At 70.6% G+C, this 53,959-nt stretch carries 55 protein-coding genes and 2 tRNA genes (2 of these 57 cut by a window edge); 25 read left to right on the top strand and 32 right to left on the bottom strand.

Annotated features, from left to right (window positions below):
* The 3 genes from EJV46_RS06640 to EJV46_RS06630 all read right to left on the bottom strand — a co-directional run.
* Positions 1-532 carry the 5' portion of an ABC transporter substrate-binding protein gene (locus tag EJV46_RS06640; RefSeq protein ID WP_206020723.1) on the bottom strand. It extends 509 nt beyond the left edge of the window, so 532 of the gene's 1,041 nt are visible here — the first part of the coding sequence; its start codon is at positions 530-532; the stop codon falls past the left edge of the window.
* A gap of 144 nt (positions 533-676) precedes the next feature.
* Entirely contained in the window at positions 677-1,096 is a 420-nt protein-coding gene (locus EJV46_RS06635; protein WP_131547761.1) for a RidA family protein, read from the bottom strand.
* A complete protein-coding gene (locus EJV46_RS06630) occupies positions 1,096-2,556 on the bottom strand; it encodes a 4-hydroxyphenylacetate 3-hydroxylase family protein (RefSeq protein WP_131547760.1) in 1,461 nt (486 codons plus the stop codon). Before EJV46_RS06630 ends, EJV46_RS06635 begins: the two co-directional genes overlap by 1 nt.
* Before the next feature lie 83 nt (positions 2,557-2,639).
* Here EJV46_RS06630 and EJV46_RS06625 point away from each other — a divergent pair, with 83 nt between their 5' ends.
* Positions 2,640-3,569 (top strand): LysR substrate-binding domain-containing protein, encoded by a 930-nt coding sequence (locus EJV46_RS06625; RefSeq protein ID WP_370323071.1) that lies wholly within the window; start codon positions 2,640-2,642, stop codon positions 3,567-3,569.
* A gap of 4 nt (positions 3,570-3,573) precedes the next feature.
* Here the strand turns inward: EJV46_RS06625 and EJV46_RS06620 are convergent, their stop codons facing one another.
* Genes EJV46_RS06620 through EJV46_RS06610 form a run of 3 tightly spaced genes read right to left on the bottom strand, consistent with a single transcriptional unit; the run spans position 3,574 to position 6,157 of the window.
* Positions 3,574-4,494: a glyoxylate/hydroxypyruvate reductase A gene (locus EJV46_RS06620; protein ID WP_131547759.1), complete on the bottom strand. Its 921-nt coding sequence runs from the start codon at positions 4,492-4,494 to the stop codon at positions 3,574-3,576.
* Positions 4,491-4,937 carry a type II 3-dehydroquinate dehydratase gene (locus EJV46_RS06615; protein WP_131547758.1) on the bottom strand — a complete coding sequence of 149 codons (447 nt, stop codon included), beginning with the start codon at positions 4,935-4,937 and terminating at the stop codon, positions 4,491-4,493. Before EJV46_RS06615 ends, EJV46_RS06620 begins: the two co-directional genes overlap by 4 nt.
* Positions 4,934-6,157 carry an amidohydrolase family protein gene (locus EJV46_RS06610; RefSeq protein ID WP_131547757.1) on the bottom strand — a complete coding sequence of 408 codons (1,224 nt, stop codon included), beginning with the start codon at positions 6,155-6,157 and terminating at the stop codon, positions 4,934-4,936. Before EJV46_RS06610 ends, EJV46_RS06615 begins: the two co-directional genes overlap by 4 nt.
* 118 nt (positions 6,158-6,275) lie before the next feature.
* Here EJV46_RS06610 and EJV46_RS06605 point away from each other — a divergent pair, with 118 nt between their 5' ends.
* Positions 6,276-7,853 (top strand): ABC transporter substrate-binding protein, encoded by a 1,578-nt coding sequence (locus EJV46_RS06605; RefSeq protein WP_165585374.1) that lies wholly within the window; start codon positions 6,276-6,278, stop codon positions 7,851-7,853.
* A 76-nt stretch (positions 7,854-7,929) separates the two neighbouring features.
* Here the strand turns inward: EJV46_RS06605 and EJV46_RS06600 are convergent, their stop codons facing one another.
* The 3 genes from EJV46_RS06600 to EJV46_RS06590 all read right to left on the bottom strand — a co-directional run bounded on the left by EJV46_RS06600 (position 7,930) and on the right by EJV46_RS06590 (position 11,949).
* Complete coding sequence (locus tag EJV46_RS06600; RefSeq protein ID WP_165585373.1) at positions 7,930-8,781, bottom strand: phytanoyl-CoA dioxygenase family protein; 852 nt, start codon at positions 8,779-8,781, stop codon at positions 7,930-7,932.
* 76 nt (positions 8,782-8,857) lie between these two features.
* Positions 8,858-10,627: an ABC transporter transmembrane domain-containing protein gene (locus EJV46_RS06595; protein ID WP_131547754.1), complete on the bottom strand. Its 1,770-nt coding sequence runs from the start codon at positions 10,625-10,627 to the stop codon at positions 8,858-8,860.
* Between the two features lie 65 nt (positions 10,628-10,692).
* On the bottom strand, positions 10,693-11,949 hold the full coding sequence (locus EJV46_RS06590) for a D-amino acid dehydrogenase (protein WP_131547753.1): 1,257 nt from the start codon (positions 11,947-11,949) through the stop codon (positions 10,693-10,695).
* 130 nt (positions 11,950-12,079) lie between these two features.
* Here EJV46_RS06590 and EJV46_RS06585 point away from each other — a divergent pair, with 130 nt between their 5' ends.
* The 3 genes from EJV46_RS06585 to EJV46_RS06575 all read left to right on the top strand — a co-directional run bounded on the left by EJV46_RS06585 (position 12,080) and on the right by EJV46_RS06575 (position 16,273).
* Entirely contained in the window at positions 12,080-12,526 is a 447-nt protein-coding gene (locus tag EJV46_RS06585; protein WP_131548063.1) for an Lrp/AsnC family transcriptional regulator, read from the top strand.
* Between the two features lie 71 nt (positions 12,527-12,597).
* Complete coding sequence (locus EJV46_RS06580; protein ID WP_131547752.1) at positions 12,598-15,390, top strand: phosphoenolpyruvate carboxylase; 2,793 nt, start codon at positions 12,598-12,600, stop codon at positions 15,388-15,390.
* Positions 15,391-15,409: 19 nt separating this feature from the next.
* The gene (locus EJV46_RS06575; RefSeq protein ID WP_131547751.1) at positions 15,410-16,273 is read left to right on the top strand and encodes an SMP-30/gluconolactonase/LRE family protein; all 864 of its coding nucleotides are present in this window, start codon (positions 15,410-15,412) and stop codon (positions 16,271-16,273) included.
* Between the two features lie 21 nt (positions 16,274-16,294).
* On the opposite strand, the gene EJV46_RS06570 is transcribed toward EJV46_RS06575, so the two are convergent.
* From EJV46_RS06570 to EJV46_RS06560, 3 genes are all read right to left on the bottom strand, one after another.
* A complete protein-coding gene (locus EJV46_RS06570) occupies positions 16,295-16,768 on the bottom strand; it encodes a VOC family protein (RefSeq protein ID WP_131547750.1) in 474 nt (157 codons plus the stop codon).
* 34 nt (positions 16,769-16,802) lie between these two features.
* Entirely contained in the window at positions 16,803-17,585 is a 783-nt protein-coding gene (locus EJV46_RS06565; RefSeq protein ID WP_206020721.1) for a substrate-binding domain-containing protein, read from the bottom strand.
* Positions 17,586-17,673: 88 nt separating this feature from the next.
* Positions 17,674-18,648 carry a tripartite tricarboxylate transporter substrate binding protein gene (locus EJV46_RS06560; protein WP_131547748.1) on the bottom strand — a complete coding sequence of 325 codons (975 nt, stop codon included), beginning with the start codon at positions 18,646-18,648 and terminating at the stop codon, positions 17,674-17,676.
* Positions 18,649-18,761: 113 nt separating this feature from the next.
* Between EJV46_RS06560 and EJV46_RS06555 the strand changes: the two genes are divergently transcribed.
* On the top strand, positions 18,762-19,556 hold the full coding sequence (locus tag EJV46_RS06555; protein ID WP_131547747.1) for an enoyl-CoA hydratase-related protein: 795 nt from the start codon (positions 18,762-18,764) through the stop codon (positions 19,554-19,556).
* Between the two features lie 43 nt (positions 19,557-19,599).
* Here the strand turns inward: EJV46_RS06555 and rfaD are convergent, their stop codons facing one another.
* A complete protein-coding gene (gene rfaD, locus EJV46_RS06550) occupies positions 19,600-20,562 on the bottom strand; it encodes an ADP-glyceromanno-heptose 6-epimerase (RefSeq protein ID WP_131547746.1) in 963 nt (320 codons plus the stop codon).
* 45 nt (positions 20,563-20,607) lie between these two features.
* Between rfaD and EJV46_RS06545 the strand changes: the two genes are divergently transcribed.
* A complete protein-coding gene (locus EJV46_RS06545; RefSeq protein ID WP_131547745.1) occupies positions 20,608-20,901 on the top strand; it encodes an accessory factor UbiK family protein in 294 nt (97 codons plus the stop codon).
* A 27-nt stretch (positions 20,902-20,928) separates the two neighbouring features.
* Here EJV46_RS06545 and EJV46_RS06540 read toward each other — a convergent pair whose 3' ends face one another.
* The gene (locus tag EJV46_RS06540) at positions 20,929-21,567 is read right to left on the bottom strand and encodes a hypothetical protein (RefSeq protein ID WP_131547744.1); all 639 of its coding nucleotides are present in this window, start codon (positions 21,565-21,567) and stop codon (positions 20,929-20,931) included.
* Between the two features lie 160 nt (positions 21,568-21,727).
* On the opposite strand from EJV46_RS06540, the gene EJV46_RS06535 reads away from it, so the two are divergent.
* A complete protein-coding gene (locus tag EJV46_RS06535) occupies positions 21,728-22,714 on the top strand; it encodes a tripartite tricarboxylate transporter substrate binding protein (RefSeq protein WP_165585372.1) in 987 nt (328 codons plus the stop codon).
* An 80-nt stretch (positions 22,715-22,794) separates the two neighbouring features.
* Here EJV46_RS06535 and EJV46_RS06530 read toward each other — a convergent pair whose 3' ends face one another.
* The gene (locus EJV46_RS06530; RefSeq protein WP_131547742.1) at positions 22,795-23,772 is read right to left on the bottom strand and encodes a D-glycerate dehydrogenase; all 978 of its coding nucleotides are present in this window, start codon (positions 23,770-23,772) and stop codon (positions 22,795-22,797) included.
* 115 nt (positions 23,773-23,887) lie between these two features.
* Between EJV46_RS06530 and EJV46_RS06525 the strand changes: the two genes are divergently transcribed.
* From EJV46_RS06525 to EJV46_RS06515, 3 genes are read left to right on the top strand one after another with little or no spacing between them, the layout of a single operon-like run.
* Entirely contained in the window at positions 23,888-24,676 is a 789-nt protein-coding gene (locus tag EJV46_RS06525) for an SDR family oxidoreductase (protein ID WP_131547741.1), read from the top strand.
* Positions 24,673-26,763 (top strand): hydantoinase/oxoprolinase family protein, encoded by a 2,091-nt coding sequence (locus tag EJV46_RS06520; RefSeq protein ID WP_131547740.1) that lies wholly within the window; start codon positions 24,673-24,675, stop codon positions 26,761-26,763. The genes EJV46_RS06525 and EJV46_RS06520 overlap by 4 nt, the downstream gene beginning before the upstream one ends.
* On the top strand, positions 26,763-28,421 hold the full coding sequence (locus EJV46_RS06515; protein WP_131547739.1) for a hydantoinase B/oxoprolinase family protein: 1,659 nt from the start codon (positions 26,763-26,765) through the stop codon (positions 28,419-28,421). Before EJV46_RS06520 ends, EJV46_RS06515 begins: the two co-directional genes overlap by 1 nt.
* Here EJV46_RS06515 and EJV46_RS06510 read toward each other — a convergent pair.
* The 5 genes from EJV46_RS06510 to rlmB form a co-directional block, all read right to left on the bottom strand.
* The gene (locus EJV46_RS06510) at positions 28,409-29,023 is read right to left on the bottom strand and encodes an HAD-IA family hydrolase (protein WP_240782454.1); all 615 of its coding nucleotides are present in this window, start codon (positions 29,021-29,023) and stop codon (positions 28,409-28,411) included. The two genes, EJV46_RS06515 and EJV46_RS06510, sit on opposite strands and share 13 nt — an antisense overlap.
* A 17-nt stretch (positions 29,024-29,040) precedes the next feature.
* The gene (gene glpD, locus EJV46_RS06505; protein WP_131547737.1) at positions 29,041-30,498 is read right to left on the bottom strand and encodes a glycerol-3-phosphate dehydrogenase; all 1,458 of its coding nucleotides are present in this window, start codon (positions 30,496-30,498) and stop codon (positions 29,041-29,043) included.
* A gap of 149 nt (positions 30,499-30,647) precedes the next feature.
* Positions 30,648-30,872: a hypothetical protein gene (locus EJV46_RS06500; protein ID WP_131547736.1), complete on the bottom strand. Its 225-nt coding sequence runs from the start codon at positions 30,870-30,872 to the stop codon at positions 30,648-30,650.
* A 100-nt stretch (positions 30,873-30,972) separates the two neighbouring features.
* A complete protein-coding gene (locus EJV46_RS06495; protein ID WP_131547735.1) occupies positions 30,973-31,737 on the bottom strand; it encodes a 2-keto-4-pentenoate hydratase in 765 nt (254 codons plus the stop codon).
* A 5-nt stretch (positions 31,738-31,742) separates the two neighbouring features.
* A complete protein-coding gene (gene rlmB / locus EJV46_RS06490) occupies positions 31,743-32,510 on the bottom strand; it encodes a 23S rRNA (guanosine(2251)-2'-O)-methyltransferase RlmB (RefSeq protein ID WP_131547734.1) in 768 nt (255 codons plus the stop codon).
* 69 nt (positions 32,511-32,579) lie between these two features.
* On the opposite strand from rlmB, the gene EJV46_RS06485 reads away from it, so the two are divergent.
* The 3 genes from EJV46_RS06485 (at position 32,580) to EJV46_RS06475 (ending at position 34,584) form a co-directional block, all read left to right on the top strand.
* A tRNA-Thr gene (locus EJV46_RS06485) sits at positions 32,580-32,651 on the top strand.
* Between the two features lie 355 nt (positions 32,652-33,006).
* Positions 33,007-33,651 carry a hypothetical protein gene (locus tag EJV46_RS06480; protein WP_131547733.1) on the top strand — a complete coding sequence of 215 codons (645 nt, stop codon included), beginning with the start codon at positions 33,007-33,009 and terminating at the stop codon, positions 33,649-33,651.
* 396 nt (positions 33,652-34,047) lie between these two features.
* A complete protein-coding gene (locus tag EJV46_RS06475; protein ID WP_131547732.1) occupies positions 34,048-34,584 on the top strand; it encodes an EF-hand domain-containing protein in 537 nt (178 codons plus the stop codon).
* On the opposite strand, the gene EJV46_RS06470 is transcribed toward EJV46_RS06475, so the two are convergent.
* Genes EJV46_RS06470 through phnG form a run of 8 tightly spaced genes read right to left on the bottom strand, consistent with a single transcriptional unit; the run spans position 34,585 to position 40,823 of the window.
* A complete protein-coding gene (locus tag EJV46_RS06470; RefSeq protein ID WP_131547731.1) occupies positions 34,585-35,256 on the bottom strand; it encodes a DUF1045 domain-containing protein in 672 nt (223 codons plus the stop codon).
* 2 nt (positions 35,257-35,258) lie between these two features.
* Positions 35,259-36,392: an alpha-D-ribose 1-methylphosphonate 5-triphosphate diphosphatase gene (locus EJV46_RS06465; RefSeq protein WP_131547730.1), complete on the bottom strand. Its 1,134-nt coding sequence runs from the start codon at positions 36,390-36,392 to the stop codon at positions 35,259-35,261.
* Positions 36,389-37,087, bottom strand: a complete 699-nt coding sequence (phnL, locus tag EJV46_RS06460; RefSeq protein ID WP_131547729.1) for a phosphonate C-P lyase system protein PhnL — start codon at positions 37,085-37,087, stop codon at positions 36,389-36,391. The genes EJV46_RS06465 and phnL overlap by 4 nt, the downstream gene beginning before the upstream one ends.
* Positions 37,084-37,857: a phosphonate C-P lyase system protein PhnK gene (gene phnK, locus EJV46_RS06455; RefSeq protein ID WP_131547728.1), complete on the bottom strand. Its 774-nt coding sequence runs from the start codon at positions 37,855-37,857 to the stop codon at positions 37,084-37,086. Before phnK ends, phnL begins: the two co-directional genes overlap by 4 nt.
* On the bottom strand, positions 37,854-38,723 hold the full coding sequence (locus EJV46_RS06450; RefSeq protein WP_131547727.1) for an alpha-D-ribose 1-methylphosphonate 5-phosphate C-P-lyase PhnJ: 870 nt from the start codon (positions 38,721-38,723) through the stop codon (positions 37,854-37,856). The genes phnK and EJV46_RS06450 overlap by 4 nt, the downstream gene beginning before the upstream one ends.
* Positions 38,720-39,823, bottom strand: coding sequence for a carbon-phosphorus lyase complex subunit PhnI (locus tag EJV46_RS06445; protein ID WP_131547726.1), 1,104 nt, complete (start codon positions 39,821-39,823; stop codon positions 38,720-38,722). The genes EJV46_RS06450 and EJV46_RS06445 overlap by 4 nt, the downstream gene beginning before the upstream one ends.
* Positions 39,823-40,392, bottom strand: coding sequence for a phosphonate C-P lyase system protein PhnH (phnH, locus tag EJV46_RS06440; RefSeq protein WP_131547725.1), 570 nt, complete (start codon positions 40,390-40,392; stop codon positions 39,823-39,825). Before phnH ends, EJV46_RS06445 begins: the two co-directional genes overlap by 1 nt.
* A complete protein-coding gene (gene phnG, locus EJV46_RS06435) occupies positions 40,389-40,823 on the bottom strand; it encodes a phosphonate C-P lyase system protein PhnG (protein ID WP_255465978.1) in 435 nt (144 codons plus the stop codon). The genes phnH and phnG overlap by 4 nt, the downstream gene beginning before the upstream one ends.
* A gap of 81 nt (positions 40,824-40,904) precedes the next feature.
* On the opposite strand from phnG, the gene phnF reads away from it, so the two are divergent.
* Genes phnF through EJV46_RS06420 form a run of 3 tightly spaced genes read left to right on the top strand, consistent with a single transcriptional unit; the run spans position 40,905 to position 43,733 of the window.
* Positions 40,905-41,642: a phosphonate metabolism transcriptional regulator PhnF gene (gene phnF / locus EJV46_RS06430; RefSeq protein WP_240782424.1), complete on the top strand. Its 738-nt coding sequence runs from the start codon at positions 40,905-40,907 to the stop codon at positions 41,640-41,642.
* A 2-nt stretch (positions 41,643-41,644) separates the two neighbouring features.
* On the top strand, positions 41,645-42,784 hold the full coding sequence (locus EJV46_RS06425; RefSeq protein ID WP_131547723.1) for an alpha-D-ribose 1-methylphosphonate 5-triphosphate diphosphatase: 1,140 nt from the start codon (positions 41,645-41,647) through the stop codon (positions 42,782-42,784).
* Between the two features lie 10 nt (positions 42,785-42,794).
* Positions 42,795-43,733: a glycosyltransferase family 2 protein gene (locus EJV46_RS06420; protein ID WP_131547722.1), complete on the top strand. Its 939-nt coding sequence runs from the start codon at positions 42,795-42,797 to the stop codon at positions 43,731-43,733.
* A 13-nt stretch (positions 43,734-43,746) separates the two neighbouring features.
* On the opposite strand, the gene EJV46_RS06415 is transcribed toward EJV46_RS06420, so the two are convergent.
* Positions 43,747-44,163, bottom strand: coding sequence for a VOC family protein (locus EJV46_RS06415; protein WP_206020719.1), 417 nt, complete (start codon positions 44,161-44,163; stop codon positions 43,747-43,749).
* A gap of 144 nt (positions 44,164-44,307) precedes the next feature.
* Between EJV46_RS06415 and EJV46_RS06410 the strand changes: the two genes are divergently transcribed.
* Entirely contained in the window at positions 44,308-44,721 is a 414-nt protein-coding gene (locus EJV46_RS06410; RefSeq protein WP_131547721.1) for a hypothetical protein, read from the top strand.
* A 69-nt stretch (positions 44,722-44,790) separates the two neighbouring features.
* Here the strand turns inward: EJV46_RS06410 and EJV46_RS06405 are convergent, their stop codons facing one another.
* Entirely contained in the window at positions 44,791-45,363 is a 573-nt protein-coding gene (locus tag EJV46_RS06405; RefSeq protein ID WP_131547720.1) for a hypothetical protein, read from the bottom strand.
* Positions 45,364-45,545: 182 nt separating this feature from the next.
* Here EJV46_RS06405 and EJV46_RS06400 point away from each other — a divergent pair, with 182 nt between their 5' ends.
* The 3 genes from EJV46_RS06400 to EJV46_RS06390 all read left to right on the top strand — a co-directional run bounded on the left by EJV46_RS06400 (position 45,546) and on the right by EJV46_RS06390 (position 48,924).
* Complete coding sequence (locus EJV46_RS06400) at positions 45,546-46,517, top strand: tripartite tricarboxylate transporter substrate binding protein (RefSeq protein ID WP_240782423.1); 972 nt, start codon at positions 45,546-45,548, stop codon at positions 46,515-46,517.
* Between the two features lie 83 nt (positions 46,518-46,600).
* Entirely contained in the window at positions 46,601-47,803 is a 1,203-nt protein-coding gene (locus tag EJV46_RS06395; RefSeq protein WP_165585371.1) for an MFS transporter, read from the top strand.
* 98 nt (positions 47,804-47,901) lie between these two features.
* The gene (locus EJV46_RS06390; protein ID WP_131547718.1) at positions 47,902-48,924 is read left to right on the top strand and encodes an aldo/keto reductase; all 1,023 of its coding nucleotides are present in this window, start codon (positions 47,902-47,904) and stop codon (positions 48,922-48,924) included.
* A gap of 93 nt (positions 48,925-49,017) precedes the next feature.
* On the opposite strand, the gene EJV46_RS06385 is transcribed toward EJV46_RS06390, so the two are convergent.
* Positions 49,018-49,092 (bottom strand) — tRNA-Asn (locus tag EJV46_RS06385).
* 347 nt (positions 49,093-49,439) lie between these two features.
* Between EJV46_RS06385 and EJV46_RS06380 the strand changes: the two genes are divergently transcribed.
* Positions 49,440-50,411: a tripartite tricarboxylate transporter substrate binding protein gene (locus EJV46_RS06380; protein WP_131547717.1), complete on the top strand. Its 972-nt coding sequence runs from the start codon at positions 49,440-49,442 to the stop codon at positions 50,409-50,411.
* 59 nt (positions 50,412-50,470) lie between these two features.
* Positions 50,471-51,229, top strand: a complete 759-nt coding sequence (locus EJV46_RS06375; protein WP_131547716.1) for a 2-keto-4-pentenoate hydratase — start codon at positions 50,471-50,473, stop codon at positions 51,227-51,229.
* On the opposite strand, the gene EJV46_RS06370 is transcribed toward EJV46_RS06375, so the two are convergent.
* Entirely contained in the window at positions 51,219-52,616 is a 1,398-nt protein-coding gene (locus EJV46_RS06370; RefSeq protein ID WP_131547715.1) for a protein adenylyltransferase SelO family protein, read from the bottom strand. The two genes, EJV46_RS06375 and EJV46_RS06370, sit on opposite strands and share 11 nt — an antisense overlap.
* 95 nt (positions 52,617-52,711) lie before the next feature.
* On the opposite strand from EJV46_RS06370, the gene EJV46_RS06365 reads away from it, so the two are divergent.
* Both EJV46_RS06365 and EJV46_RS06360 read left to right on the top strand, forming a co-directional pair.
* Complete coding sequence (locus EJV46_RS06365) at positions 52,712-53,566, top strand: VOC family protein (protein ID WP_131547714.1); 855 nt, start codon at positions 52,712-52,714, stop codon at positions 53,564-53,566.
* Positions 53,567-53,621: 55 nt separating this feature from the next.
* A protein-coding gene (locus EJV46_RS06360; RefSeq protein ID WP_131547713.1) for an ABC transporter substrate-binding protein crosses the window boundary here: on the top strand, positions 53,622-53,959 show its 5' portion. 1,267 nt of this gene lie beyond the right edge of the window; the window shows 338 of its 1,605 coding nt (coding positions 1-338); it begins with the start codon at positions 53,622-53,624; its stop codon lies off the right edge, out of view.

Genomic DNA, 53,959 nt, shown 5'->3' with positions numbered 1-53,959 from the left:
TCGCGGAGGCCACGATGATGTGGCTCGGGTCGAAATCGGGCGCGGCGAGCTTGCCGGCCATCCACGGCTCCCAGAGATCGGCCCAGGAGGTGAAGCTCCGGCCCGGCATCAGGTCCGGCCGGTAGCCGATCGTGTAGACATAGGCCCAGCTGCCGATGTGGAAGGGGCTGATCTTCGCCTGCTCCACGAGGTTCGCGGCATTGGGCACCTTCGAGAGGTCCAGCGTCTCGTAGAGGTTGTCGTTGGCGTAGAGCCAGCCGAAATGCGAGGTGGTGAAGGTCAGGTCCGCCTCGGGCTGCGCGCGGGAGAGGCGGGCGCGGTTGAGGCGATCGACCGTGCCGCCGGTCTGGAATTCGACGGTCGCGCCGGTCTCGCGGGTGAACTTCTCCGCCACCTGCTTCTGCACCATGTCGCGCCAGGAACCGCCCCAGATCGACACGGCGAGGCGGTTGGCCTGGGCGTTGGCGATATGCGGGGCGGCCAGCAGCCCCGCGCCCAGAAGCGCCGAGTGGCGCCGCGTCATCCGAACCATGGTCAGCCTCCTTGTTGTCTTTTTTGTGAAGCAAACGCCGTGCCGGTCTTGCGGGGGCTTCGCCCCCTCGAACTTCCCGGCAAGAACCTCAGGTTCCGGCATCTCCGTCAAGCAAAAGAGTCCCGCGCAGGAAGCCCTCCCGCCTCAGGCGCGGTCGGCGGGAATCTCCGCGATGATGTCGATCTCCATCATGTATTCCGGCTTCGCGAGGCCGTTGACGATGATCCCCGTGCTCACCGGGAAGACGCCCTTGAGCCATTGGCCGACGACACGATAGACCGGCTCGCGATAGGCACGGTCGGTGATGTAGATCACGATCTTGCAGACATCGGCGAGCTCGGCGCCCGCTTCCTTCAGCAGGATCTCGGCGCATTTCATGGCGTTCTCGGTCTGGGCGGCGGCATCGCCGATGCCGACGATCTTGCCGTCCAGGTCCATCGCCGTCTGGCCGCGCAGATAGACGGTGTTGCCGGCGCGCACGGCCATGCAGACGTCGTTGTCGAGGCTCTGCTCGGGATAGGCATCCTTCGTGTTGAAGGGCCGGATGCGGGTGTGCGTGGGCATCAGTGGGTGCTTTCCGTCTTGCCGAGGATACGATCCGAAAGGCCGGCGCTGTTGCGCACGAAGTCGAGCGGCCCCTCGAAGTCGAAGGATTTGTACACGGCGGCCAGGTGGTTGAAATGCGGAGCCTGCGCGAATTGCACGAAGGCGAGGCGATGGCCTGCGTAATCGCTGTTCAGCAGGTCGCGGGCGAAGGCAAGCAGCTTGCGCCGGTCCTCGGCGTCCCATTCCTTGTTCAGCGTGTAGAACTTCTCGAGCCAGGAGCCCGCGCCGCCCTGGAACTGCGCGACGTCCGGCGTCACGCAGATCTGGCCGCCGATCAGCTCGCGCGCGGCGTGCATCATCACGGGCAGCTGGCTGCAGGCGAGCACGCGGCCGGCATAGAGGATGGACTGGTTCGGCATGAGCAGGCCGGCGGGAGACTTCTCCGCCAGCGCGATGGAGGCGACCAAGTGGGCGCGGATGCCCTCGCGGTAGCAGACCAGCTCGGCCAGCTTCTCCTGCACGGCCTGGAGCTTTTCGAGGCCCGTCTGCCGCGCGTTCCACATCGCCGCGCCGATCATCATGTCGGCGGTGAAGAGCACCCGCAGCACATAGGGGAAGGCGCTGTAGCGGTGCAGCGTGGCGCGCACCTGCTGGGCCGCGACGGTGTGGCGATAGAAGAACACGTCCTCCCAGGGGATGAGCACGTCGTCCAGCACCATCAGCGCCTCGACCTCGTCGAAGCGGGAGGCCAGCGGGCTGTCCTCCGGACGGCCGCGCGTGGCGAAGGGCATGCGGCAGATGTGCTTCACGCCCGGCGTGCCCATCTTCACGATGCAGCCGACAGCGTGGATGCTCTCCTTCTCATTCGTCCAGGCGCCGACGGTGGGCTTGAGATAGGCCTGGTCGGCATAGGCCGAGGCCGTCTCGAACTTGGCGCCCCGGACGACGATGCCGGCATCCGTCTCCTTCACGACGCGGATCATCATATCCGGGTCGCGCTCCTCCACCGGCCGCGAGCGGTCGCCCTTGGGGTCGGTGTTGGCGGAGACGTGGAACAGGTCGAGGTCCTTCACGCGCCGGATGTGGTTGTCGATATTGGCGGCGAAGCGGGGGTCGATCTGCGCCAGCAAGTCGCGCCCGTCCTGCAGCGACCACATCTCGCCGACCGTCTCGTCGCCGAGGCGGGTGGCGACGCCGCCGATGTCCTTCATCAGCAGGTCGATGCTGGCCCATTTGCGGTGCCAGTGCTCCTGCGTCGTCGGCGGCTGCTGGAAGACGGAGTTGCGCTCGCCGCCCTCCTCGTAGGTGAGCGCCTCCTGATGGGCGGGCTCGTGGGCGAGGTCGTACATGCGGGCCTTCACGTCCACGATGGGCTTGAAGGCGGGGTGGGAGGCGACGTCCTTGACGCGCTCCCCGTCGATCCAGACCTCGCGGCCGTCTTGAATGCCCTCGCGGTACTGGTTGCCGGTACGAATCATGCAGAACTCCTTTGGCACGATCTTGCGCAAGGAGCCTCCATCGGAGAAATACGGATTTCCGGGCTTTTGCATAGGACGATCCGATCCAGCTCGCCAATCTCTCGCTGCGCTCGCTGCGCTACCTCGTGGCGGTGGCCGATGCCTCCTCCGTGACCGGGGCGGCCCGGCGGATGCATGTGTCGCAACCCTCGGTCTCCGAGGCCGTGGCGGCGCTGGAGGCCGAGCTCGGCCTGGCCCTGCTCCTCCGCCACCATGCGCGCGGCGTGACCCTGACGCCGGCCGGCGCCCGCGTCGTGGCCGAGGCGCGACTGCTGCTACGCCATGCGGAGGACTTTCTGCACGCCTCGGTCTCGCTGGGGCAGGAGGCGGCCGGCGAGGTGGCCATGGGCTGCTTCCTCACCCTGGCGCCGCGCTACCTGCCGGCCCTGCTGGCCGGGCTGGGCCGCGACGCGCCGGGGCTTTCGGTGCGGGTGGAGGAGGGCGACCATGACGAGATGCTGGCCGGGCTGACCGCCGGCCGCACCGAGGTCGCCCTGACCTATGATTTCGGCATGTTCGAGGGGCAGGAGGTCACGCGCGTGGCGGAGCTCGCCCCGGTGGCCGTGCTGCCGGCGAAGCACCGGCTAGCCCGGGCGGCGCGCGTGACGCTGTCGCAGCTGGCAGCCGAGCCCTTCCTCCTCCTCGACCTGCCCCATTCGCGCGACTATTTCCTCGGCATGTTCCGGGCCCAGGGGCTGACGCCGGAGATCGCCTTCCGCTCCCGCAACCAGGAATTGCTGCGGGGCCTCGTCGGCAACGGCCTCGGCTGGACTATCCAGAACGTCCAGCCGGAAAGCCCCTATGCCATCGACGGCAGTCGCATCACGTCCTTGCCGCTGGAGACCGGCCTGCCGCCGGTGCGGGTCGTGCTGGCGGCGCTGCCCGGGCCCGCGAGCCGTCCCGCTGTGCGGGCGGTGGCGCGATACATCCGCGAGGCGTTTCAGCGCGGCGGCATGTTCGATCCGCGGCGGTAGCGGCTCAGTACCCCCGCGCCGGATCCACCTGATGCAGCGGCGCCTCGCCGCGCAGCACGCGCCGGATGCTCTCCGCCACATCCGGCGCCGCCCCTTCCGGCACGGTGATGCTGGCGATATGCGGCGTGATGCGGACGTTCTCCATGCCCCAGAAAGGGTGGGACGCGGGCAGGGGCTCCTCGTCGAAGACGTCGAGCGTGGCCTCGGCGATCCGGCCATCGCGGAGTGCGGCGATCAGCGCCTCCGCCACCACCAGACCGCTCCGGCCGACATTGATGAGGTTCGCGCCGGGCTTCATGGAGGAGAGTGCCGCCGCATCGATCACGCCCGTCGTGTCCGGCGTCAGAGGCAGCATCAGCACCATCGTGTCGGCATCGCGCAGCGCCTGGGCGAAACCATCGGCGCCCCAGAGGCAGCGCACGCCGGGGATGTTCTTCGCGCTGCGCGCCCAGCCCGTCACGTCATAGCCCATGCCGGCAAGTGCAGCCGCGGCGGCGCCGCCCAGCTCGCCCAGCCCCATCACGGAGACGCGGTGCGAGGAGAGCGCGCGCGGGTGGATGTATTCCCACCCGCGCTTGAGCCGATTGCGCTCCATCAGGTGGAAGTCGCGCGCGTAATGCGTCACCGCATGCGTCACGTAGGACGCCATGAGCTGTACCATGCCCGTATCGTTCAGCCGGCTGAGGGGCAGGGCCGGGAGGTCCTCGCGCCGCACGAGGCTGTCCACGCCGGCGCCGAGGTTGATCACCAGCTTCAGGTCGCGATAGGGCGCGAAGAAGCCCGCCGGCGGCTTCCAGACCAGCGCGGCCACCACGCCGGTGGGGTCGCCGCCGCGCCGGAAGTCGAGCTCGGGGAGCTGGGCCTTCAGCGCGGCCTCCCAGGCATCGGCATCGTCGAAGTCGCTATGGAAGACGAGGGCCGTCATCGGCGGGTTCTTTCCATGATCTGGCCCTGCATGGCCTCGATCGCGATCTCGTAGCCCAGCGCCCCGAGCCCGCAGATGGAGCCGGTCGCGGCCTTGGAGGTGTAGGTCTTGTTCCGGAAGGGCTCGCGGCGGTGGATGTTGGACATATGCACCTCGATGACGGGCCCGTCGAAGGTCAGGAGCGCGTCCATGATAGCGATCGAGGTGTAGGAGAGGCCGGCCGCGTTGATGATGAGGCCGTCCGCCTGGCCGCGCGCCTGCTGGATCCAGGTGATGATCTCGCCCTCGTCCTGGCTCTGGCGGAAGTCGAGCTCGACGCCGAGGGAGCCGGCCTTGGCGTGGCAGCGCGCCGCGATGTCCGGGAAGGTCTCGCGCCCATAGGTGCCCGACGGCTCGAGCCCGTAGAGATTGGCGTTCGGCCCGTTGATGAAGAGGAACTTCACAGCGCGTCCTTCATGAAGCGGCCGCCCTGCATGATGGCCGCGAGATGCTCGCCTTGCCCGGTCAGCAGCGCGAGGTCGTCGAGCGGATCGCCGTCCACCACCAGCAGGTCGGCGAAGGCGCCGGGAGCGACGCAGCCGATGCGCCCCTCCTGCCGCAGCAGCATGGCGGCATGGCTGGTCGCGCTGCGCAGGATCTCGGCCGCTGGCAGGACCTCGCGGCGGATCACGAACTCCTCCGACTGCCGGCGGTGCATTGGCCCGAGCAGGTCGGTCCCGAAGGCCATGCGCAGCCCGGCCCGGCGCATGCGGTCCAACGATTCCAGCCCGGCCAGCCGCACGTCGTCGATCTTGGCGACCGATTCAGGCCCGAGGCCCAGCGAGGCGCCCTCCTCCTTCAGCGCCTGATAGGTGACGAGGGTGGGGCAGGCGATGCAGCCGGCCGCCGCGGCCTCGCGCGCCGTGGCCTCGGTTATGAGGTTGCAATGCTCCAGGCTGCGGATGCCCGCACGCACGGCACGGCCGATCGCCTCGTCCGTGTAGAGATGCGCAGCGACATAGGTCTGCGCCATCGCGGCCTCCTCGACCGCCGCGCGCAGCTCGGCATCGGAATAGCCGAGGAAGGCGATGGGGTCCGAGGGCGAGGCCACGCCGCCATTCGCCATCAGCTTGATGTAGTCGGCGCCGCCCTTGATCTCCTCGCGGCAGGCGCGGCGCACGGCGTCCACGCCATCGGCCACGCGGCCCATCGAGCCGAGGCGCGTCTCGAAGAAGGCGAAGTCGCGCATGTCGGCGCGGGCGCGGAAATCCGCATGGCCGCCCGTCTGCGAGAGCGCCTTGCCGCAGAGCCAGACGCGCGGCCCCTCGATCAGCCCCTCCTCCCAGGCCAGCCGCAGCCCGAGCGTGGCGCCGCCGAGGTCGCGCACGGTGGTGAAGCCGCGCATCAGCATCTCGCGCATGAGCTTGCCGGCGCGGAAGGCGACGACCGCATCGGGCAGCAGCGCATTGGCCTGGAGGTTCACCGTCGAGGCGATAAGATGGACGTGGCAGTCCACCAGCCCCGGCATCAGCACCCGCCCGCCGAGGTCGATGCGCCGTGCCGAGGAACTCGTGATGGACGGGCCGACCTCGCGGATCGTCTCGCCCTCGACGAGGACGGACATGCCGGGCGCTGCCGCATCGGCGAAACCGTCCCAGAGCCGGGCGTTCTCGAAGAGAATCATGACGGTGCTCCCATTCGCCGCCCACTCAAGACGTTCCGGAATCCCTTGTGAAGACCGAACTGGACATCGGGCCCTGCGCTTCGCCATCCTGCTGCCAATTCATGCAGGGAGAAAAATCATGTGGTTCCCCCAAGCCCGGCGCGCCTCGCGCGCGGGGCTGATCGCGATCGCACTGGCCTCCGCCGCCATGCCGGTGAAGGCCACGACCTTCACCTGGGCCACGGCCAACGACATCCTCGGTCTCGACCCGCACGCGAACAATCACGGCGTCACCAACGCCATGAAGAGCAACATCTACGAGCCGCTGGTGCGCCGGGAGCCCGACGGCTCGCTGGCGCCCGCGCTGGCGGAGCGCTGGGAGATGCCGAGCCCGACCGTCTGGCGCTTTCACCTCCGGCGCAACGTCCGCTTCCATGGCGGCGAGCCCTTCACCGCGGCGGACGTGGTCCACAGCCTCGAGCGCGTGCGGCAGAACGACATGGCCTATACGGTGCAGTCGGTGACCGGCGCGCGGGTGATCGACGACCACACCGTCGAGATCGAGACGCGCGGCCCGAACCCCATCCTGCTGCAGGACCTCACGCTCTTCTTCATCATGAGCAAGAGCTGGGTCGAGGCCAACAACGCCTTCGCCGTGGCCCGCGCCGGCCAGCCGGGCGCCACCAGCACCTTCGTGCAGCTCAACACGAACGGCACCGGCCCCTTCCGGATGGTGGAGCGCCTGGCGGACGAGCGCACGGTCCTCGTGCCCAACCCCGCCTATCGCCAGGACTACAACACCGGCATCACCCGCGCCGTCTTCCGTCCCGTCTCCAGCGCGCCGACGCGCGTGGCGGCGCTGCTCTCGCGCGAGCTGGACCTGATGTACCACGTGCCGCTGCAGGACATCCCGCGCGTGCAGAATGCGCCCGGCATCCGGCTCATGCAGGGCCCGACGGCGCGGACCATCTACCTCGCCATGGACGTGACCCGGCCCGAGCTCATCGACCAGCCCGGCACGCCCAATCCGATGCGCGACGTGCGCGTGCGCCGGGCAATGTACCAGGCGATCGACATGGAGACGATCCGCCGCGTCGTGCTGCGCAACTCCACCACCGCCTCGGGCCTGCCGATCGCGCCGGCCGTCTCGGGCTTCGACGCCGCCTCCAACGAGCGGCTGCCCTTCGACCCCGACGCCGCGCGCCGCCTGCTGGCCGAGGCGGGGGCGACCAACTTCCGCATCGCGCTCGGCTGCTCCAACAACCGCTACGTGAATGACGAGGCGATCTGCCAGTCCATCGTCGCCATGCTCCAGCGCGTGGGCATCCAGGCGAGGCTCGACGCCGTGCCCTTCGGCCGATTCCTGCAGCGCGGGGCCAACAAGGAGTACCAGTTCTGGATGCTGGGCTGGACGCCAGGCAATTTCGACATCACCAACCCCGGCCGCGAGCTGCTGGGCGAGGGCTCGTTCAACTGGGGCAATTTCTCCGACCCGCAGATGGCGCAGCTCCTCGAGCAGATCGGCGTGGAGACGGACCAGGCCAAGCGCCAAGAGCTGGCCCGCGCCTACTGGACCCGCTTCCGCCAGTTGCTGCCCATGATCCCGCTTCACCAGGAGCCGCAGATGTTCGGCGTGCGCGACACCGTCGCGGACTTCCAGATGCGGGTGAACGAGGATCTAGAGCTGCGCGGCGTGCGGATGCGGGCGGCGCGATAGGGCCGTTCAATCGGGTCCCAAGGGCCTCTCCGCCTTTGGTGAGGGAGGTTTGGGAGGGGCAAGCCCCTCCCGAGGCTCAATGCACCAGCTTCATCTCGGGGATGGATTCGCTGGCGATCCAGAAGCGGCCGATGCTGTCGGCATGGGCCGTCAGCGCGGCGGCATCGGCCTCCGCCTGCGGCCGCGGCTCCAGGTCGAAATGGCCGTACCGGTTCTCGCCGCGCACCAGCGTGGCCGAGAGCCGCGTCGGCCCCACATGCTTCACCCGCGCCGGGATATAGCTGATCCCGAGCCCGATGCGGTCGTGGCTCGACCGGTTGGGCGCCGAGGCGTGCAGCACCAGCGTGTCATGCAGCGAGAACTGGCCTGGCTTGAGCGGGATCGGCACGGCCGCGCGCTCCTCGATGTCCACAGCCACGCTCTGCCCGCGCGAGAGCATCACCCGCGGATCCTTGCGGTCCGCATGCGGCAGCTGCCCGTGCTTGTGCGAGCCCGGCAGGATGGTGACGCAGCCGCTTTCCTCCGTGCTCGGCGTCAGCGCGATCCAGGCCGTGACGTGCTCATGCGGGGCCAAGCCGAAATAGGTCGCGTCCTGGTGCCAAGGCACGAAGCCCTCGGTCCCGGCCGCCTTCCACCAGAGGGTGGTGTGGAAGATGAGGATATCCGGACCGATCACATCCTCCACCGCGTCGAGGATGGCCGGGTGCCGCACGAGATCGGCCGCCCAGGGGAAGAGGAGGTAGGGCTTCACCCGCGTGGAGGGCTGACGGATGCCCGTGTCCGAGACCGGGCGCTCCGCCTCGGCGCAGCAGCGCAGCACGTCCTGGTGCCAGGCCTCGGCCTGTTCGGGCGAGCACGCCCGGAGGGGCGTCACATAGCCGTCGCGCCGGTAGCGCGCGACGGCCATCTCATCGAGGGCCTTGCCCATGCGGCATCTCCTTGCGGCGGCTGTAGCGTGGCGCAGGGTGGCGGCCCGGCGCAAGGCCGGGGCGGGGGAACGCCGGCTAAGCCTCCCCGGCGAATTGCAGCGCCGCCAGGCGTGCATAGAGTCCATCCCGCGCCACCAGCTCCTCGTGGCGCCCCTGCGCCGTGATGCGCCCGCCCTCCAGCACGATGATCCGGTCCGCGCGCCGCACGGTGGCCAGCCGGTGCGCGATCACCAGCGTGGTGCGGCCCTGCGAGAGATGGGCCAGCGCCTGCTGCACGGCCTGCTCGGATTCCGCGTCGAGCGCGCTGGTGGCCTCGTCCAGCAGCAGCACGGGCGGGTCGCGCAGGATGGCGCGCGCGATGGCCACGCGCTGCCGCTGGCCGCCCGACAGCATCACGCCGCGCGCGCCGAGGGGGCTGGCATAGCCCTGCGGCAGGGCGGCAATGAAGTCGTGCGCGGCGGCGGCGCGGGCCGCGGCCTCGACCTCGGCGTCCGTGGCGTCGGGGCGGCCGTAGCGGATGTTCTCCGCGGCGCTGGCGCTGAAGATCGTGGCCTCCTGCGGCACGAGGCCCAGGCGCTGGCGCAACTCGGTGGGATCGAGCGTGCGGATGTCCACGCCGTCCATGGTCACCCGGCCGGCATGGGGATCGTAGAAGCGCAGGAGCAGTTGCAGGACCGTGGTCTTGCCGCCGCCCGAGGGCCCGACGAGGGCCACGGTCTCGCCCGGCTCCACGCGCAGGGAGAAGCGGTCGAGCGCCGCGGCGTCCGGCCGCGTGGGGTAGCGAAAGGTGACGTCCTCGAAGGCGAAGCGGCCCTGCGGCGGCATGGGCAGCAGGGCAGGGTGCGCCGGCGCGGTGATGGAGGGCCGGGTCTCGATCACCTCCACGAGCCGGTCGGCGGCCGCGGCGGCGCGCTGGATCTCGCCCCAGAGCTCGCTCATCACCGCGCCGTTATTGGCCAGCAGCACGGCGTAGAAGACGAAGGCGGAGAGTTCGCCGGCGGACATGCGGCCGGTGATGACGTCGTGCCCGCCGATCCAGAGGCTCAGCGTGATGGCGCCGAAGCCGAGCAGCACGACGCTGAGGATCAGCACGGCGCGCGAGGTCACGCGGCGCAGCGAGGCGCGGACGGACTCCTCCACCTGCTCGGAATAGCGTCGGCGCTCGCTTGGCTCGTGGGTGAAGGCCTGCACCACGCGCAGCCCGTTCAGCGTCTCCTCGGCGGTGGCGGCGAGGTCGGCCACGCGCTCCTGAGCGGCGCGCGAGAGGCGGCGCTCCCGCCGGCCGAACAGGACGAGCGGCACCACCACGACGGGCACGACGATCACCACGACCCCCGCGAGCTTGGGGCTCGTCATGACGAGCATGGCCAGCGCGCCGATGGCGGTCAGCCCCGCGCGCAGCCCCATCGAGATGGCTGAGCCGATGAGCGACTGCAGCAGCCCGACATCGGCCGTCATGCGGCTCAGGATGTCGCCCGTGCGGGCGGTCTCGAAATAGGCGGGCGAGAGGCTCAGCACATGGTCGTAGACGGTCCGGCGCAGGTCGGCGCCGACGCGCTCGCCTAGCCAGGAGACGAGGTAGAAGCGGGTCGAGGAGGTGACCGCCAGCGCCGCGACGATGAGGAACATGAGCAGCGCGGAGCGGTCCAGCCCCTGGGGGCTGGCCTCGGCGAAGCCGACATCGACCAGCTGCCGCACGCCCTGGCCGATCAGCAGCAGCAGCCCGGCGGCGAGCAGCAGGGCGGCAGCCGCGCCGATCGCGCGGCCGACATAGGGCCTCAGATAGGGAAGGATCAGCCGCAGCGACGCGATGTTGCGGCTGCGCGCGGCGGGGAGTTCGGCCATGCCCGCTCATCCTGCCATGGATGATCGCGGCGTGCATGGCGAAAGCGTGAAGGCTCCGCGATGTCTCAGCGCGCGTAGCGCGAGACGGCCAGGTCCGCCGTCTCGATGTCCGGCGCGGCTCCGGAGACGAGGTCGGCCAGCACGCGGCCCGAGCCGCAGGCCATCGTCCAGCCCAGCGTGCCGTGGCCGGTGTTGAGGAAGAGGTTCGCGTAATTCGTGGGCCCGATGATCGGCGTGCCGTCCGGCGTCATGGGACGCAGGCCCGACCAGAAGCTGGCGCGCGGAATGTCGCCGCCCTCGGGGAAGAGGTCGCCCACCGAGAATTCCAGCGTGTCGCGACGGGCCTGGTGGAGATGGATGTCGTAGCCCGATAGCTCCGCCGTGCCGCCCACGCGGATGCGGTCGCCGAGGCGCGTGATCGCGACCTTGTAGGTCTCGTCCATGACGGTGGAGACGGGCGCGGCCTCGGGATCGGTGATGGGCACCGTGATGGAATAGCCCTTCACCGGATAGACCGGGATCCGGATGCCGAGCGGCTTCACGAGCCCGGCGGAGAAGCTGCCGGTCGCGACGACGTAGCGGTCAGCCTTCAGCGTGCCCTGGTCGGTTTCCACGCCTGCGATCCGGCCGCCCTCGGCCAGGAGGCGCCGGAGGGTCACGCCCTGGCGGAAGGCGACGCCCGCCGCGGCGGCGAGCTTCGCGAGCTCCTGCGTGAAGATGAAGGCGTCCCCCGTCTCGTCGCCGGGCAGGCGCAGCCCGCCCAGATACTTGCCCGGGACGCGCGCCAGGGCGGGCTCGGCGCGGACGCAGCCGGCGGGATCCAGCACCTCATAAGGAACGCCCTCCTTGTCGAGGACGGCCGTGTCGGCGCCCATGAGGTCGAGCTGCTTCTGGGTACGGAAGAGCTGCAGCGTGCCTTGCATGCGCTGGTCGTACTGGATGCCGGTCTCGGCCCGCAGCTCGCGCAGCATGTCGCGGCTGTACTCGGCGACACGCACCATCCGGCGCTTGTTGGTCTCGTAAGCGGCCTCGGTGCAGTTGCCGAGCATGCGGAGGACCCAGGACCAGAAGGCCGGATCGAGCTGCGGCCGGATCACGAGGGGGCTGTGCTTCATCAGCAGCCACTTCATCGCCTTCGCGGGGATGCCCGGGGCCGCCCAGGGCGCCGAATAGCCGGGCGAGACCTGGCCGGCATTGGCGAAGCTGGTCTCCATCCCCGGGGCGGGCTGGCGGTCGACGACGACCACCTCATGACCCGCCTTCGCTAGGTACCATGCGCTGGTCACGCCAACCACGCCGCTGCCCAGGACGACGATGCGCATCGAGACACTCCGGAAGGGTAAGCGCCAGGGTAGGGCAGGGCCGCCGCGCATTTGCGTGCATATCCCGCCCAGATCGGTGATAATCCCCAGCATCTTGCACGATCCTGCGAGGAAACCGCAGAATATGCAGATGCACGCGCTCGACGAGATTGACCTGACCATGCTGCGCCACCTTCGCCAGGACGCGCGGATCACCAACGCCGCCCTCGCCGAGGCGGTGGGCCTCTCGCCTTCCGCCTGCCTGCGCCGGCTGCGGCTGATGGAGCGCGGCGGCACCATCCGCGGCTATACCGTGGTGCTGGAGGAGCCGTCCGAGCCCGGCCAGGTCACCGTCATCGTGCAGATCACGCTCGACCGGCAGACCGACCAGCACCTCCGCCGCTTCGAGGCCGCCGTGCGCCGCTGCCCCGAGGTACGGCAATGCTTCCTCATGACCGGCGTCGCCGACTACCTGCTGCGCGTGGAGGCGCGCGACGCGGCCGATTACGAGCGCATCCACAAGGAGCAGCTGAGCCGGATGCCGGGCGTGGCCCGCATCCAGTCGAGCTTCGCGATCCGCACGGTGATCCGCGGCTAGCGCGCCGCAACCCGTCGGCGACCCGTCCGTTTTCGCTGGCATCCGTGACCTTCGCAGGTGCAGCATCCGCCATGCCCGACGCGACGCCCCCGCCTTCGCTCCTGGACGACCTCCTGGCCCGGCTGCGCGCCGCGCGGCTGGCCTCGGCCCAGGATCCTTTCGGCGACCCGGTGCTGCTCCTGGCCCTGGCCATCAGCCGCCGGCTCGACGACGGCTCGCTCGACATGGACGGGCTGGAAGGGCTGGTTCAGTACCTCTCGGACGATGCCGCGGCGGGCCGCGCCAAGCGGCTCGCCGCCTATCTCGGCCATGTCCCGGGCACCCCGCCCGCCGCCGCGCTGGAGGCCGTCGCGGCGCGGCTGGTGCGGCCCGACCCGCTCGACAGCCCTGTCCCCTTTGCGACCTTCAAGTCCTCGGTGGAGCGCACGTGCTTCGCTGCCGTCTTCACGGCCCACCCGACCTTCTCGCTGCCCGCCGGGACCGGCGCGAAGCTCGCCGACGCCGCGACCACCGGAGAGGCGCCGCCGCGCGGCCTCGCGCACCGCCCGGCTCCCGTGGATCTGCGGGAGGAATTCGCCCAGGCCAATGCCGCCATCCTGCGCGGCCGCGACGCGCTGGACCAGCTGGCCGAGGCGCTGTTCGGCGCGGCCCGGGCCGTCTGGCCGGATCGGTGGCACACGGTGACGCCGCGCCCGGTCGTGCTGACCTCCTGGGTCGGCTACGATACCGACGGCCGCACCGACATCGGCTGGTGGGACACGCTGAAGCTGCGCCTCGACATGAAGCGCCATCAGCTCCAGCGACTGTCCGGCCAACTGGAGCCGCTGGGCGAGGCGGCCGCGGCGCTCCGCGCGCGGATCGCGACGGCGCTGGAGGCCGTAGGCCGCCAGGCCGCGGCGGTGCCCGTGAAGCCGGATCCAGAATCGGTTCAGAAGCTCGCGGGCGAGATGGTGCTGCACCGCGAGGCGGCCATGACCGGCCTCTCGGCGCTGATGCCGCTCTTCGACGCGGCGCTGGCCGCCGCACCGGACGACGCCGCGCGGATGCAGCTCGCCGTCATCAAAGCGGGCTTCGCCGCGCACGGGCTCTCGCTCGCGCACACGCATTTCCGGCTGAACTCGGCGCAGCTGCACAATGCGCTGCGCCAGCGGCTGGAGATCACCACCTCGCCGGACGACCTCTCCCTGCGCCGCGGCCTGCTCGGGCAGATCAACGCGGCGCTGGCGGGCGTGGAGACCCAGACCGTGGATTTCGGCGGCCTCTTCGCCGAGCAGGCCTCGGCCGCGAAGCTCATGATGAGCATCGCGCAGATCGTGAAGCATGTGGACGGCTCCATCCCCATTCGCTTCCTGATCGCCGAGACCGAGACGGGCTACACGCTGCTCGCCGCGCTCTGGCTCGCGAAGCATTTCGGCGTGGACCGCCACGTCGAGATCTCGCCGCTCTTCGAGACCGCGACGGCGCTGGAGCGCGGCGAGCGCGTGCTGGACGAGGCGCTGCGCAGCCCGCATTTCCGCGACTACCTGCGCCAGCATGGAAGGCTGTGCCTGCAGTTCGGCTATTCCGACAGCGGCCGCTACGTGGGCCAGCTCGCCGCCTCCTATCTCGTGGAACGGCTGAAGCTGCGGCTCGCGGAACTGCTGAAGAAGCACGGCATGGCCGATCTCGAGCTCGTGCTCTTCGATACCCATGGCGAGAGCATTGGCCGCGGCGCCCATCCGAAGAGCCTGACCGACCGGCTCGACTACCTCTTCCCGCCCCAGGCCCGCTACGCCCTGGCCAAGGCCGGCTTCGCGGTGCGCGAGGAATCCAGCTTCCAGGGCGGCGACGGCTACATGCTCTTCGGCACCGAGGCCCTGGCGCAGTCGACCATCGCCCGCATCGCCGAGCACGCCTTCCAGCGCCCGAAGGACACCGAGGACCCCATCTACGCGGAGGCCGACTACGGCGCCGATTTCTTTGCGACCGTCCGGCGCGAATTCGGCGAGCTGGTCGAGGATCCCGGCTATGCGGCGCTGCTTGGCGGCTTCGGGCCGGGCCTGCTGGAGAAGACGGGCTCGCGCCCTTCCGCGCGCCAGTCGGACATGGGCGGGCCGCTGCGCATCACCCATCCCTCGCAGCTCCGCGCCATTCCGAACAACGCCATCCTGCACCAGGTGGGATGGCTGGCGAACTCGCTGCACGGGCTCGGCCGTGCGGCCGCGGCCAACCCCGAGCTCTTCGCGGAATTGCGGGAGAGGTCGCCGCGCTTCGCCCGCGCGCTGGCCATGGCGGCCCGGGCCGCCGAATGCTCCGACATGGGCGTGGTGCGGGCGGTGATCGGCACGCTCGATCCCGGCACCTGGCTGGACCGCGCCGCCGCCACGGCGCGCCCGGGCCGGCAGGAGCTGCTTCTGTCCGTCGCGGCGCCGCTGGATGCCGTGGGCTTGCAGGCGCCGCTCTGGCGGATGTTCCGGCGCCTCCAGGCCGACCACCTCGCGCTTCGCGCCGCCTGGCCGGAGCTGCCCACCATGCCGGAGCGGCTGGTGCTGTTGCACGCGCTGCGCCTCTCGCTGATCCACCGGCTCTGGCTGCTGGCGGTCTCCGTGCCCGAGTTCAGCCCGCGCCACGGCGCCACGCCGGAGACGGTGATCCGCCGCATCTTCGCCCTCGATGTCGAGCCGGCGCTGGAGCTGCTGCGCCAGGTCTTCCCAGCCGCGCCCGACCCCGTCGCCGGCCTCGACTTCCACGAGCCCGCGGGGCGCGACAGCCGCACAAGCTACGCCCGCGAGCATGCCGAGATCTTCGAGCCCATGCGGCGGCTCTTCGCCCTGGTTCGCGGGTGCTCGGCGGCGGTCAGCCAGGAGGTGGGCGCCTTCGGCTGAGCGGGCTAAGCTCGCCGCCATGGAAACGCCGACGAGCCTCTTCGCCGAGATGCCGGCCGCGCTGCGCCGCCGCGTCGTGACCGACTGGTCCCGCGCCAACAAGCGCGGCGAGCCGGTCGATTGCTTCCTCGAAGGCCCCTGCTTCGACGCCCAGGGACGGCTCCACGTCACTGACATCCCGCATGGCCGCATCTTCCGGCTCGATGAGCCCGGCGAATGGGCGCTCGTCGCAGAATATGACGGCGAGCCCAACGGCCTCGCGCTGCACCCCGACGGCCGGCGCATGTTCATCGCCGACTACAAGCAGGGCATCCTGTCCCTCGACCTCGCCAGCGGCGCCGTCACGCCCGCGCTGGGCCGCCGCAACAGCGAGCGCTTCAAGGGCCCGAACGACCTCGTCTTCGCCCGCAACGGCGATCTCTACTTCACCGACCAAGGCCAGACGGGCCTGCAGGACCCCACGGGGCGCGTCTATCGCTGGCGCGCGGACGGCCGGCTGGACATGCTCATCTCCAACGGGCCGAGCCCGAACGGCCTCGCGCTCTCGGCCGACGAGGAAGTGCTCTTCGTCGCCATGACGCGCGACAACTCGGTCTGGCGCGTGCCGCTGCTGCCCGACGGCAGCGCGGCGAAGGTCGGGCGCTTCGCCAGCTTCCACGGCACCAGCGGGCCGGACGGCATGGCGATCGACGGGCAGGGAAGGCTGATGGTCTGCCACGCCTCGCTCGGCTGCGTCTTCGTGCTCAGCCACCAGGGCGAGGTGGTGGGGCGGCTGAAATCCTGCCGCGGCGCGACGGTCACCAATGTCGCGCTTCGCGGCGGGCGGGCCTTCATCACCGAATCCTCCACCGGCGCCGTGATGCTGGCGGACTGGCCAGGCTGAGGCGGGGCGAGGCCCCGCCGGTCAGCCGCGCCGGGCCGCCTCGATCGCGGCGACGTCGATCTTCCCCATGCCCATCATCGCCTCGAAGGCGCGCCGGGCCTCCTCGCCGCCGGCCGCCAGGGCCTCGGTCAGCGTGCGCGGCGTGATCTGCCAGGAGACGCCCCACCTGTCCTTGCACCATCCGCAGGCGCTCTCCTGGCCACCATGGCCGACGATGGCGTTCCAGTAGCGGTCGGTCTCCTCCTGATCCTCGGTGGCGATCTGGAAGGAGAAGGCCTCGCTCTGGCTGAAGGCGGGGCCGCCATTGAGGCCAAGGCAGGGGATTCCGGCCACCGTGAACTCGACCGTCAGCACGTCGCCCTTCTTACCGGAGGGGTAGTCGCTGGGCGCGCGGTGCAGGGCGCCCACCGCGCTGTCGGGGAAGGTCTTGGCGTAGAAGCGGGCCGCCGCCTCGGCGTCCTTTTCGTACCAGAGGCAGATCGTGTTCTTGGTCATGCGGGATCCTTTCGACCGTCGATGATCCGCGCGCTCAGTTCGTCGTGGCGCCGAGCGGGTCGAGACCCGCCCGCCGGATCACCTCATGCGCGGCCGCGGAGGCGAAGAAGCGGATCAGCGCATCGGCCGATTGCGGCTGCTCCGAGCGGGTCGCGATGCCTGCGGAGAAGGTCGTCACGCGCTGGATCGGCGCGGGCAGCGGGCCCACGATCTCGATGCCCGGGATGGGCAGCAACTCGCTCACCTGCTGGAAGCCCAGCTCGATCTCGCCGCGCGCGACGACGGCCCCCACGCGCTCGCTGAGGATGCGCCGCGTCCTGGGCAGGATCTGCTCGGCGATGCCCAGGCGCTGCAGCAGCTCGGTCGCGAAATAGACGCCGCTGGCGCTGGCCGAGTAGCCGATGCTCCGGGCGTTCAGCATGGCCTCGCGGAACTCCTCCACCGTGCCGATCCGCGGATGCGGCGCGCCGGCGCGGACGGCCATGGCGATGCGCGACTCCACGAGATCCACCTCGCTGCCGGCGCGCACTTGGCCGGCGCGGACCAGCGCGTCCAGCGCCGAGCGGGCGAGGATGACCACATCGGCCGGCTCGCCGCGCGCGAGCCGCTGCGGGATCGCGTCAGGGGCATTGCCCATGGAGGCGCCGTAGGCGGATTCGAGCCTGTGCCCCGTCGCGGCTTCGAAGGCGGGGCCGAGGATGCGGTAGGGCGCCGTGAAGGCGCCGGAGGTCATCACATGGAGCGTCGTGCCGGCGGCCCGGGCGCGGGACGCGGCGAGGAGGAGGCCGGTGGAGAGCAGGAATCGGCGGCGAAGCATCATGTCCTCCATCGTTGCGCCGAGGGGGCTTCGTCCCCTTCAAGCTGCCGCATCAGGGAGCGCCTTCCCTGCACCCTCGTGGTCGAAATCAACCGTCGATCCGGATATTGGCCCGCTGGATCGCCTCGCGGAAGGCCGCGCGCTGCCGGCTGGCATATTGCGCCATCGCCGCCGAACCATGGTGCTGCGGCTCCAGGCCCGCGGTGGCCATGCGCTGCCGCATCTCGGGCTCCCGCATCGCGCTGCCGATCGCCGCATCGAGGAGCTGGACGACCGGGGCGGGCATGTTCGCGGGTCCCATCAGCCCGATCCAGGCGCCCGCGTCGAAATCCTCGCAGCCCGGCAGGCGGGCGAGCGGCGGAATGTTCGGCGCGAGCTCGGAACCGTTCTTGAGCGAGATGCCGAGCGCCCGGAGCGTGCCGGTGCGGATGAGCGGCCCTGTCCCCGCCAGGGTCTCGACCGAGAAATTCACATGCCCGCCGGCGACGGCCGTCAGCGCGGGGCCGCTGCCCGCGAAGGGCACATGCACCACGTCGAGGCCGGCCAGCGCGTGGAACCACGCGGCGATGACATGCGCCGTCGCCCCCGTCCCCGAGGAGGAGAAGCTGTACTTGCCGGGATTGGCGCGGACCAGCGCCACGAACTCCGCCGCGTTCTGCGCGGGGAAGTTGGGCGGCACCACGAGCACGTAGGACGAGAGGCCGGTGATGCCGAGCCAGGTGAAGTCCTTCTCGCTGTCATAGGGCGTGCGCTGCACGAGCGGCGCGGTCACGATCGGGCCGGTGGAGCCGGCGAGCAGCGTATAGCCGTCGGGCGCGGCCTTCGCGGCGAGGTCGGTGCCGATCATGCCGCCGGCGCCGGCGCGGTTTTCGGCTACGAAGGGCTGGCCCATCGTCTCGGAGAGGCGCTGCATGACGATGCGCGCGGCGAGGTCGGTGGCCTGGCCCGGCGGCCAGGGGATCACCACGCGGACCGGGCGCTGCGGATAGGCCGGCGCCTGCGCGAGGGCCGGCGCGGCGGACAGGGCGAAGGGGGCGGCCAGCAGGCCTCGGCGTTGGAACATGTTTCTCTTCCCGATTTTCTGTCAGATGGCCAGGATTGTGACCCTGCACCTTGCGGGGGAGATTGCGGGATCGCCGGGCTTTCGCCAACCGGCAAAGTTGCAAAGGACCCGCCATGCTCGCATCCCTCGAGACCATCGCCCTGGAAACCCCCACGCCGCATGTATTGGTCGCCCGTCTCAACCGGCCCGAGGTCGCGAATGCGCTGAACACGCAGATGGGGCGCGACCTGCTGGCGCTCTGGACCGGGCTTGCGGCCGAGCCGGGCGACGTCCGCTGCGTGGTCTTCACCGGCACGGGCGAGCGTGTCTTCTGCGCCGGCGGCGATCTCAAGGAGCGCAACGGCATGACCGACGCGCAATGGGTGGCCCAGCATGAGATCTTCGAGCGTGCTTTTCTCGCGCTGCTGGACTGCCCGATCCCGGTGATCGCGGCGGTGAACGGCGCGGCCTATGCGGGCGGGCTGGAGATGGTGCTGTCCTCGGACTTCGCCTATGCGGCGGACACGGCGCGCTTCGCGCTGACCGAGGTGACGATCGGCATCATGCCCGGCGCTGGCGGCACGCAGACTCTGCCGCGCATCGTCGGCGAGCGCCGCGCGAAGGAGATCATCCTGACCGGCACGCCCTTCACCGCGCGGCAGGCGCTGGACTGGGGCATCGTGAACGCGCTCTATCCGGCGGAGGAGCTGCTGCCGGCCGCGCTGGCGACGGCGGAGCGCATCGCGGCCAATGCGCCGATCTCGGTACGGCAGGCCAAGCGCAGCATCCATCACGGGCTGCAGATGGACCTTCGCAGCGGCCTGCGCTTCGAGATCGAGGCCTACAACCGGATGGTGCCGACCGAGGACCGCGTGGAAGGCATCCGCAGCTTCAACGAGAAGCGGAAGCCGGTGTTCAAGGGACGCTAACGTCCGATCGCCGAGGGCGAAGCCCGCAGGCGTGAATCGGCCGTCAGCCCTGCGCGCCCAGCCAGGCCACGTAATCTGCCACGCCCTGCTCCAGCGGCGTCGGCGGGTAGGGGTAGCCGGCCTGCCGGAGCTTCGCCATCGGCGCCTCGGTGAAATACTGGTACTTGCCGCGCAGATCGTCGGGCATGGGCATGAACTCGATGCGCTCGGGCAGGCCCAGCGCGGCGTAGACGGCCTTGGTCAGGTCCAGGAAGCTGCGCGCCTGGCCGCTGCCGCAGTTGAACAGGCCGGAGACGCGCGGATTGTCCAGCAGCCACAGCATCACGCGGACGCAATCGCCGACGCTCACGAAGTCGCGCGACTGCATGCCGTCGGCGATGCCGTCGCGGTCGGAGGCGAAGAGGCGAGCGGGCTGGCCGGAGACGATTTCGCGGAACTTGTGCAGGGCGACGCTCGCCATGCGGCCCTTGTGGCCCTCGCGCGGGCCATAGACGTTGAAGAACTTGAGCCCCGCCCATTGCGGCGGCCTCGGCCGGCCGAGCTGGATCAGCTGCGCCACCCGGCGGTCGAATAGGTGCTTGGACCAGCCGTAGAGGTTGAGCGGCCGCAGGCGGGCGAGGCCCTCGGGCGTCTCCTCGTCCTCGAAGCCCTCGTCGCCGCTGCCATAGGTGGCCGCCGAGGAGGCGTAGAGGAAGGGCACGCCCTGGGCGGTGCACCAGTCCCACAGCTTCAGCGAGAGGGTGAAGTTGGTGTTGGCCACGAGGTCGCCGTCGCGGACCGTGGTGGCGCTGACGGCGCCCAGATGCACGACCGCCGCGGGCCGCAGCGCCAGCGCCGCATCCACCGCGGCGGGCGGCAGCAGGCCGGCCAGCACCGCCTCGGAGAGGTTACGCCACTTCTCCTCGTTGCCCAGCTCGTCCAGCACCACCACCTCCTCGCCACGGGCGGTGAGAGCTGCGACAAGGTTCGAGCCGATGAATCCGGCTCCGCCGGTGACGAGGATCATGCCCGCCGGTTATATCGGCCTGGGCCGGGCAGCAAGGAGCGATGAATGTTCAAGGATGGCAGGCAGCGGCTGGACGACCTCGCGGGAATGGCCGGCGGCGCCTTTTCCCTGCTGAGCGGGCTGCGCGCGGAGATGGAGGCGATGGCCAAGGCCCAGGTGGAGGCCATGGTCCGCAAGCTGGATCTGGCTCGCACCGAGGATCTCGAGGCGGCCATGGAGGTCGCGCGCCGGGCACGGGCCCATGCGGACGCGCTGGAGATCCGCCTCGCGGCGCTGGAGGCCGAGGTCGCGGCGCTGAAGGGCGGGGAGCCCGCGCCGCAGGAGCCCTCGGCGGGCTGAGGGCCGAGGCCCTTCGGCCCCGGAGGCTCAGGCCAGGTCCGCGGCGATATGGGCCCGCGCCGCCTGCTCCCAGCCGAGGCGGCGGGCGGTCTCCGTGCGGAACAGCCACGGATGGTCCGCCAGGCGCTCGAGGAAGGCCCGCCGGCCGGAGGCGAAGGCGCTGTCGGGCACATGCGCGTATTCCCGCCGGATGAGGGCGGTGTTCGCGGCATGGGCCGTCGCGGCGAGGGGCTCCAGGTCCAGATCGAGGAACCAGGCGCCGGGGGGATCCGTGGCCGGATCCACCGCCGCGCCGTCTCCGAGGTGATCGGCCGTGGCCACGATCACCCCCGCAATACGCCCCGCGCGGGCCGGCCGGATGCCGAGTTCCGCCGCATCCTCCAGGAAAGCGGCCGCCGACAGGTATTCGTTGCGGCGCGCCGGCGCGTCGGGGCGATAGACGATGTCGTGATAGGCGGCCAGGAGGGCCACGTCCTCGTCCCAGTCCCGCGCTCCATAGTCGCCGTGCAGCCGCCAGATGCGGCCCAGGTGCCAGCGGGCGTGGTAGTGCCGCCAGCTCTCGGCCATGGCCGCACCGACCCTTCCGGCGGCCTGCGCCGGCAGGGCCGAGAGCAGCCGGGCATAGCCTTCCTCGTCGGCCTCCCGCAGCGCCTGCGCGTCATTCACGATCGCCGTCCTCCCCGAGGTGATGCGTCCCTCCTATACAGGCCGGATCCAGGATGCGGGCTTCCGCCTCACGCGGGACTGTCCAGCCTTTATGGGCCGTGTAACAAAGTCGGCAACGCCAAATCACGCGGTCATGTCGAACAGACCCAGGAGCATCCAGATGCAGGCCCGTTTCCTCCTTGCCCTGATCGCCGGCCTCGCCGCGCCCGCCGTCCAGGCCCAGACGTCCCAGCCCTCGCTGACCGGCGGACGCCCCATCGTCCTGTTGGGCGGCTTTCCGGCCGGCACCCAGGCCGACATCTACTGGCGCCTCATCCAGCAGCCGCTATCCGCTGAGCTGGGCTCGCCGACGGTGGTGGAGGCGCGCACCGGCGCCTCGGGCAATATCGCCATGGAGGCGACGGCCCGCTCGGCGCCGGACGGAACGATGGTCCTCGCCGCGACCTCGGCCATGATGGCGATCAACCCCGCCGTCCTGCCCTCCATGCCGATCGACACCCAGCGTGACCTGGCGCCCGTCATGACGCTCTTCGAGGCGCCGAACGTGCTGGTGGTGAGCGCAGAGAAGCGCCCGCAATTCACCGACTGCCGCGCGCTGATCTCCGCCGCGCGGGCGGCCCCCGGCCGGCTGAACTATGCCAGCAGCGGCATCGGCGCCTCCACGCATCTCGCCGCCGCGCAATTCGCGACGGCGGCGAATCTCGATATCGTGCACGTGCCCTATCGCGGCGGCCCCTTCGCCATGACGGCGCTTTACCAGGGCGATGCGGACCTCTTCTTCTACCAGAGCGGCCCGGTGCTGGACGACTGGCGCTCGGGCCGGGTGCGGCTCCTCGGCATCACCTCGGCGCAGCGCATGCGGACCCTGCCGGAGATCCCCACCATCGCCGAGGCCTGCGATATGCCGGGCTTCGTGAGCACCACCTGGTACGGCGTGGTCGTCGCCGCTGCGACGCCGCGCCCGATCATCGACCGGCTCCAGGCGGCCATCCACAAGGTGACCGACACGCCGGAAATCCGCGCGCGGCTGGAGGGGATGGGCTTCACCATGATGCTCGGCGGCGCCGAGGACATGCGGGCGCGGCTCGCGGCCGATATCCCGCATTGGGCGGAGGTCGTGCGGCGCTCGGGCGCGCGGCAGCAATAGCCCTGGCCCCCCAACGGACGAGGGTCCAGGGAACGTGTTCCCTGATGGGGGAAGTTTGAAGGGGGCGAAGCCCCCTTCCATCAACGGACGGCGTGGGGCGCGTCCTTCCCCTCGACCAGCACCGCGATGAGGTTGTCCAGCGCGCGATGCCCCATGGCGTCGCGCACCTCGATGGTGGCGCTGCCGAGGTGCGGCAGCAGGGCCACGTTCTCCAGCTTCATGTAGCCAGGGTTCACCACCGGCTCGCCGTCGTAGACGTCGAGGCCGGCCGCGCGGATATGGCCGGAGGAGAGCGCGGCGATCAGCGCCTCGTCGTCCACGCTGCCGCCGCGGCCGGAATTCACGACCAGGCTGCCCTTCTTCATCTTCGCCAGACGCTCGGCGTTCAGCCACTTGCGGGTCGCGTCGCCGCCGGGCACGTGCATCGAGATCACGTCGATGGTGCTCAGGAACCTGTCGTCATTGTCGTGATAGATGGCGCCTTGCTCCAGCTCCGGCGGCACCTTGTTGATGTCGCGGTAGTGGATCTCCATGGAGAAGCCGCGCGCCATCTGCGCCAGCTCGCGCCCGATGCGCCCGAAGCCGAGGATGCCGAGCTTCTTCTTCTCCAGCGTGACACCCATGAGCTGCGTCGGCGCCCAGCCTTCCCACTTGCCGGCGCGGACCATGCGCTCGCCCTCGCCGGCGCGGCGCGCGGCCATGAGCATGAGGGTCATGGCCGTCTCGGCGGTCGCGAAGCTCAGCACGTCCGGCGTGTTGGTGACGGTGATGCCGCGCGCCTTGGCGGCCTTCACGTCGATATGGTCGTAGCCCACGCTGAAGGTGGTGATGACCTTCACCGAGGCGGGCAGGGCGGCGATGGCTTCGGCGTGCATCGGGTCGCCGGCGGCGATGAGGACCCCGTCGGCCTTGGCCTCGGTGGCGCGCTTCGCGATCTCGGCGCCGCTGCGGAACCAGGGATCGTCATTCGGATTGAGCCTTGCGTCGAAATTCTGAACCGCCTTCGCCTCGATGGCTTCCGGGAGCTTGCGGGTGATGAGCAGGACGGGCTTGGGCATGGCGATTTCCTGGTCGTTTCTGAACTGGCCTGCAACATAACCGCCATGGCCCGGCTTGCCAGAGGGGGGCTCAGGCGGCACGGTCCCGCTGAATTCTTCGAGGGAATGTTGCGTCATGGATCTGGGTCTCAAGGGCAAGCGCGCGCTGGTGATGGGGGCCTCCAAGGGGCTCGGGCGCTCGATCGCGGATGCACTGGCGGCGGAGGGCGCGGCCCTGGTGATCAGCGGCCGCGATCAGGCGACGCTGGACGTCGCGGCGCGCGAGCTGATCTCGCTGGGTGCCACCTCCTGCGTGGGCATTCCGGCGGACGTGGCCAGCGGCGAGCAGATGGACGCCCTGGCCGATGGCGCGGTGAAGGCCATGGGCGGCGTGGACATCCTGGTTCAGAACCATGGCGGGCCGCCGCCCGGCGCGGCGGTGGACCTCACCGAGGAGCTTCTGGCGACTTGGTTCCCGCGCATCGTGCTTCACCCGATCCGCGTCGCGAACAGGCTGCTGCCGGCCATGCGCGCGCAGAAGTACGGCCGCATCCTGAACGTGGGCAGCAGCGGCATGCTGCAGCCGCTGCCCAACCTCGTGCTGAGCAACACGCTGCGGGCCGGCATCATGGGCTGGATGAAGACGCTCTCCGCCGAGGTCGCGGCCGATGGCGTGACCTGCAACATCGTCGCCCCCGGCGCCATCCGCACGGATCGCAGCATCGAACTCGCCTCGGCCGCGGCGAAGAAGCAGGGCAAGACGGCCGACGAGGTCATTGCCGAGCGCAACAAGACGATCCCGGCCGGGCGCTACGGCCTGCCGAGCGAGTTCGGGCCGATGGCCGCTTTCCTTTGCAGCCCGCAGGCGGCCTATATCACCGGCAGCATCCTGCGCATGGACGGTGGAGTGGTGCGCGGGTGGTGAGCAACGCTCGGCTCGCCGTCGACATCGGCGGCACCTTCACGGATGTGGCCGTCGAAGCGACGACGGCCGAGGACCAGGTTTCGCGCTGGACCACCAAGGTTCTCACGACCCCCCATGCGCCCGAGCTCGGCGTGCTGGAGGGCGTGCGCGCCGTGCTGGCCAAGGCCGGCATGCAGCCTTCCGACATCGTGCTGCTGATCCACGGCACGACGCTCGCGACCAATGCGCTCATCGAGCGCAAGGGCGCGAAGACGGCGCTGCTGACCACCGAGGGCTTCCGCGACGTCCTCGCGCTCGGCAATGAGAGCCGCTACGACCAGTACGACCTCAACATCGAGCTGCCGCAGCCGCTGGTGCCGCGCCGCTGGCGACTGCCGGTGCCCGAGCGCCTCGACAACACCGGCCAGGTCCTGATTCCGCTCGACGAGGCGGCGGTGCGCGCGCACATCCCCTTCCTGAAGTCCGAGGGCATCGAGAGCCTCGCCATCGGCTTCCTGCACGGCTTCGTGAACCCCGTGCACGAGAAGCGCGCGGCGGAGATCGTCCGTTCCGAATGGGCCGGCCTGCCCATCTCGCTGAGCTCCGAGGTGAGCCCCGAGATGCGCGAGTGGGAGCGTTTCAGCACCACCGTCGCCAATGCCTATGTCCAGCCGCTGATGGCGAGCTACCTCGCGCGCCTGGAGGCCGGGCTGCGCTCGGGCGGGATGACCCGCCCGCTCTTCCTGATGCTCTCCGGCGGCGGGCTGACGACGATCGAGACGGCCTCGCGCTTCCCGATCCGGCTGGTGGAAAGCGGCCCGGCGGGCGGCGCCATCTTCTCGGCCCATGTCGCGCGCCAGCTCGGCTGGGAGAAGGTGCTGAGCTTCGACATGGGCGGCACCACGGCCAAGGTCTGCCTCATCGACGATTTCGCGCCCCAGGCGAGCCGCACCTTCGAGGTCGCGCGCGTGGGCCGCTTCCGCAAGGGCTCGGGCCTGCCGCTGCGCATCCCCGTGATCGAGATGGTGGAGATCGGCGCCGGCGGCGGCTCGCTCGCGCATCTCGACAGCATGGGACGCATCCAGGTTGGGCCGGAATCCGCGGGCGCCGATCCGGGGCCGGCCTGCTATGGGCGCGGCGGCGACAAGCCGGCCGTGACGGACGCGAACCTGACGCTGGGCCGCTACGATCCCGTCGCCTTCGCGGGCGGCGCGCTGAAGCTGCACCCTGACGCGGCTGCCTCGGCGCTGTCGGAGCATGTCGGCAAGGGCCTCGGGCTCGATGCCGGCATGGCGGCACTCGGCGTGGTCGAGATGGTGGACGAGAACATGGCCAATGCGGCCCGCGTCCATGCCATCGAATCCGCGAAGTCCTATGAGGGCCGCGCCATCATCGCCTTCGGCGGCGGCGGGCCCGTGCATGGCTATCGCGTGGCGGAGAAGATCGGCGTGAAGCGCCTGCTGGTGCCGAGCGGCGCGGGCGTGGGCTCGGCCATCGGATTCCTCCGCGCGCCGGTGGGATATGAGGTCGTCAAGAGCCTCTACACGCGCTTCGCCAGCTTCGACGTGGCGGGCGTGAACGCGCTGCTGGCCTCGATGAGCGCGGAGGCCTCGAAGGTGGTGGCCGAAGGCAGCTTCGGCGCCGAGACCGTCGAGCACCGCATCGGCTATATGCGCTATGTGGGGCAGGGTCATGAGATCGCCGTCGCCCTGCCGGTGCGCCCGCTGGTCGAGGCCGATATCGCCGACATCCGCACGGCCTATGACGCCGAATACACGCGCTTCTACGATCGTCCCGTGCCGGGTTCCGACGTGGAGGTGCTGAGCTTCGCCGTCACCGTTGCGACGAAGGTGGAGGCGGTGCAGCCCATCGCGGCTGTGGCCGACGCCCCGGCGCCCGCGCCGATCCGCACCCAGCAGGTGCGCGACACGTCGACGGGCCAGGTCGCGACCTGGCAGATCTATGACCGGACGCAGATGAGTCCCGGCGCGAAGGTGTCCGGCCCCTGCATCGTGGCCGAGGATGAGACGAGCACGCTGGTCGGCCCCGGCTGGTCCTGCCGGGTGGATGGCTTGGGTTACCTGGAACTGACGCGAGGAGAAGCCTGATGAACGCCCTCGAAAAGATCCAGCGCCAGATCCAGTGGAACCGCCTCATCGCGGTGGTCGAGGAGCAGGCGCAGACCATGATCCGCACCGCCTTCAGCACCACGGTGCGCGAGGCGGGCGACCTTTCCGCGGGCATCTTCGACCTCAAGGGCCGCATGCTGGCTCAGGCCGTCACCGGCACGCCCGGCCACGTGAACTCCATGATGGAGAGCGTCGGCCACTTCCTGGCCAAGTTCCCGGCCGCGACGATGAAGCCGGGTGACCACTACATCACCAACGACCCGTGGCTTGGCACCGGGCATCTGCACGACCTTACGGTCGTCACGCCCACCTTCCGCAACGGGAAGATCGTCGGCCTCTTCGCGAACACCGCGCATATCATCGATATCGGCGGCCTCGGCATGGGCCCCGAGGGGCGCTCGGTCTTCGAGGAAGGCCTCTACATCCCCATCGTGAAGTGCTTCGATCAGAACGTCCCCAACGAGACCTTCTTCGATTTCATCCGCGTCGGCAGCCGCACGCCGGTGGAGCTGGAGGGCGACATCTACTCGCTCTGCGCCTGCAACGACGCCGGCGCCAAGCGGCTCGTCGAGATGATGGACGAGTACGGAATGGATGGCGTGGACGAGCTGGCGGAGTTCATCTTCGACAGCAGCCTCGCCGCCACCCGGGCCGAGATCGCCAAGCTGCCCAAGGGCCAGGTCTGGGAGGCCTCGATCAAGTCGGACGGCTACGAGGCCGAGGTCACGCTGAAAGCCGCCATGCGCGTCGAGGCCGAGGACATCGTCGTCGACTACACGGGCACCACCGGCTTCTCCACACGCGGCATTAACGTGCCGGCCGCCTATTGCCGCGCCTATTCCTGCTTCGGGATCAAATGCGTCGTGGCGCCGGAGATCCCGAACAACTGGGCCAGCCTCGCGCCCTTCATCATGCAGATCCCCGACGATTGCATCCTCAACACGCCGCGCCCCTATCCGGTCAGCGTGCGGCACGTCGTGGGCCAGCTTCTTCCGGACCTGATGATGGGCTGCCTCTCGCAGGCGGTGCCCGACAAGGTGAACGCCGAGGGCAGTTCGGCGCTGTGGAACCCGCCGTTGCGCGGGGGCTCGCAGGTTTCCGGCCAGCAGGCGGAGGTGGATGACTTCGAGATCATCACCTTCAACTCCGGCGGCACCGGCGCGCGCCCGACCAAGGACGGGCTGGACGGCATCGCCTTCCCCTCGGGCGTGCGGACCATGCCGGTCGAGGCGACGGAGAACGTCGCCCCCGTGATCTTCTGGCGCAAGGAGCTGCGTCCCGACAGCGCGGGCCCCGGCAGGACTCGCGGCGGCTTCGGCCAGATCATGGAGATCGGCGCGAAGAAGAACGCCGAATTCGCCGTGAACGCCATCTTCGACCGCGTGGCCAATCCGCCCAAGGGCCGATTCGGCGGCGGCATGGGCGCGGGCGGCTGGGTCGGGCTGGACGATGCCAATGGCACGGTGCTGCGCACCAAGGGCTTCCAGGTCATCCCCAAGGGCCGGCACCTCGTGCTGAAGCTGCCCGGCGGCGGCGGCATGGGCGATCCGAAGGAGCGCGACCCGGCCCTGGTCGAGCGTGACGTGGCGGACGGGCTGGTCAGCGCGGCCGAGGCGAAGCGCGTCTACGGCAGATAGGCTTCGAGGAGGGCGGGAAGCGCGTCCATCTTGTCGACGACGAGATCGGGCCTCCCGCCGACCCATACCTCAGCGGCGGCGTAGCCCCAGGTGACCGCGACGGACCGCGACCCGGCCATCTGGGCCGCCTCGATGTCGCGGAGTTCGTCGCCGATGCAGAGGACGGCGCGCGGATCGGCCTCGGCCCGGTGGATCAGGCGGCGAAACTTCTTCGCCTTCCCGAAGAGCGAGGCACCGCAGTCGTAGTGACGGATCTGCGCCGCGCTGCGGCCCAGGATGCGGCGGATATTCGCTTCCGAATTGGAGCTTGCGATGGCCAGCGGCGCTCGCCGCGACAGCCGCTCCAGCAGCGCCCGCGTGCCGGGGAAGAGCGGGATCGAGGCCGCCTCTTCCGCCACGCGCCGCCGCATGTGCCGGGCGATGAAGGGCAGCTTCCAGGACGGGACGCGCAGGAAGCGGAGGATGGCGGCCGTGTTCATGCGGCGCATCCGCTCCATCTCCTCGTCGCCGACCTCCCGGAAGCCGAAGCGCCGGGCCACGCGGTTGAGCTCGCCCGCGAACCAGGGCGCGCTGTCCGCGAGGGTTCCGTCGAAATCGAGGATGATCAGCTGCGGGCGCGTCAGCCCATCGCGGCGGCGACCGCGTCCCGTTCCATCGGCGTCATGTGCAGCCCGAGCTTGGTGCGGCGCCAGAGCACGTCCTCTCCCGTGCGGGCCCATTCCTCGCGCTTCATCCAGTCCAGCTCGGCCTCGGTGAGGCCGGCCGGCAGCGAGGCGCCAGGGCCATGGGCGAACACCTTCGCGAGGTCGCTGCCATGGGTGCGGACCAGCCGCGGCAGCGTGGCCGGGTCCAGGAAGGGCAGCGCCCGCGCCATCTCGGTGACGAACGCCTCGCGCGTCTTCCCGCCGAGCTCGCCGCCGGGCAACACCGCGGTGGAGGTCCAGGGCGTGCCCGCGCGGCCCAGCGCCTGGCCGATCTTCCCCGCCGCGTCCTCGGCCAGCCGCCGGAAGGTGGTGATCTTGCCGCCATAGACGCTCAGCAGCGGCGCCGCCTGGGCGTCGAGCTTCAGCACGTAGTCGCGCGTCACCGAGGAGGGATCGGCCGCCCCGTCGTCGAAGAGCGGGCGCACGCCCGAATAGGTCCATACGACCTCGGCCGGCGTGATCGCCCGGCGGAACTGCCGCGAGACGGCGGCGCAGAGATACTCGGCCTCCTCCGGCGTGCAGACTGGATGGGACGGGTCGCCCTCATGCGGCACGTCGGTGGTGCCGACGAGGCTGAAGCGATCCTCGTAGGGGATCACGAAGACCACGCGCCGGTCGTCGTTCTGCAGGAGGAAGGCGTGGCTGCCCTCGTAGAGTCGTGGCAGGACGATGTGGCTGCCGCGGATCAGCCGCACCGCGCCCGGCTTCTGGGCATGCGCCAGGTCCAGCGCCCGCTGCACCCAGGGGCCTGCCGCGTTCACGAGGCCGCGCACGCGGAAGCGCTGCGCCTGCTCGTCCAGCCCGCGCAGCGTGACCTCCCAATGGTCGGCATGGCGGGTCGCGCCCTCGAAGAGCGTGCGGGTGCGGATGTCGGCCCCCCGCGCCGCCGCGTCGCGGGCATTGAGCAGGACCAGCCGACTGTCTTCCACCCAGCCGTCGGAGTAGGCGAAGGCATGGGTGATCTCGGGCCGCAGCGCCGCGCCCATCGGGTTCTCCGCCGTCCGGAAGGCTTCGGCGCCGGGCAGCGAGACGCGCTTGGCGAGATGGTCGTAGAGGAAGAGGCCGGCCCGGATCATCCAGCGCGGCCGCATCTCCGGCCGATGCGGCAGGACGAAGCGCATGGGCCACATGATATGCGGGGCCAGCCGCAGCAGGATCTCGCGCTCGCCCAGCGCCTCGCGCACCAGGCGGAACTCGTAGTGCTCCAGGTAGCGCAGGCCACCATGGATGAGCTTGGAGGAGGCCGAGGAGGTGGCCTGGGCCAGGTCGCGCTGCTCGGCCAGGAGCACGGAATGGCCGCGACCCGCCAGGTCGCGCGCGATGCCGGCGCCGTTCACCCCACCACCGATGACCAGGACGTCGAAGGATTCCATCGACGGAAAATGCCGGTCTGGAGCCGGAATGGAAAGGCGCAAGCGGCCGCCGCCGCGCCGGGGCCCGAAATGGCCGGCGCCGCCCCCCACCTTCCGGTCTAGCGCATCAGTGGGACGGCGAAGCCAGGCCGCCGGAGGCGGCCCAATGATCACGCATGCCCGACCGGCCCCAGGCCCTCCAGGCTGGTCGCCCGCACCACGGAGGCGAAGAGACGCAACGCATCGGGCCCGCCACGGTCGCGGAGCGCGCCGCCTTCCATTTCCAGCGCCAGGAGCTCGGCATGCTCGGCCAGGGTCTCGGCGGCGCGGCGCAGGGCCTCGCTCGCGAGGACGAGCTGCAGCTCGTCCGGCATCTCCTTCCAGTCGGGAGGCATGGGATGGTTCATCCTGCTGCCCGCCCTTCTGGCGGTGGTGGCCAAGCCGGCACATCGCCGGGCATGGATGTTCTGCCGCGAATCGCCTTAACAAAGTCTTTCACGAAAAGCGGAGGGCGACCTTTCCCAGTCCCTCGAAGGCGACGACCACGGAGCATGGGCCGTCCAGCCAGATCGGCGGCGTCACCGAGCCCAGCCAGACCACCTGCCCCTTCCGCAGCCCGCCGAACACCTCGGCGGCGCCGGAATGGGCGAGCCAGGCCAGCGCCTCCATGGGGTGGCCCAGCAGGTCGCGCCCATGGCCGGAGCCCTTGGAGACCCCGTCCACCGTCATCTCGCCGCGAATGGCCCCGAGGTCCAGGCTCTTCCAGCCCGGATCCGGCGCGCCGAGCACTCCGGCGGCATGGAACACCTGGTCGGCGATGAGGGTGGGCGTGCCGAGCTCGGCCAGGTCTCCGTAGCGCCTCTCGACGATCTCGATGGCGGGGAACACCTCGGCCACGGCGGCTTCGGCCTGGGCACGGGTGGTGGGGCCGAAGGGCAGGTCGGCGCCGAGCCGCACGCCCACCTCGCACTCCACGCCGACGTTCAGGAAATCGGCGAAGGGGAGGGCCACGCCCTCGGCCTTCAGGCTCGCGGCCGGCACGAAGCCGGCCGCTGGGTGCGGCAGGCCGAGATAGTCCTGCATCTGCTTCGTCGTCGCGCCGATCTTGAAGCCGGCCGGCGGCACGGCGCCCAGGCCCGTCGCCACCTCGAACTGGAGGGCATAGCCCTCCGCCGGCGTCCCCGGGGCCGCGGCGCCGAGCGGCGCCAGGATCCGCTTCGCCCGCCGCGCATCCAGGATGTGCTTCGCCGCTGGACTCATCGATGTCACTCCCTTGCCAATTCGTAGAGGGCGACCGCCGCGGCGGCCGAGACGTTGAGGCTTTCCATGGCCGCCCGGATGGGCAGCCGCACCAGCTCGTCGCAGCCCTCGCGCGTCAGGCGGCGCATGCCCTCGCCCTCGGCGCCCAGCACCAGGGCCACGCGGCGCCCGGTCAGCCCGGACTGCGCCAGGGTGACGGGCCCCGCCGCCTCCAGCCCCACGACCCAGAGGCCGGACTTCTTCAGAGCCTCGAGCGCCCGGGCCAGATTCACCGCGCGCAGGATGGGCACGACCTCCAGCGCGCCCGAGGCGGCGCGGGCGAGCAGCCCCGTCTCCTGCGGGGCATGGCGGTCCTGCACGACGATCGCCGCCGCTCCGAAGGCCGCGGCCGAGCGCAGGATGGCGCCGACGTTGCGCGGGTCGGTCACCTGGTCGAGCACCAGGACCGGACCGGTCGTCTGCTCCAGCAGCTTCTCGATGGGGGGCGGGTCCAGCGGCTCGGCGAGAAGGGCGGCGCCCTGGTGGATGGCGTCGGACGGGAGGAGGGAGTCGAGGCGCGGCCGCTCCACGAGCTCGGGGACGACGCGCCAGGGAGGCGAGAAGCGCTCCGCCAGCTCCTGCTCGGCCCCGCGGGTGACCAGCAGGCGTCGCAGCCGCCGCCCGGGATTGGCGAGGGCCGCCGAGACGGCATGCAGGCCGTAGAGCCAGGAACCGGCTTCTCCGGCGGAGGCGGCATCCGGGGTGGGGCGGGGCCGGTGGCGATGATGGCGCATGCCGTCATGAAGCCCGCGCGAGACACGCTGGCAAGCGGTGGCGCGCTGCTTTAGAAAGCCGCCCGGCGCGCCGGGTTAGCTCAGCGGTAGAGCAACCGCCTTGTAAGCGGTAGGTCGTCGGTTCAATCCCGACACCCGGCAGGTCCGCACGGAGCCCACCCGATCCCGAGTTACTTCGCAATGGCGGTGTGCGCCGCACGCTCTCGGCCTTGAGCTTCCGCACCGCCTCCGCCTGCCTTCGCGATCCCCTCGCGCTGCTGCTCGCCTTCTCGCCCCGCACGCCGGCACCACCGCGCCGCTTGCAATGCACCTTCGCGGCCCGGCTTCCTCACCCTGCGCGCCTCCACCATCTTCCTGGCATGAATCGTGTAGCGCCGAGGCCCTATTTGGGACCGCCTCAAGGCTTGGAGTGTAAGGGCCGCCGACCATCTTTCTGGAGTTGATTGACATCCTTCGCGTCCCTCGGCGGTAGTTCCGAGGCGGCGGGAGGCGTTTCATGGATAAGGCCATCGAGGTTCTCGTAAACACATTAAACGTGTTCATTACAAGGGACGTCATTTACCTCGCTGGCGGCGCCATCGTACTGGCTGCGGCATTCTACGCCATCCGCCAGGACTTGTTTGCATTCCTCGATAAGGTCCCGACATACGCCGTTCTTATTGCGCTCGTGGTTGCGCACAATATGGGGTATGCCGTTACCGTGGCGGGTCACCTTACTGGCTTCGTTGTGCTTACCTACACCGCTGACCCAGGTGCTATGCGCAAGGTTGTCCACAGCCGGTACATAGCGAGTATGGGTAGCCCGACTGGACAGGATGCCCGTTTCCCCCGGCCCGCCTCGCCGCAGGAAGCCGATGCCCGCGCCATAGCAGAGCGTGACCGGGTGATTTTCCTGAAAACCATCGGTGCCACTATGGCGGTCAGCTTTCTGCTTGTAGCTGTTTCGCTGATAAGCCGGATCATTTATGTGAGCTGGAGCGAAAGCGGTTTCAGGATAGACGCCTTCATGGCGGGTGCGTCCATATTTCTTGTCGTGTTGTTTTGGTCCGTCAATGCGGTCCTTGCTGTCGAGCAAAACAGGTTCGTCTCCGGCACAGATCAGGGGAGCTACACGAAGTCCGGTTCGGAAAAGGCAGACTAATCGCTCTTCCAGCGTCGAGCCAGAATATTGCTTCAAACCTCGCCACCGCAGTGCGGCCCGCATCTGCGCGATCATGAGCGCTAATCCTCCCACAACCCCGGCAGCTCTTACAAAATCACCCGATGAAGCCGGCCCGAGACATTCAGGGCGAATTTCGCAAGGGGCGAATCCCAAAGCGTCCGAATGGGTGGGTATCCGAGTCATACGCGCAGTATTGCCGCTTCCGAAGCTGAGACAGGTCATCTCCCGAAGCATCATTCGGTCGATGGCCGGGAAGGCCTGCCGTCACATTTCCTCACGTGAAACGGCCCGGACCGCCACGCGTCGGTTACATCCATCCGCCATCTTCCATGCAACGGGGACGCATTCCGCACTGCCCCGCTCGTGGAGAAATCGATGAAACTGGTCCAGACCCTGGCTTTCGGCGTGGCGCTGCTTGGCAGCGGCGCGGCCCTGGCCCAACCCGCCGCGCCGCCCGCCGCCGGCCCTTCGCCCGGCGCGCGCATGTTCGAGCTGATGGATGCCAACCGTGACGGCCGCGTCTCCTGGGACGAGTCCTGGGCCTTCGCGACCTCGCGCTTCAACACCGCCGACGCCGATCGCAGCGGCGGGGTGACGCTCCAGGAATTCGGCACGATGCGCCTGACGGGCCGTCCGGACGCCGCGGCGCGGACGCCCCGGCCGGGCCAGGCGGAGCGGACGGAGCGCATGCGCGGCGCAATGTTCCGAGGCTTCGACGCCAATAGCGACGGTGTCGTCACGCTGGTCGAAATCCAGCCTTTCGCCCAAGCGCGCTTCCGCGCGATGGACGCGAATGGCGACGGCGCGATCACCCGCGACGAGCTGCCGCGGCGCGGCCCGCGCGGGGGCCATCACCGTGGCCATCGCGGCGAGCGCGGCGCGCCGGCGGCCCCTGCGGCTCCCGCGCAGTAACTAGCCGCCCAGCCTGATCCTCTCCGCGATCAGGAAGGGTGCCCCCGGGGCGGCCTGCGTGAAAACGCAGACCGCCCCGACTTTTCTCTCGACCGCCGCGATGCCGGCGAAATGCGCCTCGGCGGCGGGGCGGTAGATGTCGCGCTCCCCGGGCGTCAGCCGGCGCGTCAGCGTCATGTGGAACTGCCACTCGCCCATCACATAGGGGTAGCCCCAGCGGACCAGCAGCGCCTCGTGCGCGTCGCTGAGCTTCGCCTTGCGGCGGCGCGCCAGCTCGTCCCCGGTGGGCGGGGCGCGATGGCCATCCAGCGCCGCGACGGCGGAATCCGCCAGCGCATGCAACGGTGCGCAGGGCGCCGTCTCCCGCAGCGCGAGGAAGCCCTTGAGGTCCTGCACCGAGAGCGGCGGCAGCGCAAAGGGGGCGGCCGTCGCGGCCCAGCGCCGCACCTCGTCCAGGAAGGCGTCATAGCCCGTCGCCAGCCGGAAGGGCGGCTTCAGCGTGGCGTGAAAGCCGTAGCCGCGTGGATCGGCGGTGACGGCGGCGATGTCCGGCAGATCCGGCTGCGCCAGGGCCGCCCCGGTCCCGGCGTCGCGGCCCAGCCAGGCGGTGGCGGCCGCATGCAGCGGATCGTCCGGCTCCGGCGCGTAATAGACGGCGACCCGCGCGACCACCGTCAGGCGACCCGCTCCCCGCCGCGCCAGACCTGCCGCACCACCGGCATCGCGTCGTGCCTCGTGATCCGCACCAGATCCGCCCGCAGCCCCGGCGCCAGCGCGCCGCGATCGGCCAACCGGCACATGGCGGCCGGCGCCGAGGTGATCATCGCGACGGCTTTCGGCAGCCCGACCTCCTCGGCGACGATGAAGGCCGCCTCGATCATCGCCGGCGGCACGTAGTCGCTGGCGATCACGTCCAGCGCGCCGGCGCGCACCATGTCCATCACGGCCACGTTGCCCGAATGGCTGCCGCCGCGGACGAGGTTGGGCGCGCCGCCGATCACGCCGACGCCGATGCGCGCGGCCTCCTCGGCCGCCTCCATGGTCACCGGGAACTCCGCCACGCGGATGCCGTCCTCGGCGTTGCGCCGGACCTGCCCGGCCTCCTCGTCGTCATGGCTGGCCAGCGGGATGTCGCGGCCGGCGAAGAGCGAGAGCACCCAGGCGCGCTGCTTCTCGCGCAGCTCGGCCCGCTGCTCGCGCAGCTGGGCGATGCGGCGCTCCACCTCGTCGTCGGTCATGCGCGTCTGGCGGATGCGCATGGCGCGGTAGCGGGGGATGTCGCGGTACTGGCCGACGCCGGGGGAGTGGTCCATCAGGCTCACCATGGCGATGAGCGGATGGTGCGCCACGGGCTCCAGCGCGCCGGGCATGTCGCGGGCCGGCAGCTCGCAGCGCAGGTGCAGCAGGTGCTCGGACTTCATCAGCCCGCTGGCCGAGAGGGCCGTCAGGTCGTCGACACCCTCCCGGAAGGTCTGGTCGCGGCCCTGGTCGAAGCCGAGATCGCCGAGGCAGAGCGCGTCCAGCACCGTCGTCACGCCGGCCGCGGCGCATTGCGCGTCATGCGAGACGAAGGCCGAGCGCGAGGGCCAGCGGGCATTGGCGCGCGGCATCACCTGCCGCTCGAGGTTGTCCGTATGCACGTCCACCACGCCGGGGATCACGATGTCCCCGCCGCAATCGACGGCGGAGGGGGCCGTGCAGTTGCCGGACTGGATGTCGGCGATGCGTCCGTCGCGGAGGATGATGGTGCCGTCGACCACCGCCTCGGGCAGGACGAGGCGGGCGTTGGTCCAGATTGTTTCCGTCATGCGGCTTCTTCTAAGGGCAGAACCTGATGGAGGCGATCCGCCACGCGGTCGCGCACCTCGATGTCATGGAAGATTCCGACCAGCGCCGCCCCGCGCGACTTGGCCTCCTGGATCAGCGCGACGACGACCTCGCGATTGGCCGCGTCGAGGCTGGCGGTGGGCTCGTCCAGCAGCAGGATCGGGTAGTCCGGCGCGAAGCCGCGGGCGAGGTTCACGCGCTGCTGCTCGCCGCCCGAGAAGGTCGCGGGCGGCAGGCCGTGCAGGCGGGGCGGCAGGTTGAGGCGGGTGAGCAGGGCGGTGGCGCGCTCCCGGGCGGCCTCCGGGTCCATGCCGCGGTCGATCAGCGGCTCGGCCACCACGTCGCGGGCGGAGACCCGGGGAATGACGCGCAGGAATTGCGAGACATAGCCCAGCGTCTCGCGCCGGATCTCGCGCACCAGCCGCGCATCGGCGGCGGCGAGGTCGGCCAGCCCGCCGCGATGGGCGAGCATGATCCGCCCGGCATCCGCGCCGTAATTGCCCTGGAGGCAGCGCATCAGCGTGGACTTGCCCGCGCCGGATGGGCCGGTGAGGGCCACGCATTCGCCGGGCATGACGACCAGCGCCTCGGATTTCAGCACCTGGAAGCCGATGCCGCCCTGGAGATGCAGGGTGAAGCCCTTGTTCAGGGCCTGAACCTCGAGAGCTGCGCTCATGCCGCAAGCACCGAGGAGACTAGGAGCTGGGTATAGGCGTGACGAGGATCGTCCAGCACGCGGTCGGCCAAACCCTCCTCGACGATGCGGCCATGGCGCATCACCACGATGCGGTGGGCCAGCAGCCGCGCCGCCGCGATGTCGTGGGTGACGAAGAAGACCGCGAGGCCGAGCTGCGAGACCAGCCCACGGATCAGGTCCAGCAGGCGTGCCTGCACGCTGACGTCGAGGCCGCCCGTCGGCTCGTCCATGAAGACCAGCCGCGGGCTGGTCACCAGGCAGCGCGCGATCTGCAGCCGCTGCTGCATGCCGCCGGAGAAATTCTTCGGCGGCTCGTCGATGCGGGCCGGGTCCATCTCCACGCGGGCCATCCATTCGGCGGCCTCGGCGCGGATATGGGCGTAGTTGCGGTCGCCCGCGGCCATCAGCCGCTCGCCGACATTGCCGCCGGCGGAGATGCCCATGCGCAGCCCGTCGCGCGCATTCTGGTGGACGAAGCCCCAGTCGCTGCGCATCAGCTTGCGACGACCGGCCTCGGTGAGGGCGTGGACGTCATGCGCCTCGCCCTCGGCGTCGCGGTAGAGGACGGTGCCGGCCTCGGCGTTCATGGCGCCGGCCAGCACGCGCAGCAGGGTCGACTTGCCCGAGCCGCTCTCCCCCACGATGGCGACGACCTCGCCGGGGAAGATCTCGATGTCCACGCCGTCCAGCGCGCGCACCGCGCCGAAGCGCAGCTGCAGCCTGGCGGCTTCCAGAAGTGGCGCGCTCATTGGCCCTGTGTCTCCGCGCAATGGTCGGTGTCCGAGCAGACGAAGATGCGCCCGCCCTGGTCGTCGGCGACGATCTCGTCGAGATAACTGGTCGCGCTGCCGCAGGCCGAGCAGCATTGCGGCGCGCGCATCGGCTTGAAGGGATGATCCTCGAAATCGAGGCTGCGGACCTCGGTATAAGGAGGCACGGCGTAGATTTTCTTCTCGCGCCCCGCGCCGAAGAGCATCAGCGCCGGCGAGTTGTGCAGCTTCGGATTGTCGAAGCCCGGAATGGGTGAGGGCGACATGAGGTAGCGCCCGCCCACCATCACCGGGTGGTTGTAGGCGCTGCCGCTTTCGCCCTGCCTGGCGATGTCCTCGTAGAGCCGCACCTGGGCCAGCGAGTAGTCGCCCAGCGCGTGCAGCCGGCGCGTCTCAGCGAGACGCGGTTCCAGCCGGAAGAGCGGCTCGGGCATGGGCACCTGGAAGACCATGACCTGGCCCTCGGTGAGCGGACGCTCGGGGATGCGATGGCGCGTCTGGATGATGGTCGCCTCGGCCGTGCGCGTCGTCGTCTCGACATTGGCCACGCGGGCGAAGAAGCGGCGAATGGAGACGGCGTTGGTCGTGTCGTCCGCGCCCTGGTCGATGACCTTGAGCACGTCGCGCGGGCCGAGGATGGCCGCCGTCACCTGGATGCCGCCCGTGCCCCAGCCATAAGGCAGCGGCATCTCGCGCGCACCGAAGGGAATCTGGTGGCCGGGGATGGCGATGGCCTTGAGGATGGCCCGGCGGATCATCCGCTTCGTCGCCTCGTCCAGATAGGCGAAGTTGTAGGCGTGTTCGGGTGTGTTCCCTGGCGCGTTCCGGGGCGTGATGGCGTTCATTCGGCAGCTTCCTGGATGGGCGCGGCATCGCGATCGGCCTGCCAGCGCGCGCGGATGCTGCGGAGCTTCTCCAGCTCGCTCTGGAAGTCCACGTGGTGCGGCAGCTTGAGGTGCTCGACGAAGCCGGTGGCCTCGACGTTGTCGGCATGCAGCAGGACGAATTCGGCATCCTGCGCAGGGGCCGTGGCCTCCTCGCCCATCTCCTGGGCCATGAGGGCGCGGTCCACCAGGGCCATCGCCATGGCGCGGCGCTCGCCATGCCCCATGGCGAGGCCGTAGCCGCGTGTGAACTGCGGCGGGCTGGCCGCGCTGCCGGCGAACTGGTTCACCATCTGGCATTCGGTGACGGCGATGTCGCCGATCGAGACGGCGAAGCCCAGCTCGGCGGGCGCCAGCATCACCTCGACTTCGCCCATGCGCAGCTCGGCCACGAAGGGATGCGCATTGCCGTAGCCGCGCTGGGTGGAATAGCCGAGGCCCAGAAGAAAGCCCTCGTCGCCGCGGGCCAGCGACTGCAGCCGCAACGGGCGTGGCGTGGGAAAGGGCAGTGGCTCGCGCGTGAGGTCGGGTGGGGCCTCGTCGGTGCCGGGGGCGTCGCGGGACATCAGCCCCTCGCGCGCCAGCAGCTCGGTGACGCGCGGCATGGTGGCCTCGGCGGCATCCGCCTCCTCCGGCTCGGCGGGCGGCAGGCCCTCTGCGGCCAGCGCGAAGTCGAGCAGGCGGTGCGTGTAGTCGAAGGTGGGGCCGAGCACCTGGCCCCCGGGCAGGTCCTTGTAGGTGGCGCTGATGCGGCGCTGCACGCGCATCGCGCCCGTGTCGATGGGCTCGCAGGCGGCGAAGCGCGAGAGGGTGTTGCGGTAGGCGCGCAGCAGGAAGGCGGCCTCGATCAGGTCGCCCCGCGCCTGCTTGATGGCGAGCGCAGCGAGCGCGCGGTCATGGCAGGAGCCCTCGGCTATCACCCGGTCCACGGCGAGGCCGAGCTGCTCCTCGATCTGCGCGGGGGAAAGCTCGGGCAGGGATTCGTCGCCCCGGCGGCGCTGGGCGAGCCAGCCATGGGCGGCGGAGATGGCGGCGTCGCCGCCCTTCACGGCCACATACATCAGCCGGCCTCCTCGATGCGGGTGGAGCGTGGCAGGGCGGCGAGACGCGCCCCGGCGCAAAGGACGAGATCCACGCCGCAGGGGAAGCCCTGGCGGTTGGCGGCCCATTGGGCGGTGAAGTCGGCCGGCAGGCCGGCGGCGCCGAGGCGATGCTCGTGCTCGATGCCTGGGCCGGAGAGGCGCCAGCCGGCGCCCTCGGCCAGGGTCTCGCATTGCAGGATCAGCGTGGCGCTGTCCTGCGGCGTCTCGTCGGAGCCGGCATCGAGCGTGGCTAGCGCCGGCATGGTGCCCGTGGCGAGCAGGAACTGCGCCTTCGAGGCATCGGCGACCAGTGGCGCGCCGGTGTGGAAGGCGATCCATTCGCGCGCCTCGCCGGTGGCATCGGTCCAGACGGCGGTTTCGGCATCCGCCAGCGTGAGCAGCGCGGCGGCGGCGGAAGGAGCCAGCGCTTCGGGCAGGTCGGGCAGCACGTCGCAGCGCTGGATGCGGCCGGGGCGGGCCATGGCTTCCATCAGCGCCCGAAAGCTCTCCTGCGCGCCGAAGACGGGATCGTTGAAGGCGGGCCTCATCGCATGGCCGCCAGTGTCGCGAAGCGGACCTCGGTGGCGGCGGCGCGACGGGCAGTGAGGGTGGCGGCCTCGGCCTGCGCGCCGCGCAGCGGCTCGATCACCGCCTCGACCAAAGCGGGCCGGAGGGCCTCCTGCTGGAGCGCGGCATCCAGCGAGGCGGCGAGTTCCGCCGCGCGGCGGTCGCGCCCGAGCCGCCAGCAATGGCCGAGCGTGCCGTCAGCCAGGCTCACCGAGCAGCGCGTGACTGTCGCCTCGCCGAGGTTGAAGGCCGCACCATCCCCGCCGGCGCGGCCGCGGAGCATGGTGAGCCCGACTTCCGGGCCGCGTATGACCCGATGCACCGGCAGAGGAGGGGCCTCTGCAAGCCTGCTTTCCATCTCCTCGGCCGAGGCTCGGGCAAGGACGGACATCCATGAGGAACGGTTTATCATTGGTATAGACGACTAAACATCCGTTCCTGTATGGTCAAGTCGAAACTGGCACCCCGGAGTAGCGAGTTGGTTGAAGCTTCTGTGACACAGGCCGCGGCCGCGCTGGATCGCGGCGCAGGCATTGCCCTCTGGCGGCAGATCGGCGCGGCCATCGAGGCCGGCATCAAGGCGGGCGAGCACGCCCCCGGCGAGCGCTTGCCCACCGAGGTGGAACTCGCCGCCCGCTTCCGAGTGAACCGCCACACCATCCGCCGCGCCATGGAGGAGCTGGAGGGCCGCGGCATGGTCCGCGTCGAGCAGGGCCGCGGCAGCTTCGTGGCCGAGGATGTGCTGGACTATCCGCTCGGCCCCCGCACGCGCTTCAGCGAAATCATCCGCAGCCAGAACCGTGAGCCGGCCGGGCGCCTGCTGCGCCTCGCCGAGATCCCGGCCGACGCCCGCATCGCCGAGCTGCTGGAGATCCGCCCGGGCCGCCTCGTCCTGATGGCCGAGCGTCTCGCCATGGCCGACGGGCGGCCCGTGGCGCTGGGCGCGCACCACTTCCCCGCCCAGCGTTTTCCGCGGATCATGGCCCTGCTGCGCGAGGATCCTTCCATCACCCGCGCGCTGGCGGAATCCGGCGTGCCGGACTACCGCCGCCGCATCACCCGCATCACCGCCCGCATGCCCACGGCGGAGGAGGCCGAAGCCTTGCAGCAATCCCGCTCCCGCCCGGTCCTGATCAACGAGTCGGTCAATGTCGATGCCGAGGGGAGGCCGGTGGATGCCACGCTGACGCGCTACGCCGCCGGCCGCGCGCAGCTGGTGGTGGAGTCCTGAGCATGTCGTGGAGCATTGCGGGCGGTCACGTCCTGCGCGAGGGCGCGCTGGCGGCCGGAGAGGTCACGCTGGCGGATGGCCGGATCGCGGAGGGCCAAGGGGGGAATAACGGCGCGGATCGCCGCTTCGATGCCGAGGGGCTGATGGTCATGCCCGGCCTCGTCGACATCCATGGCGACGCGCATGAGCGCGCGCTGCAGCCGCGCCCCAACGTGGATTTCGCCGCCGATTTCGCCATGCGCGACGCCGCGGCGCAGCTGCTCGCCTCGGGCATCACCACGGCCTATCTCGGCGTGACGCTCTCCTGGGAGCCGGGGCTTCGTTCCCTGCAAGCCTTCGAAGCGACGCTCGGCGCGCTGCGCGACCCGCCGCCGGGCCCCGACATGCGCGTCCATCTGCGCTTCGAGGCCGACAACTTGGCCGCGGAGCCGGCCGCGCTCGCCGCCATGAAGGCCGGCGAGATCCATCTCCTCGGCTTCAACGACCACACGCCCGGCATCCGCAGGAAGCTCGGAAATCCGAAGGAGCTGGGCAAATACGCCGGCCGGTCGGGCGTGGGCGAGGCGGAGTTCCTGGCGCTCGCCGAGGCGGCGGCCGCACAGCGCGACGAGGTGCCCGCCTCGCGCATCCGCATGGCCGGGGCGGCGCGCGCGGCGGGCATTCCGATGCTCAGCCATGACGATGCGAATCCGCAGGATCGCGCGCTGTTCCGGGAGCTCGGGGCGAGCATCTGCGAATTCCCGATCACCGAGCCCGTCGCGGAAAATGCGCGCGCCGCCGGCGAGGCCGTGGTGATGGGCTCGCCCAACGTGGTGCGCGGCGGCAGCCATCTCGGCTGGGCCAGCGCGGCGCCGCTCGCCGAGCGCGGCCTCGTGACCGTGCTCGCCAGCGACTACCACTGGCCCGCCTTGCTGGCCGCGCCCTTCCGCATGGCGGCGCGCGGCGTGATGAACCTGGCCCAGGCCTGGGCGCTGGTCTCCACCAACCCAGCCGAGGCGCTGGGGCTGAAGGATCGCGGCCGCATCGCGCCGGGCCTGCGCGGCGACCTCACGCTGGTCACCCCCGAGGGCGCGCTGGCGGCGGTCTTCGTGGGCGGCAGCCTCGCCTGGCTGGCGCCGGCGGCCGCGGGACGGATCGGCTGATCACCCCCGCATGGTCCCCCTTGGCATGACCGCGCCCCGCATCGCCATCCTCGTGCCCTGCCACAACGAGGCGGCCACGGTCGCGCAGGTCGTGCGGGACTTCCGCGCCGCGCTGCCGGAGGCGGCGATCCACGTCTTCGACAACAATTCGACCGACGGAACGGCGGAGATCGCCCGCGCTGCCGGCGCCGAGGTCCGGCACGAGGAGCGAAAGGGCAAGGGCCACGTGGTCCGGCGGATGTTCGCCGACATCGAGGCCGATCTCTACGTCATGGTGGATGGCGACGCGACCTATGACGCCTCGGCCGCGCCGCGCCTCGTCGCGACCGCCCTGGAGGGCGGCTACGACCTCGTGAACGTGGCGCGGGTCGAGCGCGCGCAGGGCGCCTACCGGCCCGGGCATCGCTTCGGCAACCGGCTGCTCACGGGCATCGTCGGCCGCGTCTTCGGGACGCACACCTCGGACATGCTCTCGGGCTACAAGCTGTTCAGCCGCCGCTTCGTGAAAAGCTTTCCCGCGCGGAGCACCGGATTCGAGATCGAGACCGAGATCATGATCCATGCGCTGGAGCTCGGCATTCCCATCGCAGAGATCGCGGCGCCCTATGGCGAGCGGCCGGAGGATTCGGCCAGCAAGCTGCAGACCTGGCGCGACGGCTACCTGATCCTGCGCATGATCGGCCAGCTCGTCCGCCGCGAGCGACCGCTGGAGTTCTTCGGCGTGGCCGCGCTGCTGCTGGTCCTGCTCTCGCTGGGGCTCGGCCTGCCGGTCGTCCTCGAATTCTGGCGGACCGGCCTGGTGCCGCGGCTGCCGACGGCGGTGCTCTCGGCCGCGCTGATGCTCTCGGCGCTGCTGGCCTTCGCCGTGGGGCTGATCCTGGAGGCGATCACCCATAGCCGGCGGGAGCTGAAGCGGCTCGCCTATCTCGGCGTGCCGCCCCGTAGCTGAGCCCCGGGCCGGGTCAGGCGGCCTTCTTGCGCTCCAGGATCTCGATCGAGACCTCTTCCGGCCCGCGGATGAAGCTGATGCGAATCTCCGGGCGGAGCTGCGTGGGCTCCATCGTGAAGGTCACGCCCTTGGCCTTGAGATCGGCATAGGCCGCATCGAGGTCATCCACAATGAAGCCGAAATGGTCGATGCCGGCATAGGGCGCGACCGGCGCGGGGCCGGACTTCGCATCCGTCGCGATCAGGAAGATGTCCGTGCCGCCGACCTTCATGTCGACGCGCGGCTTGCCGTTCTGCATCGAGCGGATGATCTGCGCGCCGAGAACCCGCTCGTACCAGGCGGCGGTCGCCTCGATGTCGGGCGTGCGCAGGTGGATGTGATCGAAGCCGTATTTCACCATGGACCAGTTCTCCTCTGTCGCACGGAGCATGCGGCAGGGTTCGGCCCTCAGCAATCTCCCTCAGGGAGCGCGACCCGGCGAAGATACGGGGGCAGGCTTGCGCCTGTTCCCTACCACCGCCCAGCGCGGCGGTCAGCGCCGCATCTCCTCGATCCTGCGGCGGTCGAGCTCCACATGGCGGCGCTGCTGCTCGGCGATGGCGCGCTGCCGATCGGCGTCGTGCCGGTGGCGCTCCTGATCCGCATGTCGGTGCCGCATCTCCTCGTGGCGCCGGCGGGCCTCCTCCTCGCGGCGCCGCGACTCCGCGTGGCGGCGGTGGCGTTCTTCCTGCTGGCGGCGCATGGCCTCCTCGCGCCGGCGACGCTCCTCCTGCTGGCGCCGCATGGCTTCGTGTTGACGGTGGCGCTCCTCCTGCTGGCGACGCATGCCCTCCTCGCGGCGGCGGCGCTCCTCCTCCCAGCGGTGGTCCTGTGCGAAGGCCGCGGGCGCGCCGGCCAGGGTGATGCCAGCCCCCAGGACCGCGAGGAGGGAGCGGCGATTCAGAAGGCGTTCCATGACCGGACCTCGTATGTGGTTGCCGGACGGTAACGTCGACCCTGCGACGAAGTCGCGGCGGCGCCAGGGCGAAATCGGGGCAGGCGGAGGGAGCGGTCCCCCCTACCGGATCGCCCCCGCCTGCCGGATATGGGGCGCGATGTCCTCGCTGACCGCCAATGCGTCGATCGTGTCGGCGCGGTAGCGCAGGACCCAGTCGCGATTGCGGAAGACCTCGTTGGGCACGGTCACCGTCACCTCCCATCTTCCGTTCGCCGTGGGATGGCCGGTCGAGTCGTGCAAGCTGAGGACGGCCGCCTCGCCCCGGGGCGCGCCCTCCCGCGTCGCGAGGACCTGGATCAGCGAATAGCGCGCGGCGCCGGGCAGGGCGTCGATGCGCAGCGTCATGAGCCAGCTGTCGCCACGGCGCTCGGCCGCCACGAGGGCGCGTGTCGCCTGGCCGGCCCCGGGTCCGGCGCCGATGGGAAATTCCAGCCGCGTCGCGCGCGGCGCGCCGGGAAGGATGTCGCGGCCGCAAACTCCTGCATCCTCGCAGGCCCGCTGGACGCCGGGCGGCAGGCGGCCGGCGGCGTCGAGGCCGAGCAGCGCGGTTACCGCCAGCAGCAGCAGGAACACCAGGCGGACGAGCCACCGCCTGCGTCGGCGGCGCGGAGGGCTTTCCGTGGTGTCCGACATGCAGGCCTCCTCCGCGTTCCCGCGGCTGGAATGCCAGCGGTTCGGCCGCGGTTCAACCCAAGGTTGACGCTGGGCTCGGGGGCGGCGGCGTGCCAGCGCGGAGAGCGGGCAGGTGGCTTGCCAGGACCCTCGGTTGGTGTGCTCTTCTCCCGTGCCGGAACGCGGCAAGGGGGAACGTCATCATGTCCATGCGCCGCGACATCCTGTCCGCGACGGCCGTCACGGCGCTGCTCGGCGCCTGGCCCGGGCAGGCGCGGGCGCAGGCCTGGCCCAGCCGGCCGATCCGCCTGATCGTCGCCTTCGCGCCCGGGGGCTTCACCGACATCGCGGCCCGTCTCCTGGCAGAGCGGCTGACCGCCGCCCTTGGCCAGACCGTGACCGTCGACAACCGGGCCGGCGCGGGCGGTATCATCGGCACGGAGGCCGCGGCCCGTAGCCCGGCCGACGGCTATACGGTGCTGATGGGAACGATCAGCACGCAGGCGATGAATGTCGGCCTATACCGCACGCTGCCCTACGATCCCGTGGCGGATTTCACGCCCGTGGCCGGCGTTGCGACGAGCCCCAACATCCTCGTGGCGCACCCTTCGAAGGGCATCGCGGACGTCGCGGCGCTGATCGCCCGGGCCAAGGCCCAGCCCGGAAATCTCACCTTCGCCTCGGGCGGCAACGGCACGTCGAGCCATCTCGCCGGCGAGCTCTTCAAATCGCTCGCGGGCGTGGACCTGCTGCACGTGCCCTTCCGCAGCACCGCCCCTGCCGCCTCCGCGCTGGTCGCCGGGCAGGTGGACCTGATGTTCGACACGCTGCCGTCCTCCCTGCCGCATGTGCGCGAAGGGCGGCTGAAGGGACTTGGAGTGACCTCGGCGGGGCGCCTCCCGAGCCTGCCCGAGCTGCCGGCTGTCGCGGAGACCGTGCCCGGCTTCGAGATGGGAGTCTGGACCGGGCTCTTCGTTCCGGCCGGTACGCCCCGCGGGGCCGTGGAGCGGCTGGAGACGGCCACGCGCGAGGCCCTGCCGCAGCTTCAGCCCCGCTTCGCCGAGCTTGGCCTCGAGCCCTTCTCCGCCGGCTCCGAGGATCTCGCCGCCCATCTTCGCGCGGAGATCGCGAAATGGACCGGCGTCGTGCGCGCCGCGCGAATCACCATCGACTGAGCGCCGTCCGGATATCCCGCCCGGGAGGCTGGACCGGAACGCGATTCCCGGAGGATGTTGATCCTGACCGGGAAGGACCACCGATGCGCTGGGGCCGTGAGACCGATCTTCTACTCCTGGCACTCGGCGCCATGTTCGTGCAGCAGACCTTCGCCTCCCTGGGCCGCAGCCTGCCCACGGTCATCGCGCCCGCCATCATCGCCGACCTCCAGCTGGAGGCCGCCTGGGTCGGCGTCTATGTCAGCCTCATCGCGGTTTCCGCGCTGATCTTCCAGCTGGGCTGCGGCAGCTTCATCATCCGCTACGGCGCCTTGCGGATGAGCCAGGTGGCGCTGCTGCTCCTCGCCGGCGGCCTGGCGGCCGCCTCCACGGGCGCCGTCGCGCTGCTGGCCCTCTCGGCCGTCATCGGCGGCGGCGGCTCCGCCATCTCGACCCCTGCCAGCTCGCATCTGCTTGGGCGCTACTCGCCGCCCCGCTACGCCCCGCTGGTCTTCTCCATCAAGCAGACGGCGGTGCCGGCGGGGCTGCTGCTGGCCGGCCTCTTCGGCCCCGCGCTGACAGGATGGACGAGCTGGAGCGTCACGCTCAATGTCGGCGCGGCGGCGTGCCTCCTCTTTGCAATCCTGCTGCAGTTCTCGCGCCGCGAATTCGATTCCGACCGCGTGCCCAGCCGCCGATTCCACCTCTCGGACTTCCGCACGACCTTCACCTCCGTGCTGGTCACGATGGAGCTGCGCAACCTGTCGATGGCCTGCTTCGCCTTCAACGGCCTGCAGACCGTCTTCACCTCCTTCTTCATCATCTACCTCGTCGAGCTCGGCTACACGCTCGGCCTCGCGGGGCTGGTCTTCTCCGTCGCCATGCTTGTTGCCGTGCCCTGCCGCATCCTCTGGGGATGGCTCGGCAGCACCTCGGTCTCGCCGCGGACCATGCTGGGGGCCCTGGCCCTCGGCATGGCGGCCAGCGCGCTGTTCACGGGCTTCTACGGCCCGCTCTGGCCGGTGCTGGCGGTCGGCTTCGTGGCGTCCTGCCTGAGCGCCACCGCCATGTCCTGGCACGGCGTCCTCCTGGCGGAGGCGGCGCGCCTCGCCCCGCCGGGGATGCGCGGCATGGCGACCGGCGGGGTGCTCTCCTTCGGCCAGCTCGGCGGGCTGCTCCTGCCGCTGGTCTATTCGGTGCTGCTGTACCTGACCGGCAGCCATGGGCTGGGCTTCGTGCTCTGCGGCGCGCCGGCCCTGCTGGTCGGAATCCTGCTGGTGCGCCCGGCCCCTCGGGTCGAAGCCTAGGAACGGCCGTCCGATCCCGGCGCCCCGTCCGTGAGGCGCTTGCCGTGGCCACCGGCGCGCTGCACCGTGCAGGGCCCACGGAATACGGAGCGCTGGTCATGGAATATCGCCGCCTTGGCGTTTCGGGCTTCAGGGTGCCTGCGCTCAGCCTCGGCACCGGGACCTTCGGGGGCGTCGGCCGCCTGGCCCCCTGGGGCAGCACCCAGGCGGAGGAGGCGCGGCGGATGATCGACATCTGCCTCGATGCCGGGCTGAACATGTTCGACAGCGCCGACATCTACTCGGGCGGCGCGGCGGAGAGCGTGCTCGGCGAGGCCATCAAGGGCCGCCGCGACGAGGTGCTGATCTCCACCAAGGCCACCTTCCGCAGCGGCGAGGGCCCGAACGACGTCGGCAGCAGCCGCTTCGCGCTGGTCCGGGGGGTGGAAGCCGCGCTGAAGCGGCTGGGCACCGAGCACATCGACCTGTTCCAGCTCCACGGCTACGACGCGCTCACGCCGCCCGAGGAGGTGCTGGCGACGCTCGACCAGCTCGTCCGGGCGGGCAAGGTCCGCTATGTGGGCGTCTCCAACTATTCCGGCTGGCACCTCATGAAGGCGCTCGGCGTCGCCGACCGCCACGGCTATCCACGCTATGTCGCGCATCAGGCCTACTACTCGCTGGTGGGCCGCGACTTTGAATGGGAGCTCATGCCGCTCGGCCTGGACCAGGGGGTGGGCACGGTGGTGTGGAGCCCGCTCGGCTGGGGCCGCCTCACCGGCAGGCTGCGCCGCGGCCAGCCCATGCCGGAGCAGAGCCGCCTGCACGCGACGGCGGAGTTCGGTCCGCCGGTGCCGGAGGACTATCTCTACGAGGTCGTCGATGCGCTGGACGAGGTGGCCGCCGAGACGGGCCGATCCATCCCGCAGATCGCGCTGAACTGGCTGCTGCAAAGGCCGACCGTCGCCACGGTGGTCGTCGGCGCGCGCAACGAGGAGCAGCTCCGGCAGAATCTCGGCGCGGTGGGCTGGAAGCTGACGCCGGAGCAGATGGCCCGGCTCGACGCCGCGAGCGCCCGGCCGAGGGCCTATCCCTACTGGCACCAAGCCTTCTTCGGCGAGCGCAACCCGCCGCCGGTCTGAGGCGCGAGGATCACCGCGGCGAAGGAGGCGGAGAAGCCGCGGATTCGCGATAGGAAGGGGGAATGGCTGAAGGCCCGGGCTTCGCCTGGATTTTGGCTCCGGCGGTAGGATTCGAACCTACGACCAACGGATTAACAGTCCGCTGCGCTACCGCTGCGCCACGCCGGATCGCCTTGGGCGGGAGCCTCTAGCAGCCGTTTGCCGGATGCGCAACACCACCCCCCCGCCGGGAAGCGGATGCGCGCCACGCCGGGGCGGGAAGCGGCCCGCGGGAAGGGGGCGCGCCCGCCGATTCCCCCAAGTCCCGCCTGCCGTGCCGACTGTCACCTGACGGCTCCTGCGCGTCGCCCGCTGTTCTCCCCGCCCATCGAACTCCGCCTTCGATTCGTCCCGGGGCCGAGCCGGTCGATGCTTCAGGCGCGAGGCCGCCGCCAATCCGCCTTTGCTTCCCCTTGCGCGCCGCTGATAGGCTCCCGGTCATCGAGGCCCGTCAGTGGCCCGCAAGGGAGAAATCGATGCTCACACGCCGCTCGCTGCTGGCCGTACCTCCGGCCGCACTCGCCGCGCCCGCCTTGGCCCAGGGCGCCTGGCCCAACAAGCCTGTCCGCGTCCTCGTGGGCTTTCCGCCCGGCGGCTCTCTCGACGTGCTGACCCGGCTGGCCGCGGAGATCGTCACCCAGCGCCTGGGCCAGAGCTTCGTCGTCGAGACGCGCAGCGGGGCCTCGGGCAACATCGCCGCCGAGGCGCTCGCCCGGGCGACGCCCGATGGCTACACCATCGGCACGGTCAGCATGCACACGGTGGTCATCAACCCGATGATCTTTCCCTCCGTGCCCTTCGACATGGCCAGGGACTTCCAGTGGATCAGCGCCATGTGGGACATCCCGAACGTGATGGCCGTCCCCGCGCAATATGTGCCGGCCCGCACGGTTCAGGAGTTCATCGCCTGGGGGCGTGAGCGGCCCCAGGGCATCAGCTACGGCTCGGCGGGGGTCGGGACCACCATCCATCTCTCGGGCGCCTATCTCCTGGCGAGGGCCGGCATCCAGGGCACGCATGTCCCGTTCCGCGGCGCGGCGCAGACCATCCCGGCCATGCTCTCCGGCGACGTGCAGCTCGCGGTCGACAACCTCGCGAGCTATGTCGGCGTGATCCAGGAGGGGCGCATGCGCGCGCTGGCCGTCACCATGCCGCAGCGCTGGCCGACCATGCCGGACGTGCCGACCATGGGCGAAGCGGGCATCGACAATTTCAACGTCAGCCCCTGGCATTGCTGGGCCGGCCCGGCCGGCATGCCGCGCGAGATCGCCGAGCGCATCTCGCGCGAGATCCGCACCGCCTGGGCGGATCCGGCCCTGCGCCAGCGCGTGATCGGCATGGGCGCGATGCTCACCGGCTCGACGCCCGACGAGCTCGGCGCGCGGCTGGAGGCCGAGAAGCCCCGCTGGGCCGAGATGGTGCGGATCTCGGGCGCGCAGGCCGGCTAGGGCCGGGATGCGCCGGCACCGGCGCATCCGTCCACATCCCGCCAGGAGGACAGGTCAGCATGGACCCCAGCCGCATCGCCGAGGCCGCCGGCCTCCTGGCCGCCGCCCGCCAGTCCGGAGGGCGCATCGCGGCGCTGCCCGCGAGCGCCGCCCCGCAAAGCGTCCGCGAGGCCCATGCAATCCAGGACGAGGTCGTGAAGCGGACCGGCGCGCAGGTGGGCGCCTACAAGGCCAATGCCCCGACCGCGGCCTCCGAGGGCGTGCGCGGGCTGATCTACGCCCCGGTCATCCACGCCTCGCCCGCGATGTTTCCGGCGGCCGAGGCGCCGCAATGCGGCATCGAGGGCGAGGTCGCCTTCCGTTTCCGGCGCGACCTGCCGCCGCGCGCCGCGCCCTATTCCCGGGAGGAGGTGGCCGGCGCGCTGGACGCCTGCGCCGCCATCGAGGTGGTGAGCAGCCGCTATGCCGATTCCGACACCGCGACCGTGCTCGACAAGCTCGCCGACAACATCAGCAATGGCGGCCTGGTGCCCGGCGCGCTGGTCGAGGACTGGCGGGGGCTGGATCTCGGCCGGATCAAGGTGCGGCTGACGGTGAACGGCGAGACGGTGGTGGAAAAGTCCGGCGGGCATCCGATCGGCGATCCGCTGGGCGTCGCCGTGGCCCTGGTCGAGATGATGCGCCAGGCCGGCGGCGTGAAGGCGGGGCAGTACGTGACCTGCGGATCCTATACCGGGCTGCGCTACGTCAGGCCGGGCGACCGCTGCCGCGTGGCCTTCGAGGGGCTGGGCGAGGCGGAGCTCGCCTTCAGCCCGTGATCCCGGCATAGGCCTGCCGCATGGCCTCGATCGCCGCGAGCTTTTCCGCCAGCGGCCGCCAGTCGTCGTTCCCGGCGATCGGCGCCCAGAGCGCCTCGACCTCGTCGATCAGCATCGTGCAGGGCGTTCCCGCGAAATAGGGGTGCTCCGGGCCGGAGGCTTCGTAGCCTTGCAGCGCGTCCCGGAAGGCCTGGAAAGCCGGCCCCTCGTAGCCGCCGCGCGCCCGGCCGCCACGCCAGTCGAAGAAGGCCTGTTCGAAGGGAGCCTCGCTCTCCTGCAGGGCGGTGAAGAAGGCGGCGGCCAGCGCGGCGTCGCGTTCCGGCTCTCGGGGCGCGAGGCCCAGTCGCCACAGAACCGCCGCCGCGAATTCGCGCTGGAAGGTAGGTCCGAAGGCGTTCAGCTCCTCCTGGAGCGGCGATTTCAGGTCGGCATCGCCCTCCAGTAGCAGCAGGCTCCCGCCCAGCCGTGCCAGATTCCATTGCAGCGTCTCGGGCTGGCGGCCATAGGCGTAGAGCCCTCCCTGGTCGAAATAGGCCGCGGTGAAGGCCGGGTCGTATTTCGGCAGGAAGCGCCAGGGGCCGTAGTCGAAGCTCTCGCCGGTGACGTTGATGTTGTCCGTGTTCAGCACGCCATGGACGAAGCCCGCCGCCATCCACTGCGCGCCCATCCGCGCCACCCGGCGGCTGGCGGCGGCGAAGAAGCGCGTGATGCGCTCGGCCTCCGTCGGCGCCTCCGCCTCGGGCAGGTAGCGCATGACGATGTGGCTCAGCAGGTGCCGCATCGCCTCCACGTCCTGGTGGAAGGCCAGCCGCTGGAAGGTGCCGATACGCAGGTGCGAATGGTTCAGCCGCACCAGCACCGCGGCCCGGGTGGGGGAGGGCTCGTCGTTGCGGAACAGCTCCTCGCCCGTCTCGACCAGGCTGAAGCTCTTGGAGGTCTCGACCCCCAGCGCCTCCAGCATGGAGGTGGCCAGGATCTCGCGCACGCCGCCCTTCAGCGTCAGCCGCCCGTCCGCCCCGCGCGACCAGGGCGTCTGGCCGCTGCCCTTGGTGCCGAGGTCGAGCAGGCGGCCGTCCTGCAAATCGTGCAGCTGGGCGAAGAGGAAGCCGCGGCCGTCACCGAGGTCGGGATTGTAGTGGCGGAACTGGTGGCCGTGGTAGCGTAGCGCCAGCGGTTCCTCGAAGGAGCCCGGCAGGGGCTGGAAGCGGCCGAAATGCGCGATCCATTCCTCGTCGGTCAGCGTGTCGAGGCCGACGCGCGCGGCCCATCGCTGGTCGCGGTGGCGCAGGGTGAGCTTCGGGAACTCCGCGGGCGCGACCACGTCGTAGAGGGCCTCGCCCAGATCGAGATGCGCGCGCGAGGGGGAGAAGGAGGAGGAGACCGGCATTGGCCCATGTAACGCGGATCGGGCGGGAATGTATCCGCCCCGCTTGCGGCCTCGCGGCGCTTCTGCTGCCCTGAGCGGAAGGGCAGGAGATCAGCATGACGCTCAAGCATATCCTCGGCGTGGACCACGTGGTGGTCACGGTGCGCGAACTGGACGCGGCGGCCTTGGCCTGGAAGGGCCTGGGCTTCACCGTCTCGCCGCGCGGCACGCACAGCCCGCAGATGGGCTCGGGCAACCACACGATCATGTTCGGCGAGGATTATCTCGAGCTGCTGGGCATCGTCGCTCCCACGCCGCACAACGCGCCGATGCGCGAATGGCTGGAGACGCGCGAAGGGCTCGAGCGCACCGCCTTCACCACCGACGATGCCGCGGCCGGCGTGGCGGAGGTGCAGGCGAGGGGGCAGGCCGCGACCGGCCCCATCGCCTTCGGCCGGCCCGTGCCCATGCCGGACGGCTCCATGTCCGAGGCGCGCTTCGAGGTCTTCCACTGGCCCTCGACGCTGCGCACGGCCGGCATGCGCATCTTCGCCTGCCAGCATCTGACGCGCGAGACGGTCTGGATCTCCGAGCTGCAGGCCCATGCCAACGGCGCGACCGGCATCCTGCGCGTCGAGGCCCTGGCGAAGGATCCCGGGGCGGCGGCCGAGCAGATGGCCGGGCTGATCGAAAGCACCGTGGCCCGGGCGCCCGACGGCGCCTATGCCGTGCCGACCGGCGCGGGCCGCGCGGACCTCGTCTTTCTTGACCGGGCGCAGCTTGCCGCGCGGCATGAAGGCGTGCCGCTGGATGGCCTGCCGGAGGAGGGCGCCGCCGCGCTGGTGCTGAAGACGCACAGCCTGTCCCATGCCGCCCGGGCGCTGGGCACCGCGCCCGGGGCCACGGTCGCCGTGCCGGCCACGCGCGCCACGGGCGTTCTCTTGCGCTTCGTGCCGGAAGAGCAAGATTGACCTTCCTCCCGCGCGGCATCCATGCTGCGCTGCATTAGATTCCAGGAGCTTGGGCATGGATGTCACCCGTCGCGCCGCCTTGATGACTTCGGCCGCCATCGCGGCCAGCGTCAATGCGCCGGAACTCGCCCTCGCGCAGGAGACACCGCGCCGCGGCGGCGTGATGACGGTGCATTTCGCCACCGAGCAGCGGATCCTGAACCCCAGCCTCCAGGCCTCGACGGGCGTCTACATCGTCGGCGGCAAGATCCAGGAGCCGCTGGTGGACCTGGACGCGAACGGCCAGCCCACGGCCTGCCTCGCCGAATCCTGGGAATCCTCGGCCGACGGCCAGACCATCACCTTCAGGCTCCGCCAGGGCGTGACCTGGCATGACGGGCGGCCCTTCACCTC

The organism is Roseococcus sp. SYP-B2431 (genome assembly GCF_004336745.1).
Taxonomy (GTDB): domain Bacteria; phylum Pseudomonadota; class Alphaproteobacteria; order Acetobacterales; family Acetobacteraceae; genus Roseococcus.
Note: the sequence above shows the minus strand (reverse complement) of the source record. Positions and strands in the feature narration are given on the sequence as shown.

Bases quoted from the DNA above. Each gene is read 5' to 3' on its own strand.
- EJV46_RS06635 (WP_131547761.1), bottom strand. From the start codon at position 1,096: ATGCCCACGCACACCCGCATCCGGCCCTTCAACACGAAGGATGCCTAT.
- EJV46_RS06630 (WP_131547760.1), bottom strand. From the start codon at position 2,556: ATGATTCGTACCGGCAACCAGTACCGCGAGGGCATTCAAGACGGCCGC.
- EJV46_RS06620 (WP_131547759.1), bottom strand. From the start codon at position 4,494: ATGACGGCCCTCGTCTTCCATAGCGACTTCGACGATGCCGATGCCTGG.
- EJV46_RS06610 (WP_131547757.1), bottom strand. From the start codon at position 6,157: ATGATTCTCTTCGAGAACGCCCGGCTCTGGGACGGTTTCGCCGATGCG.
- EJV46_RS06605 (WP_165585374.1), top strand. From the start codon at position 6,276: ATGTGGTTCCCCCAAGCCCGGCGCGCCTCGCGCGCGGGGCTGATCGCG.
- EJV46_RS06600 (WP_165585373.1), bottom strand. From the start codon at position 8,781: ATGGGCAAGGCCCTCGATGAGATGGCCGTCGCGCGCTACCGGCGCGAC.
- EJV46_RS06595 (WP_131547754.1), bottom strand. From the start codon at position 10,627: ATGGCCGAACTCCCCGCCGCGCGCAGCCGCAACATCGCGTCGCTGCGG.
- EJV46_RS06590 (WP_131547753.1), bottom strand. From the start codon at position 11,949: ATGCGCATCGTCGTCCTGGGCAGCGGCGTGGTTGGCGTGACCAGCGCA.
- EJV46_RS06585 (WP_131548063.1), top strand. From the start codon at position 12,080: ATGCACGCGCTCGACGAGATTGACCTGACCATGCTGCGCCACCTTCGC.
- EJV46_RS06580 (WP_131547752.1), top strand. From the start codon at position 12,598: ATGCCCGACGCGACGCCCCCGCCTTCGCTCCTGGACGACCTCCTGGCC.
- EJV46_RS06575 (WP_131547751.1), top strand. From the start codon at position 15,410: ATGGAAACGCCGACGAGCCTCTTCGCCGAGATGCCGGCCGCGCTGCGC.
- EJV46_RS06570 (WP_131547750.1), bottom strand. From the start codon at position 16,768: ATGACCAAGAACACGATCTGCCTCTGGTACGAAAAGGACGCCGAGGCG.
- EJV46_RS06565 (WP_206020721.1), bottom strand. From the start codon at position 17,585: ATGCTTCGCCGCCGATTCCTGCTCTCCACCGGCCTCCTCCTCGCCGCG.
- EJV46_RS06560 (WP_131547748.1), bottom strand. From the start codon at position 18,648: ATGTTCCAACGCCGAGGCCTGCTGGCCGCCCCCTTCGCCCTGTCCGCC.
- EJV46_RS06555 (WP_131547747.1), top strand. From the start codon at position 18,762: ATGCTCGCATCCCTCGAGACCATCGCCCTGGAAACCCCCACGCCGCAT.
- rfaD (WP_131547746.1), bottom strand. From the start codon at position 20,562: ATGATCCTCGTCACCGGCGGAGCCGGATTCATCGGCTCGAACCTTGTC.
- EJV46_RS06545 (WP_131547745.1), top strand. From the start codon at position 20,608: ATGTTCAAGGATGGCAGGCAGCGGCTGGACGACCTCGCGGGAATGGCC.
- EJV46_RS06535 (WP_165585372.1), top strand. From the start codon at position 21,728: ATGCAGGCCCGTTTCCTCCTTGCCCTGATCGCCGGCCTCGCCGCGCCC.
- EJV46_RS06530 (WP_131547742.1), bottom strand. From the start codon at position 23,772: ATGCCCAAGCCCGTCCTGCTCATCACCCGCAAGCTCCCGGAAGCCATC.
- EJV46_RS06525 (WP_131547741.1), top strand. From the start codon at position 23,888: ATGGATCTGGGTCTCAAGGGCAAGCGCGCGCTGGTGATGGGGGCCTCC.
- EJV46_RS06515 (WP_131547739.1), top strand. From the start codon at position 26,763: ATGAACGCCCTCGAAAAGATCCAGCGCCAGATCCAGTGGAACCGCCTC.
- glpD (WP_131547737.1), bottom strand. From the start codon at position 30,498: ATGGAATCCTTCGACGTCCTGGTCATCGGTGGTGGGGTGAACGGCGCC.
- EJV46_RS06500 (WP_131547736.1), bottom strand. From the start codon at position 30,872: ATGCCTCCCGACTGGAAGGAGATGCCGGACGAGCTGCAGCTCGTCCTC.
- EJV46_RS06495 (WP_131547735.1), bottom strand. From the start codon at position 31,737: ATGAGTCCAGCGGCGAAGCACATCCTGGATGCGCGGCGGGCGAAGCGG.
- rlmB (WP_131547734.1), bottom strand. From the start codon at position 32,510: ATGCGCCATCATCGCCACCGGCCCCGCCCCACCCCGGATGCCGCCTCC.
- EJV46_RS06480 (WP_131547733.1), top strand. From the start codon at position 33,007: ATGGATAAGGCCATCGAGGTTCTCGTAAACACATTAAACGTGTTCATT.
- EJV46_RS06475 (WP_131547732.1), top strand. From the start codon at position 34,048: ATGAAACTGGTCCAGACCCTGGCTTTCGGCGTGGCGCTGCTTGGCAGC.
- EJV46_RS06465 (WP_131547730.1), bottom strand. From the start codon at position 36,392: ATGACGGAAACAATCTGGACCAACGCCCGCCTCGTCCTGCCCGAGGCG.
- phnL (WP_131547729.1), bottom strand. From the start codon at position 37,087: ATGAGCGCAGCTCTCGAGGTTCAGGCCCTGAACAAGGGCTTCACCCTG.
- phnK (WP_131547728.1), bottom strand. From the start codon at position 37,857: ATGAGCGCGCCACTTCTGGAAGCCGCCAGGCTGCAGCTGCGCTTCGGC.
- EJV46_RS06450 (WP_131547727.1), bottom strand. From the start codon at position 38,723: ATGAACGCCATCACGCCCCGGAACGCGCCAGGGAACACACCCGAACAC.
- EJV46_RS06445 (WP_131547726.1), bottom strand. From the start codon at position 39,823: ATGTATGTGGCCGTGAAGGGCGGCGACGCCGCCATCTCCGCCGCCCAT.
- phnH (WP_131547725.1), bottom strand. From the start codon at position 40,392: ATGAGGCCCGCCTTCAACGATCCCGTCTTCGGCGCGCAGGAGAGCTTT.
- phnG (WP_255465978.1), bottom strand. From the start codon at position 40,823: ATGATAAACCGTTCCTCATGGATGTCCGTCCTTGCCCGAGCCTCGGCC.
- EJV46_RS06425 (WP_131547723.1), top strand. From the start codon at position 41,645: ATGTCGTGGAGCATTGCGGGCGGTCACGTCCTGCGCGAGGGCGCGCTG.
- EJV46_RS06420 (WP_131547722.1), top strand. From the start codon at position 42,795: ATGGTCCCCCTTGGCATGACCGCGCCCCGCATCGCCATCCTCGTGCCC.
- EJV46_RS06415 (WP_206020719.1), bottom strand. From the start codon at position 44,163: ATGCTCCGTGCGACAGAGGAGAACTGGTCCATGGTGAAATACGGCTTC.
- EJV46_RS06410 (WP_131547721.1), top strand. From the start codon at position 44,308: ATGGCGGCGCTGCTGCTCGGCGATGGCGCGCTGCCGATCGGCGTCGTG.
- EJV46_RS06405 (WP_131547720.1), bottom strand. From the start codon at position 45,363: ATGTCGGACACCACGGAAAGCCCTCCGCGCCGCCGACGCAGGCGGTGG.
- EJV46_RS06400 (WP_240782423.1), top strand. From the start codon at position 45,546: ATGTCCATGCGCCGCGACATCCTGTCCGCGACGGCCGTCACGGCGCTG.
- EJV46_RS06395 (WP_165585371.1), top strand. From the start codon at position 46,601: ATGCGCTGGGGCCGTGAGACCGATCTTCTACTCCTGGCACTCGGCGCC.
- EJV46_RS06390 (WP_131547718.1), top strand. From the start codon at position 47,902: ATGGAATATCGCCGCCTTGGCGTTTCGGGCTTCAGGGTGCCTGCGCTC.
- EJV46_RS06380 (WP_131547717.1), top strand. From the start codon at position 49,440: ATGCTCACACGCCGCTCGCTGCTGGCCGTACCTCCGGCCGCACTCGCC.
- EJV46_RS06375 (WP_131547716.1), top strand. From the start codon at position 50,471: ATGGACCCCAGCCGCATCGCCGAGGCCGCCGGCCTCCTGGCCGCCGCC.
- EJV46_RS06370 (WP_131547715.1), bottom strand. From the start codon at position 52,616: ATGCCGGTCTCCTCCTCCTTCTCCCCCTCGCGCGCGCATCTCGATCTG.
- EJV46_RS06365 (WP_131547714.1), top strand. From the start codon at position 52,712: ATGACGCTCAAGCATATCCTCGGCGTGGACCACGTGGTGGTCACGGTG.